This is a genomic window from Ammoniphilus sp. CFH 90114 (assembly GCF_004123195.1).
GTDB lineage: Bacteria > Bacillota > Bacilli > Aneurinibacillales > RAOX-1 > YIM-78166.
In genome coordinates, this window is the sequence record NZ_SDLI01000004.1 from 1 (window position 1) to 56,984 (window position 56,984).

64 protein-coding genes and 1 pseudogene (1 of these 65 running past the window's edge) are annotated in these 56,984 nt (G+C 44.4%); 15 read left to right on the top strand and 50 right to left on the bottom strand.

Annotated elements, in window-relative coordinates:
- Positions 1–503: 503 nt before the first annotated feature.
- The gene (locus tag EIZ39_RS10070) at positions 504–1,199 is read right to left on the bottom strand and encodes a hypothetical protein (protein ID WP_129199849.1); all 696 of its coding nucleotides are present in this window, start codon (positions 1,197–1,199) and stop codon (positions 504–506) included.
- Entirely contained in the window at positions 1,199–1,522 is a 324-nt protein-coding gene (locus EIZ39_RS10075) for a hypothetical protein (RefSeq protein ID WP_129199850.1), read from the bottom strand. The genes EIZ39_RS10070 and EIZ39_RS10075 overlap by 1 nt, the downstream gene beginning before the upstream one ends.
- Before the next feature lie 325 nt (positions 1,523–1,847).
- Between EIZ39_RS10075 and EIZ39_RS27715 the strand changes: the two genes are divergently transcribed.
- The 3 genes from EIZ39_RS27715 (at position 1,848) to EIZ39_RS10090 (ending at position 3,905) form a co-directional block, all read left to right on the top strand.
- Positions 1,848–2,033 (top strand): type II toxin-antitoxin system RelE family toxin, encoded by a 186-nt coding sequence (locus tag EIZ39_RS27715; protein ID WP_368666314.1) that lies wholly within the window; start codon positions 1,848–1,850, stop codon positions 2,031–2,033.
- A gap of 802 nt (positions 2,034–2,835) precedes the next feature.
- Entirely contained in the window at positions 2,836–3,132 is a 297-nt protein-coding gene (locus EIZ39_RS10085; RefSeq protein WP_129199851.1) for a hypothetical protein, read from the top strand.
- 347 nt (positions 3,133–3,479) lie between these two features.
- A complete protein-coding gene (locus EIZ39_RS10090) occupies positions 3,480–3,905 on the top strand; it encodes a hypothetical protein (RefSeq protein WP_129199852.1) in 426 nt (141 codons plus the stop codon).
- 45 nt (positions 3,906–3,950) lie between these two features.
- Here EIZ39_RS10090 and EIZ39_RS10095 read toward each other — a convergent pair whose 3' ends face one another.
- The 17 genes from EIZ39_RS10095 to EIZ39_RS10190 all read right to left on the bottom strand — a co-directional run bounded on the left by EIZ39_RS10095 (position 3,951) and on the right by EIZ39_RS10190 (position 21,499).
- The gene (locus tag EIZ39_RS10095; RefSeq protein ID WP_164985000.1) at positions 3,951–8,369 is read right to left on the bottom strand and encodes a coiled-coil domain-containing protein; all 4,419 of its coding nucleotides are present in this window, start codon (positions 8,367–8,369) and stop codon (positions 3,951–3,953) included.
- Between the two features lie 3 nt (positions 8,370–8,372).
- Entirely contained in the window at positions 8,373–9,113 is a 741-nt protein-coding gene (locus EIZ39_RS10115) for a DUF6063 family protein (protein WP_129199857.1), read from the bottom strand.
- Positions 9,094–10,650, bottom strand: a complete 1,557-nt coding sequence (locus tag EIZ39_RS10120; RefSeq protein WP_129199858.1) for a hypothetical protein — start codon at positions 10,648–10,650, stop codon at positions 9,094–9,096. The genes EIZ39_RS10115 and EIZ39_RS10120 overlap by 20 nt, the downstream gene beginning before the upstream one ends.
- A complete protein-coding gene (locus EIZ39_RS10125; RefSeq protein WP_129199859.1) occupies positions 10,647–11,723 on the bottom strand; it encodes a Wadjet anti-phage system protein JetD domain-containing protein in 1,077 nt (358 codons plus the stop codon). Before EIZ39_RS10125 ends, EIZ39_RS10120 begins: the two co-directional genes overlap by 4 nt.
- A gap of 119 nt (positions 11,724–11,842) precedes the next feature.
- Positions 11,843–12,244 (bottom strand): type II toxin-antitoxin system death-on-curing family toxin, encoded by a 402-nt coding sequence (locus tag EIZ39_RS10130; RefSeq protein WP_129199860.1) that lies wholly within the window; start codon positions 12,242–12,244, stop codon positions 11,843–11,845.
- A complete protein-coding gene (locus EIZ39_RS10135) occupies positions 12,244–12,489 on the bottom strand; it encodes an AbrB/MazE/SpoVT family DNA-binding domain-containing protein (RefSeq protein ID WP_129200251.1) in 246 nt (81 codons plus the stop codon). Before EIZ39_RS10135 ends, EIZ39_RS10130 begins: the two co-directional genes overlap by 1 nt.
- A 249-nt stretch (positions 12,490–12,738) precedes the next feature.
- Entirely contained in the window at positions 12,739–13,260 is a 522-nt protein-coding gene (locus EIZ39_RS10140; protein WP_129199861.1) for a DUF1643 domain-containing protein, read from the bottom strand.
- The gene (locus tag EIZ39_RS10145) at positions 13,223–13,402 is read right to left on the bottom strand and encodes a hypothetical protein (RefSeq protein WP_129199862.1); all 180 of its coding nucleotides are present in this window, start codon (positions 13,400–13,402) and stop codon (positions 13,223–13,225) included. The genes EIZ39_RS10140 and EIZ39_RS10145 overlap by 38 nt, the downstream gene beginning before the upstream one ends.
- Positions 13,403–13,470: 68 nt before the next feature.
- On the bottom strand, positions 13,471–14,892 hold the full coding sequence (locus tag EIZ39_RS10150) for an amidohydrolase family protein (RefSeq protein ID WP_240675762.1): 1,422 nt from the start codon (positions 14,890–14,892) through the stop codon (positions 13,471–13,473).
- A gap of 18 nt (positions 14,893–14,910) precedes the next feature.
- Positions 14,911–15,492, bottom strand: coding sequence for a helix-turn-helix domain-containing protein (locus tag EIZ39_RS10155; protein ID WP_129199864.1), 582 nt, complete (start codon positions 15,490–15,492; stop codon positions 14,911–14,913).
- Positions 15,493–15,522: 30 nt separating this feature from the next.
- Positions 15,523–16,464, bottom strand: coding sequence for a dimethylarginine dimethylaminohydrolase family protein (locus tag EIZ39_RS10160; protein ID WP_240675763.1), 942 nt, complete (start codon positions 16,462–16,464; stop codon positions 15,523–15,525).
- Positions 16,465–16,481: 17 nt separating this feature from the next.
- Positions 16,482–17,210 (bottom strand): amino acid ABC transporter ATP-binding protein, encoded by a 729-nt coding sequence (locus EIZ39_RS10165; protein ID WP_129199866.1) that lies wholly within the window; start codon positions 17,208–17,210, stop codon positions 16,482–16,484.
- Positions 17,211–17,219: 9 nt separating this feature from the next.
- The gene (locus EIZ39_RS10170; protein WP_129199867.1) at positions 17,220–17,879 is read right to left on the bottom strand and encodes an amino acid ABC transporter permease; all 660 of its coding nucleotides are present in this window, start codon (positions 17,877–17,879) and stop codon (positions 17,220–17,222) included.
- Positions 17,880–18,031: 152 nt separating this feature from the next.
- Entirely contained in the window at positions 18,032–18,850 is an 819-nt protein-coding gene (locus tag EIZ39_RS10175) for a transporter substrate-binding domain-containing protein (protein ID WP_129199868.1), read from the bottom strand.
- A 16-nt stretch (positions 18,851–18,866) separates the two neighbouring features.
- The gene (locus EIZ39_RS10180) at positions 18,867–19,811 is read right to left on the bottom strand and encodes a dimethylarginine dimethylaminohydrolase family protein (protein ID WP_129199869.1); all 945 of its coding nucleotides are present in this window, start codon (positions 19,809–19,811) and stop codon (positions 18,867–18,869) included.
- Between the two features lie 408 nt (positions 19,812–20,219).
- A complete protein-coding gene (locus EIZ39_RS10185) occupies positions 20,220–20,999 on the bottom strand; it encodes a hypothetical protein (protein WP_129199870.1) in 780 nt (259 codons plus the stop codon).
- Positions 20,996–21,499: an RNA polymerase sigma factor gene (locus EIZ39_RS10190; RefSeq protein ID WP_129199871.1), complete on the bottom strand. Its 504-nt coding sequence runs from the start codon at positions 21,497–21,499 to the stop codon at positions 20,996–20,998. Before EIZ39_RS10190 ends, EIZ39_RS10185 begins: the two co-directional genes overlap by 4 nt.
- 188 nt (positions 21,500–21,687) lie before the next feature.
- On the opposite strand from EIZ39_RS10190, the gene EIZ39_RS26540 reads away from it, so the two are divergent.
- On the top strand, positions 21,688–21,843 hold the full coding sequence (locus EIZ39_RS26540; RefSeq protein ID WP_164985001.1) for a hypothetical protein: 156 nt from the start codon (positions 21,688–21,690) through the stop codon (positions 21,841–21,843).
- Here EIZ39_RS26540 and EIZ39_RS10195 read toward each other — a convergent pair.
- From EIZ39_RS10195 to EIZ39_RS10205, 3 genes are all read right to left on the bottom strand, one after another.
- Positions 21,836–23,602 carry an ABC transporter substrate-binding protein gene (locus tag EIZ39_RS10195; protein ID WP_129199872.1) on the bottom strand — a complete coding sequence of 589 codons (1,767 nt, stop codon included), beginning with the start codon at positions 23,600–23,602 and terminating at the stop codon, positions 21,836–21,838. The genes EIZ39_RS26540 and EIZ39_RS10195 overlap by 8 nt on opposite strands.
- Before the next feature lie 199 nt (positions 23,603–23,801).
- Positions 23,802–24,056 (bottom strand): helix-turn-helix domain-containing protein, encoded by a 255-nt coding sequence (locus EIZ39_RS10200; protein ID WP_129199873.1) that lies wholly within the window; start codon positions 24,054–24,056, stop codon positions 23,802–23,804.
- A gap of 11 nt (positions 24,057–24,067) precedes the next feature.
- The gene (locus EIZ39_RS10205; protein ID WP_164985002.1) at positions 24,068–25,183 is read right to left on the bottom strand and encodes a C45 family autoproteolytic acyltransferase/hydrolase; all 1,116 of its coding nucleotides are present in this window, start codon (positions 25,181–25,183) and stop codon (positions 24,068–24,070) included.
- Between the two features lie 207 nt (positions 25,184–25,390).
- Here EIZ39_RS10205 and EIZ39_RS10210 point away from each other — a divergent pair, with 207 nt between their 5' ends.
- Complete coding sequence (locus tag EIZ39_RS10210; RefSeq protein ID WP_129199875.1) at positions 25,391–25,921, top strand: DUF3231 family protein; 531 nt, start codon at positions 25,391–25,393, stop codon at positions 25,919–25,921.
- Between the two features lie 19 nt (positions 25,922–25,940).
- Entirely contained in the window at positions 25,941–26,474 is a 534-nt protein-coding gene (locus EIZ39_RS10215) for a DUF3231 family protein (RefSeq protein WP_129199876.1), read from the top strand.
- A gap of 187 nt (positions 26,475–26,661) precedes the next feature.
- Here the strand turns inward: EIZ39_RS10215 and EIZ39_RS10220 are convergent, their stop codons facing one another.
- From EIZ39_RS10220 to EIZ39_RS10225, 3 genes and pseudogenes are all read right to left on the bottom strand, one after another.
- Positions 26,662–27,924 carry an erythromycin esterase family protein gene (locus EIZ39_RS10220; protein WP_129199877.1) on the bottom strand — a complete coding sequence of 421 codons (1,263 nt, stop codon included), beginning with the start codon at positions 27,922–27,924 and terminating at the stop codon, positions 26,662–26,664.
- Positions 27,921–28,076 carry a hypothetical protein gene (locus EIZ39_RS26545; RefSeq protein WP_164985003.1) on the bottom strand — a complete coding sequence of 52 codons (156 nt, stop codon included), beginning with the start codon at positions 28,074–28,076 and terminating at the stop codon, positions 27,921–27,923. Before EIZ39_RS26545 ends, EIZ39_RS10220 begins: the two co-directional genes overlap by 4 nt.
- Before the next feature lie 112 nt (positions 28,077–28,188).
- Positions 28,189–28,641 (bottom strand): annotated as a pseudogene (locus EIZ39_RS10225) (fructose-specific PTS transporter subunit EIIC); the annotation flags it as partial.
- Between the two features lie 180 nt (positions 28,642–28,821).
- On the opposite strand from EIZ39_RS10225, the gene EIZ39_RS10230 reads away from it, so the two are divergent.
- Positions 28,822–29,397 carry a guanylate kinase gene (locus EIZ39_RS10230; RefSeq protein WP_129199878.1) on the top strand — a complete coding sequence of 192 codons (576 nt, stop codon included), beginning with the start codon at positions 28,822–28,824 and terminating at the stop codon, positions 29,395–29,397.
- A 53-nt stretch (positions 29,398–29,450) separates the two neighbouring features.
- Here the strand turns inward: EIZ39_RS10230 and EIZ39_RS10235 are convergent, their stop codons facing one another.
- From EIZ39_RS10235 to EIZ39_RS10285, 11 genes are all read right to left on the bottom strand, one after another.
- Positions 29,451–29,684 carry a hypothetical protein gene (locus EIZ39_RS10235; RefSeq protein WP_129199879.1) on the bottom strand — a complete coding sequence of 78 codons (234 nt, stop codon included), beginning with the start codon at positions 29,682–29,684 and terminating at the stop codon, positions 29,451–29,453.
- A gap of 23 nt (positions 29,685–29,707) precedes the next feature.
- Positions 29,708–29,890: a hypothetical protein gene (locus tag EIZ39_RS10240; RefSeq protein WP_129199880.1), complete on the bottom strand. Its 183-nt coding sequence runs from the start codon at positions 29,888–29,890 to the stop codon at positions 29,708–29,710.
- A 24-nt stretch (positions 29,891–29,914) separates the two neighbouring features.
- Positions 29,915–30,724, bottom strand: coding sequence for a bifunctional DNA-formamidopyrimidine glycosylase/DNA-(apurinic or apyrimidinic site) lyase (gene mutM / locus EIZ39_RS10245; RefSeq protein WP_129199881.1), 810 nt, complete (start codon positions 30,722–30,724; stop codon positions 29,915–29,917).
- 77 nt (positions 30,725–30,801) lie between these two features.
- The gene (locus EIZ39_RS10250) at positions 30,802–30,999 is read right to left on the bottom strand and encodes a hypothetical protein (RefSeq protein WP_129199882.1); all 198 of its coding nucleotides are present in this window, start codon (positions 30,997–30,999) and stop codon (positions 30,802–30,804) included.
- 143 nt (positions 31,000–31,142) lie between these two features.
- Positions 31,143–31,919 (bottom strand): ABC transporter ATP-binding protein, encoded by a 777-nt coding sequence (locus EIZ39_RS10255; RefSeq protein ID WP_129199883.1) that lies wholly within the window; start codon positions 31,917–31,919, stop codon positions 31,143–31,145.
- 25 nt (positions 31,920–31,944) lie between these two features.
- Entirely contained in the window at positions 31,945–33,153 is a 1,209-nt protein-coding gene (locus EIZ39_RS10260; protein WP_129199884.1) for an aminotransferase-like domain-containing protein, read from the bottom strand.
- A 375-nt stretch (positions 33,154–33,528) separates the two neighbouring features.
- Entirely contained in the window at positions 33,529–34,137 is a 609-nt protein-coding gene (cysC, locus tag EIZ39_RS10265) for an adenylyl-sulfate kinase (RefSeq protein WP_129199885.1), read from the bottom strand.
- Positions 34,138–34,155: 18 nt separating this feature from the next.
- Entirely contained in the window at positions 34,156–35,301 is a 1,146-nt protein-coding gene (gene sat / locus EIZ39_RS10270) for a sulfate adenylyltransferase (protein ID WP_129199886.1), read from the bottom strand.
- 28 nt (positions 35,302–35,329) lie between these two features.
- Positions 35,330–36,037: a phosphoadenylyl-sulfate reductase gene (locus EIZ39_RS10275; RefSeq protein WP_129199887.1), complete on the bottom strand. Its 708-nt coding sequence runs from the start codon at positions 36,035–36,037 to the stop codon at positions 35,330–35,332.
- A gap of 74 nt (positions 36,038–36,111) precedes the next feature.
- Positions 36,112–36,882 carry a sirohydrochlorin chelatase gene (locus EIZ39_RS10280; protein ID WP_129199888.1) on the bottom strand — a complete coding sequence of 257 codons (771 nt, stop codon included), beginning with the start codon at positions 36,880–36,882 and terminating at the stop codon, positions 36,112–36,114.
- 255 nt (positions 36,883–37,137) lie between these two features.
- Complete coding sequence (locus EIZ39_RS10285) at positions 37,138–37,794, bottom strand: precorrin-2 dehydrogenase/sirohydrochlorin ferrochelatase family protein (protein ID WP_129199889.1); 657 nt, start codon at positions 37,792–37,794, stop codon at positions 37,138–37,140.
- Between the two features lie 96 nt (positions 37,795–37,890).
- Between EIZ39_RS10285 and EIZ39_RS10290 the strand changes: the two genes are divergently transcribed.
- Entirely contained in the window at positions 37,891–38,442 is a 552-nt protein-coding gene (locus EIZ39_RS10290; protein ID WP_129199890.1) for an Hsp20/alpha crystallin family protein, read from the top strand.
- Positions 38,443–38,494: 52 nt separating this feature from the next.
- Here EIZ39_RS10290 and EIZ39_RS10295 read toward each other — a convergent pair whose 3' ends face one another.
- The 9 genes from EIZ39_RS10295 to dapF form a co-directional block, all read right to left on the bottom strand.
- The gene (locus EIZ39_RS10295) at positions 38,495–39,409 is read right to left on the bottom strand and encodes a patatin-like phospholipase family protein (protein ID WP_129199891.1); all 915 of its coding nucleotides are present in this window, start codon (positions 39,407–39,409) and stop codon (positions 38,495–38,497) included.
- A 76-nt stretch (positions 39,410–39,485) separates the two neighbouring features.
- Positions 39,486–39,788 (bottom strand): hypothetical protein, encoded by a 303-nt coding sequence (locus EIZ39_RS10300; protein ID WP_129199892.1) that lies wholly within the window; start codon positions 39,786–39,788, stop codon positions 39,486–39,488.
- Between the two features lie 78 nt (positions 39,789–39,866).
- Positions 39,867–40,802, bottom strand: coding sequence for an AEC family transporter (locus EIZ39_RS10305; protein ID WP_129199893.1), 936 nt, complete (start codon positions 40,800–40,802; stop codon positions 39,867–39,869).
- A 67-nt stretch (positions 40,803–40,869) separates the two neighbouring features.
- Positions 40,870–41,556, bottom strand: coding sequence for a hypothetical protein (locus EIZ39_RS10310; protein WP_129199894.1), 687 nt, complete (start codon positions 41,554–41,556; stop codon positions 40,870–40,872).
- 3 nt (positions 41,557–41,559) lie between these two features.
- On the bottom strand, positions 41,560–44,391 hold the full coding sequence (locus EIZ39_RS10315) for a DEAD/DEAH box helicase (RefSeq protein ID WP_129199895.1): 2,832 nt from the start codon (positions 44,389–44,391) through the stop codon (positions 41,560–41,562).
- 99 nt (positions 44,392–44,490) lie between these two features.
- Positions 44,491–44,991: a GNAT family N-acetyltransferase gene (locus EIZ39_RS10320; protein WP_164985004.1), complete on the bottom strand. Its 501-nt coding sequence runs from the start codon at positions 44,989–44,991 to the stop codon at positions 44,491–44,493.
- Between the two features lie 99 nt (positions 44,992–45,090).
- On the bottom strand, positions 45,091–45,309 hold the full coding sequence (locus tag EIZ39_RS10325; RefSeq protein WP_129199897.1) for a hypothetical protein: 219 nt from the start codon (positions 45,307–45,309) through the stop codon (positions 45,091–45,093).
- Positions 45,310–45,366: 57 nt separating this feature from the next.
- Positions 45,367–45,705 (bottom strand): hypothetical protein, encoded by a 339-nt coding sequence (locus tag EIZ39_RS10330; protein WP_129199898.1) that lies wholly within the window; start codon positions 45,703–45,705, stop codon positions 45,367–45,369.
- Positions 45,706–45,746: 41 nt separating this feature from the next.
- Positions 45,747–46,580 (bottom strand): diaminopimelate epimerase, encoded by an 834-nt coding sequence (gene dapF / locus EIZ39_RS10335; protein ID WP_129200252.1) that lies wholly within the window; start codon positions 46,578–46,580, stop codon positions 45,747–45,749.
- Positions 46,581–46,705: 125 nt separating this feature from the next.
- On the opposite strand from dapF, the gene EIZ39_RS10340 reads away from it, so the two are divergent.
- From EIZ39_RS10340 to EIZ39_RS10350, 3 genes are all read left to right on the top strand, one after another.
- Positions 46,706–48,217 carry an S-layer homology domain-containing protein gene (locus tag EIZ39_RS10340; RefSeq protein WP_164985005.1) on the top strand — a complete coding sequence of 504 codons (1,512 nt, stop codon included), beginning with the start codon at positions 46,706–46,708 and terminating at the stop codon, positions 48,215–48,217.
- 138 nt (positions 48,218–48,355) lie between these two features.
- Positions 48,356–48,655, top strand: coding sequence for a hypothetical protein (locus EIZ39_RS10345; RefSeq protein WP_129199900.1), 300 nt, complete (start codon positions 48,356–48,358; stop codon positions 48,653–48,655).
- A gap of 117 nt (positions 48,656–48,772) precedes the next feature.
- On the top strand, positions 48,773–48,988 hold the full coding sequence (locus tag EIZ39_RS10350) for an alpha/beta-type small acid-soluble spore protein (protein ID WP_129199901.1): 216 nt from the start codon (positions 48,773–48,775) through the stop codon (positions 48,986–48,988).
- 56 nt (positions 48,989–49,044) lie between these two features.
- Here EIZ39_RS10350 and EIZ39_RS10355 read toward each other — a convergent pair whose 3' ends face one another.
- Complete coding sequence (locus EIZ39_RS10355) at positions 49,045–49,749, bottom strand: gamma-glutamyl-gamma-aminobutyrate hydrolase family protein (RefSeq protein ID WP_129199902.1); 705 nt, start codon at positions 49,747–49,749, stop codon at positions 49,045–49,047.
- Between the two features lie 132 nt (positions 49,750–49,881).
- Between EIZ39_RS10355 and EIZ39_RS10360 the strand changes: the two genes are divergently transcribed.
- Together EIZ39_RS10360 and EIZ39_RS10365 are read left to right on the top strand one after the other, a co-directional pair.
- A complete protein-coding gene (locus EIZ39_RS10360) occupies positions 49,882–51,525 on the top strand; it encodes a peptide ABC transporter substrate-binding protein (RefSeq protein ID WP_129199903.1) in 1,644 nt (547 codons plus the stop codon).
- Positions 51,526–51,593: 68 nt separating this feature from the next.
- Positions 51,594–52,421: a M55 family metallopeptidase gene (locus EIZ39_RS10365; RefSeq protein WP_129199904.1), complete on the top strand. Its 828-nt coding sequence runs from the start codon at positions 51,594–51,596 to the stop codon at positions 52,419–52,421.
- Between the two features lie 398 nt (positions 52,422–52,819).
- On the opposite strand, the gene cls is transcribed toward EIZ39_RS10365, so the two are convergent.
- Positions 52,820–54,400, bottom strand: a complete 1,581-nt coding sequence (gene cls / locus EIZ39_RS10370) for a cardiolipin synthase (RefSeq protein ID WP_205668537.1) — start codon at positions 54,398–54,400, stop codon at positions 52,820–52,822.
- A gap of 224 nt (positions 54,401–54,624) precedes the next feature.
- Between cls and EIZ39_RS10375 the strand changes: the two genes are divergently transcribed.
- Complete coding sequence (locus EIZ39_RS10375; RefSeq protein ID WP_129199905.1) at positions 54,625–55,047, top strand: Fur family transcriptional regulator; 423 nt, start codon at positions 54,625–54,627, stop codon at positions 55,045–55,047.
- A gap of 58 nt (positions 55,048–55,105) precedes the next feature.
- Here the strand turns inward: EIZ39_RS10375 and EIZ39_RS27515 are convergent, their stop codons facing one another.
- Entirely contained in the window at positions 55,106–55,240 is a 135-nt protein-coding gene (locus EIZ39_RS27515; RefSeq protein WP_255433918.1) for a hypothetical protein, read from the bottom strand.
- 473 nt (positions 55,241–55,713) lie between these two features.
- The gene (locus EIZ39_RS10380) at positions 55,714–56,151 is read right to left on the bottom strand and encodes a universal stress protein (RefSeq protein WP_129199906.1); all 438 of its coding nucleotides are present in this window, start codon (positions 56,149–56,151) and stop codon (positions 55,714–55,716) included.
- A 137-nt stretch (positions 56,152–56,288) separates the two neighbouring features.
- Between EIZ39_RS10380 and EIZ39_RS10385 the strand changes: the two genes are divergently transcribed.
- Entirely contained in the window at positions 56,289–56,702 is a 414-nt protein-coding gene (locus tag EIZ39_RS10385; RefSeq protein ID WP_240675764.1) for a DUF309 domain-containing protein, read from the top strand.
- Positions 56,703–56,970: 268 nt separating this feature from the next.
- Here EIZ39_RS10385 and EIZ39_RS10390 read toward each other — a convergent pair whose 3' ends face one another.
- A protein-coding gene (locus EIZ39_RS10390) for a pilus assembly protein TadG-related protein (protein WP_129199908.1) crosses the window boundary here: on the bottom strand, positions 56,971–56,984 show its end. Its footprint extends 673 nt past the window's final position; 14 of the gene's 687 nt are visible here — the last part of the coding sequence; its start codon lies beyond the right edge, outside the window — the gene reads right to left on this strand; it ends in the stop codon at positions 56,971–56,973.

A 56,984-nucleotide genomic window follows, 5' to 3' on the forward strand; every position in this document is an offset into this window, starting at 1 on the left:
CAGTCCCTTACCTGAGGGGGTATCCCCGAAGCGGGCATGAATTTCTATGAATTACATATGTTTATAGTTCTCTTAGGGAATAAGTGAGACATACCAATCTAAGAGAAACATCACGCTCCGCCCAAAACGGTGGGGCTTCTTTGTGTATACACAGTAATTTTCAGAAAAATTATTCTCAGGTCTATTGAGACTTACAACCACGAAAATGTCAAAGAGTCAATCATTCGGCACTGGGTGGGGGTAAAATAAAAAGCGGCTACGTTAACCGTCTAATTCATAAGTTCAAAAAAAAAAAAAAGCGGGCATATACCCGCTCCGTTAATATATCCGCCAATACATCTCAACTATTAGTCTTTCCTGACTAACAGTGAGCAACACTCCACATGTATGGAGTATACAGTGTGTACAATTAATCGATGTGTTCCCCTAAAAAGCCCCAATTCGGGCTTTTTTAGATTTGTTTTTACTCATATTATAACTACATTTTAATTTTCTTAAGCGTTCTAACTATCTCTCTCCAGTTGTTTTTCCTTGTACCAAGCTATAAAGGAGAAATATGGAATAATATCAGTAAATTTTTTAAAGTAATCAATCCCTCTTATAAACACAATACTGGATAGAAACGTAAAAAATATGATCAGAATAGTTTTTAAAAAAAATAATTGTTGATCAGGTGAAAAAATAATATATATCGTTTTACCTATAAGGTAAAAAAAATATATAAGAGAAAGTATCCCCATTGCCCTATGAAGGTTTGCAATTGCTACAAATATGCTTCTAGTTGCCATTTTATCTTGAATTGGACTGAATACTAAGTTAAAAGCCTCATCCTTACCTAACAAATGTGGTTCAATACCATAAAAACCTTTAAAACATTTGTTGAATTCATCTTCTACTGGATCTGAAATTGGTAGAGAATAATGTCTTCCTTGCAATGTTTTAGTAGAATTTGTTTGTACTGAATCCTTACTCTTTTTCGCAAATAATCGCATTATCTTATTAATGCTACTAATCCTGGTTATTCCCTGTAAAAAATGACCGATCACATATGCAGCAACAAAGAGAACAGCTAGTTGTCCACTACCTTTTTCGATACTCCATATTGGCAAAGATGAAAACTCAACTTTTGATATAATTAATAGGATTACACCAGGAAATAAAATACTTATAAAATCATAAATTTGAAGTGGTAAATTCATTAGAGCTGGTACAACTCCTTCTCTAGCTCAGCATTATGTGAACATTTCACTTCAAGGTTCCCAAAACTATCTACCTCTACAACTATATTACCTCTATAACGTGTTGATAAAACCATCTTTTGTGTATAGTAGTTATAACTCTGATGAGCATCATGACTTGTTCCATCAGGCTTTCTTAACAGTGCTTTATTACCTACTGAACAAATAGTCCATAATGGATTCATCAATTTAACAGCTGATTGACTATAGTTCTTCTTTCTGCCATGATGTGGAGCTTTTAGAACGGAAATATTTTTTATTAATTCAGGGTCAGTCTCTGCCAATGAGTCCCATATCTCTTTATCTGCATCGCCACCTAGTATTATCTTATGTCCTGCATACTCTATACAAAGGACATAACTATGTAGATTCCAGTTTTTTTGTTCATTCGCTTCTTTTGCGATTTCTGGCGTGGGAGATAAAACTCTTATCTTGTCCCAGTCATCTTCAGTAAAACCATAAAATCTCTGATCGTCACCTTTGTTTATTACTAGCCTGTTAGGTTTCTCGGTCGTCTTTTTTAAATCCTGGTATGCTTCCCAATCCGAGTATGAAGCCCCCCCACCTACCGAAAGTTAGATCCTATTCAAAGAAAATAAGATTGATAAAATTCTAAGTCAATTACAGAAGGATCCCTACTCTCTCCCTCATGTCAAGCGTATGCTAGGGAGTGAATACGAAGATTATAGAGTGAGGTTTGGAGACTATCGGTTATTGTATCGAATCGTCAATGGAGAGCTACTTATACTTGTATTGGATATTGGACCTCGTGGTGGTATCTATCAAAATAAATAATTTAATACTTAGATCTTACCTACACCCAACGAAACACCTAAAATTCTCACTTCCACAGCACTTTTCACTACCTCCCTCCCGCACATCGTGGACAAGAATTCCTTTTCAACTGAAGGACTTATTACCCTATTTCTCTCATAAGATATAGCTAGGACAGCTTGCCATTTTGTACGTCTACATATGAGCTTCCAGCAGAAGAACGAGATGCCTTTGAGGAATCTTATAGGATGAGCTTCGTCAAAAAATGGAGTTTACTTATCTCGTTGAAGATATTTTGGATGATGTACAACAGCGTTTCGAGTTTTTAGTATATGGGGAGTTAGAAAGAGATGAGCAAGGTTGGGCTATAAGTTGAAAATATGAGACGGCAGATCGTGAAACCTTTATCAAATCCATCCGTTATTTTTCGAGTAACTATGCTCCGGATTATGGCTGTCTATTAACCCCCTTAGTGCAAGGTATCCGTGTCTCGTACTTTACAGCAAAGTGCTCTACACTTTACTTTGTGATGAGGGTCAGTCCCTCAGTTGAATAAAGCCAGAAGTGCTTTAGGATAACCTGCTATTGTATCATAAGCCTGTCCCTGGGATGAGATCTGTTCCCCCTTCAATCACAAATAGACCACGGAGTCCTTAGCTCATAGGTGGACTATTTCTTTTTTGGTCATGAATGTCAGAATGGCAATGACGACACCAACAAAAGTATGCCAATCCGAAGGCTGGTATCGCCAAAAAGATAATTTGACAGCAATTCTTTGTAAAAGAGTGGATCCCTTATATATAATAAAAAAGAGGTGATAACAATGGGAGCGACTAAAAAAAGACAGGAGCTTGTAAAACTGATTCAGCATCTATCTGATAGAGACATATCCTTGGTTCATAGCTTATTGTCACGCTTATCGAAAGAGCAGGAGGAAAAACCGCCTCTTCCCATAGAGGATCCTGATGAAGATCTGGTTGTTGAAGCAGACAATAGTCCCCTTACGGAGGAAGAACGAAAGTTATTAGACCGCATTGATCAGGAAATTGCTAACGGAGTTGAAAAAACGTCGTGTATAACGGTATTAGATCTTGGTCCCCGGGGAGATGTCTATAAGTAAACCCTGGCATCAAACTTCGCATTTTATTTATTAGACCCATACATCCATATTCTCTCGCTATAGTTCTACTTTAGCGTGTCCACTCATTCTTTTCTCCTCCATTCGTTTTTATGGAATTGATCCTAGTCTCTTTCTTTTCGAAAGGTGCTAATAATAATTCTACACCTAAATTTAGCGTACTCCCACCTACATCATTCCCGAGACTCATCCCACTCCTTCTCACCTCCCTTTATCCCGCATATCGTGGTCTCCATTTACAACTCAACGATGACTGGAACACTCTATTCCCTATATAATAAATCAACAGGAAAGACCTCGGGAGTTCTTCATTCAGATAGGAGACGAGCATGAGCAAAAAGAAAAAATCAATTACCCCAAGGCGAAAACGTTATAACCAACAGGCCCGATTACAGAATGCGAGAAGTTGGATATCAAAATATGAAGGTAAAAATATCGTTAAAGGTTACAGCCAGTGGTTTGGAGTAGATCTGCTATGCGCTATGAAAGAGTTGGAGATGCTGGGGTACCACATTGACGAAAGCTATAGGCAACAGGTCAAGCACTCATTAAAGGCTTTACAAGAACATCGAAGAAAAAGGAAAGAAAAAAAGCTGGAGCAACGACAGATTCTAGTAGAATCGTTCGGAGACGATACCTTTTTTTTCATCGCTGGTTATACATCAAATGGGGTGCCGTTTGGCATTACTCCTGAAGAAATGGAAAGAGTAAAAGAAGGCCATTATGGTTTCGAAGATGACGAATTACCTTTTTAAGGGAAAACAAGCCTGACCCAAAGGCCAGGCCCTAATCCTCTTCCCTTAAATCCCTAACGACATCTGATGATCGTCCTGCGATCCGGAGACCTCTAAACGATAAAATCCCGTTTCCAGCTGCTCAGCTTTCATGATTTCCTTACCAAAGGCAGAGCGCAGCTGCAAGCTGTAGACCACGGGGAAGCGCTCCAGGATTCCTTCCTGCTTATGAGCGGTTAAACAAATGAGTTGGATGCGGTTGGCTCTTGCCACTTGAAAGACGGTTTCTAGGATATGCGCGGACGAAGCTTTACCAAATGGGTTATCGGCCACAAGCACTTTCCAAATATTGCGTCGTCCTTCCGTCTGCTGGCGAATATGGCTGATCATGATCATGAACATGGTGATATAAATACTATATTCTTCTCCTCCGGACCAGCGAGATACTTCCTCCCAAGGCGAATATTCCACCTTCTGATGGCGAACCAGCGATTCCTTTCGCGGTTTGTAGACCAAGACCCGACACTCCTCCATCGGAGCGATGACTTCGATGAGATTGCGCGTGCGCAGGAGATCCTCCATCCGGGAGTCGAGCCGGTCATCGTCCATCCCCTCTTGCTTGCAGCGCTGCAAGTCTTCCAGAACTTTTTGCAAATACTGATTCATCTTGCCGAAGCCTTCTTCGTCATCCCTTGTACGCCAATCAATCTTGATCAATTGAATCTCTTTTCCATAAAGCACGACCCGAGAGTTTTTCGGAATTTCCATGACGCTTTCCAAAATCGTTCGCGCTCTGCGCAGACAGAGCTGGGTCAGCTGTCGTTGGCTGGTTTCGCTTTCCTCTAGCGTACGCTGGTATTCCTCCTGATATAAATCAAGCCCTTCAAAGATCCTCAAAAACTGAGTTTCTACAAAATCATAGTCATAGAGGCGCTGGTCATCGAGAATCACTTGTACGTCGCGGATAAACTGCTTGACCCGAGGGTTTTTCGTCTCCTCTAGCTGACGCAGATATTTCTGGAAATGCTTATCCACCTCATGCTTTTGATCCTGAACCCTCTTTTCTAAAGCTTCTCTCTCTTTATCTAATTGCCTTACGATTTTCATCGGCTTCGCGTCGTAGGCCATCCATTCCGCAGGCGTGAGGACCCCGACGTCTTCCCCCCACTGCTCGACTTTGGCCTGCAATCGCTCCTCGCTATGCTCTCTCGCGGCTTCGACCTCGCGTTTCCAGTCCTCTGTATTTGAGAATCGTTGCTTCAGCACATTTCGTTCCATTTGCATGCTCTTGGCTTGTTCCTGGAAAAAGCGAAGCTGATCCTCATGCGTCAGCTCACGATATTCATCATAAGGCAAAAGGGAAAACTTTCCTTCCAATTGGTTCTTTCGTTCGTTCCATAAGGCCATGGCCGTTTCTTTTCTGGTCTGTGCGCTATGAAAGATCGTTCTTACCGTTTCTAGCTCCAGCTGTTGCTGCTGGACGGCTCGATTGATTTTTCGCCACTCTTCTTTCTCGACGATTCGATAGTGAGATCCAATCCATTCCAGATCTAGGCCTGTTTGCTTGCAGTCATCTAAGGCCTCAGCAGCTGCTTGCTCTGCTCTTCTCCTCTGATCCTCCAGGAGCTGACGGTCTCGATCCTTTTGGTTCCATTGCTCGATGAGGCTGTCCACTTGAACTTTTAACGTGTGATAGGTTTCTTCCGCTGTTCCCGCCTCCGCCTCGCCTAATTGGTAGTGGGAATACTCCGTTTGATGCTGAGCCATCCTGCGCTCCTGTTCGCGGATCCCCGCTTTGCAGACTTCGATCCCTTCCCAAAGTCGATCCGTCTCTTTTTCACATTCCTGCTGGGCACGATCGACCTGTTGCAGAGCCTCCTCCACTTCGTTTTTCAGCTTCACTTGCTTCGGATACTCAGCGTGCAAAGGTATAAACGACTCGAGAAGCTCCAATCGGCTTTGGGCCAGTAGCAGCTGCTCGGCATTCTGCTTTAACCGGACTTGCTGTTCTTTCTGCTCAGCTGTCAAGGCTGTTTTTCGTTTTCGTTCATCCTCCCCAGCCTGCTCAAGGGTCTTTAGCTGATCATCCAACCTTGCCAGCTGTTCCGTCCATCCCTTGACGATGCCATGGGAATAGGTCTTATAAAAATGCTCGACCTGATGACGCAGGTTCAACCACTGCCCTTCGGCTTCTTTAAGCCCCTGGAGCGTTTGCCTTTTTTCTCCCATGGTCGTTTGCATCTGGTTTTTATACTTTTGAAAAGCATCCTGAGAGGTATAAAGCTCGAAAGCCTCCGGCTGATAGATAAAGAGTTCGTCTTGAACCAACGGCAAGAAGCTGTCCGGCGAATCCGCCGCTCTTAGACTTTCCCCGCTTTTGACGAGGAAGAGAATCGGAGAATCCGCCGACCCCTCCTTTCCTTGTCTCATGATGTGCTTCACTTGATTCACTTGATGAGCTTCGATCAGGATGGAAAAAGGCAAGAGCGGTTGATGCTTCAAATAAGCCGCCTTATCTTCGGGCGATAAGGCTTGGCTGGCCAGCCACTCGGAACCGAGCACGAGATGAATGCCTGAGCGTTCCAGCTTCTGCTTGACTTTAACCAGCTCCTGCTGGGGAATGTAATAGTCTTGATCCTCGATCAGGGCCCATTTTTCCTCCAAGCTCGCCACTTCTGCCTGTAGCAGGGATCGCGCCTCACTGGACTCCTGCACCCGAGCCCGCACGTCCAACAAAATCTTGTCTTTATCCTCTATCAGTGCAGAAGAGTAGATCGACTGCGCCGCAAGAAGCCCTTGAATCTCCGCTTCTTCCTTGCGCCAGCGGTTGACTTGATCGGCTACAAGGACACGTTCTTGTCGAAGTTGTTGCTTCTGTTCCGAAATCTCCTGCAACCGTTCCTCTAGCTGGACGAGCTGTCCCTCAAGGTTCGCAAGCTGGCGCCCTAGGTTCCCTTCTTCCTGCTCTCGCTCACGCACCTCCTGCCGGTAGGCTTCCACCCCTTCTGCTGGAGACCAGCTATAAGCGGCGGACACTTTGCTTGCCACCTCTTGCTTCTTGCGTTCATAGTCCGCGAGCCCATGCTCAAGCTTTGCTCGCTGTTCCACGTAGCGGCTGCGCTCTTCTTGAAGCGTGGCCTTCCGATCTTTCACCTGCTGCAGTTGAGCTTGAAGGCCTGCTAATTCCGCCTGCTTTTTTTCTTCCTGCTGCAGCATGTCCTGCCATGATTTTTCCCAGGCCGCACGAAGTTGACGTTTCGCGTGCTTCAGCGCCGCCTGCAACTCGGGCTCGCTCAATTCCATCGCCTCGATCCGGCTTCGGATACCGGCCGCTTCCTGCAGGAATTGTTGAGCACGTCCGTAATGAAAGAACGCCCCTGCTTCCTGTTCCTGCTTTTTCAGCTGAGCCAAGCTTTGGCTCTCCCGCTCGAACTCCTGCTTGGCTTCTTCTTCCTCTTTTACCGCTTTGTCCAAGCTCAGCTGCTTAAGGAATACCTCATGGCTTTCGACCTTCCATTCGGTCTCCTTCAAGACCGCTTCCACCTGATCCTGCTTTTCCGAAATGGCCTGCAGCTCCATCACGGCTTGTTGCTCAAATTGCCGGAAGGTTTTCGCTAGGCGGAGCCACTCCGTCTTTTTCTTTTCCCATTGCCGAAGCTGTTGATCGTAGCGCTGCACTTGCGCGACCACCTCTTCAGCATGATGGCGAATCAATCCAAAATCCTTAAGATTCTGCTTGATCATCGGGATATTGAGAAGCATGGTCCGATACTCCGCAAACGCATGGATCAGCTCTTTCTTTTTCGCTTCGCTTTGAAAGATCATCTCCTCAACCGAAGGAATGAGCAGATGATCCATCAGCTGGGCCGTCGTTTTGCTCTTTTCAAAGAACTTGTCCACGCCGCCTTCCGAGCCGTTCGTATCCCGAATGTTTTTCCATTCTTCATGCAAAATATTGCGTGATCGCAATCTCCTCTGGTAGTCGGCAATGGATTCGGGCAGCTCGAGGCGAGATCCCACTTCCGCCTTAAGCCAATCCCGAAGCTGCTGATAGCCGATCGGCCGCCGCCCGCCATCGGGATGCTCCTGGATTAGCGGCAAGGAGCCAATATGCCACTCGGCCCGCTCATCATATTCAAACAGATAGTTAAACGACTCCAACGGATTTTGATTCCGTCCATTCGTGAAGCAAAAGCCCGTACAAAGGAATTGCTTATGGTCTCCCGGACGATCAAGCAACCACTCGACAGCTATATGACCCGTGTAGCGCTCAGATTGCAGCAAATCGGCAATACTTCGGCCATTCATTTTCTCCCTTGGCAGCACAGTTTGCAGCAACAGCTGGATGAAGAGAGATTTACCCCCACCATTCGCCAGCAGCAACAGCGTATCGAGACTGCCCGTATCAAAAAGCAAATCCGGCATTTGCTTTTTGCCGTAATCATACTGAATATTAGTCACACGTATGCGATGAATACGCGGCATGCCTTATCCCTCCTTCGATGCCTTCCCTAGTCCGTCACTGAGCAATTGAAGCAGCATTTCCTTGCGCTGGCCGTGGAAGTAGTACTTTATCACCAGGTGCTGCAGCTTCGGGAGCAGCTGGATTTCTCGGTCCTCCAAGACGACGACCAATCCTTCTTCTTCGAGAAAACGCAGCATCCGCAGCAAGAAGCTGATTCGATTGTTTTTTGCCCCGCGCAAGCTCTTGACCTTATCATCAAAAGCCGGCAGATCCAACCATTTGTCCGCTACATTCCGTAGATTTAACTGATGAGCATCTTCGAGCTGTTCCAGCGCTTCCTCTTGCAGCTCATGGACTTGCTGAACATACTCGGTAATGGTTTGTTCGAGCTCCTCTATGGGCACGAATTGCCGGGAAGCCAGGGACTGATCCTCACTATTGTAGAATTTGGCCAGCAAACAAAGGATGCTGAAATAAGCGAGATAGAGCTCTCCGTTATCACGCAGCTTCATCAAATCCCGGAGCTCCGCATTGGTATAGCCAAACAGCAGATTATCCACGGTAGGTGTGATGTAAAGCGTCCCCCCAGTCTGGAAGACCTTGACGCTGGCTTCCTTTTCAATCAGTTCTTCGACTATCAGCCGCACCTCGCTGCGCTGGTAAGCAAAATGATATTCCCGATCTTCCTCCGGGATGGTCCCCTTCTCCAAAAGCTTCATGAAAATGCGAAAGGCCCATTGCACATCATCCTTCGCCCATTCCATATTCACCCCTCCTTCTCACCTTAAAATCGGACATGACATAACCATTATCAAGTCGAATTACCTGTTCGGTGGCAATCAGCTCAAATCCTTTCATCTGATGAATCGCTGGATGGCGATCGACCAATCGCATCAATACACGCGGTACATCATCCAGAACAAACGCATCCATCTCCGAGCTCGAGAGCAGCGGGATCCACCCCATTTGGTGCAAACCGATAATAAAAGGATAAAAGTCCAATTGCCGAATCAAGGTTTCATATCTCTTCGGTTCCTCTTGCTTGAGCTGAGACAGAATTTCACTGATGCCAATCTCTTTTGCATGCACCAAGGGAAGCAGCAACAGCTGGAAATAGTCTTCCAACCGAGTTTCCCTTGCCTCTTGCAGCTCCCGCTCCCGCTCCTCTTCCTGTCTCAGCATGTCCTCTTCTACTTGCCACAGCGCCTCCTCCGGCTGTTCTTCTAATGCCCGGCGAAGCGGCTGTTCGAGAAACAGGCGGTTGGGGTTAAAAAACACATGCCGTTTCATAGGTAAGATGGGATCGAGCACTTTTTTGAGCAGGTCTAGGGGAGCCTGACCTTTTACGATCGGCCGCAGCACCTCGCTGTCAAAGTTTAGACGGGTATTAAACGCATGCAAAATCATCGATTCAATCGATTGGTTCATGAGATGCTGGACTCGCAGCTTATCCGTAAACAAGGATTCATGATCACTAATGACATCGAGCAGTTTCCGTTCTAAGCGCATAATTTTCCCGACAGCTGCCTCTTCTTTTTCCGTCAGATTCCCGAATTGATATTGAACCGAGGTGTTGCGAATGAGCTCCTTTAATTCCTGGAACACCTTCTTTTCTCGCTCCAACTGCTCATTGATGCGCGCCATTTGTTTCTGCAGCTCCTGCTCCCTCGCCACCTGAAGAACATCGCGGATAATCTTTTCTTCGAGCTGCCGGATCATCACCTTCTCATTTTGCACGGCAAGAGCAAGCTCCTCTACCGAACGCAGCGCGCCATCAAACACCCCCTTCTGAATCTGCTGCCGCAGATAAAGCTGGGTAATCGACACTTGCAGCTCGTTATACATTTCCTTCGTTTTAAAGAGGAGCTCCAACCCTTCCGTGGAAAGCCGCAAACGAACGGTTTTATCTTTAATTTGATAGTCTTCTAACTCGATGAGGTGAAATTTATAGGATTTCTCCCCTCCTGATTCCCAATCGGGATAAGACATCGACTGCGGCTTGCCTTGGTTCATCAGACCTTCACGAATAACCTTATAAGCCAATTCCAGTGCTTCCTCATAGGAAATGGACTTCTCATAATGCCCCTCCAGCAAATCTCGTAAAAAATAAGCCACTCTTTCATACGTGCAATCCTTTTCGCCCCGCAGCATGTCTTCCAGAATATAAAGCATAATAGCAATCCCAATCGGAAATAGGGGATATTCATGCTGTTTTTGCCTTAGATCGAATAAAGGCATAAAGACCGCAATATTGCGAATTCGCTCATCAAAGCCTTGAAAAATCTCTTTCCACGGATTCATGCTTCTCCTCCTTGCGACAATTGCCTCAACCGCTGGCCGTTTAAGCCTTCTTGGGGAAGATATCGGTCATGTTGCAGCAACTCTACGATTCTCCCTTGAACTTCTGGTGAAAAATAAGCTAAAAATGCCCTCTCCCCTTCCTTCGGACAGCTTTGCTTCTTCGTTCTCAAAGGAGCCACATGACCATACTGCTGGATAAGATCCTCGTAAAACAGACGTGCTGGCTGAATCTCCACCTGATATTGCTGCTTCAGCTGATACCAGATTGCTATCCCTTTTGGATCCAGATCTCCGAAGTAATAGAATCTTGTTACGCAGCCCCGATACTCTTCCAACTCCCCAAAAAAAGCGAAGCTGTGCTCAATCTTTTGGCCTTCCCCATAGATTAAGAGATCGAAAGCGAGATCCTCCCATGCATACACTCCGGCCTGAAACAAGGATTTAAAGGAAAAAAACGTATCTTTGTTCTCCACAATTAAGGCATTCTTTTGCAGTGAAGCATTGCGACCGTGCCGATAATAAAAAAACGGCTCATAAGTGGGGTAACAGCGAAGATTCTCTAATGTCAAGCCTATTCGACCCAATACGGACTTGCCATGAGCAGAGGCCAGCCACTTCTCATTTTGAAACAGCTGGAAAGATCGCTCATTTATCGTTAAGTCACTATTAAAAGCTACATCATTGTCTTGCTTTAAGAATGCATCCATCTTGAGGATAAAAGGCTCATCTTCCTCGTAATCACGCGGATGCTCTAAATAATAGGAAGTTCTTATATTCGGATGATAGAAGGTAAGTAGCTTCTCTTTGAGGAGTGAATCGAGTTCAGCTCTAGGAGTTAAGCGCTGATATGTATTGAATAAGGCGGGGATCTTGCCATTCCAGCCTGATGCCTTCACCGGCCGGAGAAGCCCTTCTGCTTCAAGCTCTTGGTATACTTTCGCCAACGCCTCATATCCTCCATGCTTCCAATAACTCTCAGCACCGAGGATGTCCATCAAAAAACCTTCTATCTCTTTGGTTTGAACTCGTTTGCGTTTTTCGGTTTCCAAATAAGTTCTTACTATATCCAACATCTCCGATCACCTCTTGTTCTATTTTACGACAAGATCCGACGGAAGCCTATGGATTAATTTACTGTGTGGCAATAGAAAAAGCCTTCTCATTGAAAAGGCCTTTCTTGCTTTTCCCTAAACTATATTTTAATAGCATATTTATTAATCGTTGCTACAATATCTTCAAATGTATATTTATGATTTACTACATCCACTACAAAATCTTGTTCCATTTGAGTGTCCATTGTCCAGCGATACTGGTTCATTTTCAGGAAGATGATCAAAGACGCTAATGCAGTCCGTTTATTGGCATTATGAAAGGCATGGTTTTGGGCTAGAGACTGAAAAAAGGCTGTAGCCTTTTCATGGATAGTCGGATAAGCATCTTTTCCTAGGATGGATTGCTTCGGACGGTTGAGGGCCGACTCTAACAGGTAAGGTTCTTTAACACCCATTAGTTCATTTGGTGAGTACAGTCGTATTTGGAGGGCATTTATGGTAATTACTTGATTGGTGTTAAGATAGATAACGTCATCGTCCATTACTTATCTACCAATCCACGAAATGCTTCATCGTGTTCTTTAATTACTTCATTAAGTAACTCCATAAACTCTGCATCTACACCTTCAGGCAAATTAACTTTTTGGCTTTTTTTTAGAATAATTTCCCCATCTTTATACTCGATTTCTATATCATCTCCTAATGTTATGTTTGCCTTCTTTAACATTTCAGCGGGAAATGTGATCCCTAGACTGTTACCCACCTTAGTTACTTTTCTTAATACCATAGTTTCCTCCTGTGTTATAACATTTATAACATTATAACACAGGTATCTTATATTTGTTCCTAAGCGGTTGGGATTCGTTTCACTCCCTGGTATAACTTTTGCTTGCCCCATCATACTTTCATGATGATATCCTACCGCTCTCCCCGTTTATTTAACTCACCATGAAAAATATGTTCCATAAATGATTAAGAAAATAGACTGTCATCCATGGTCATGTACCCCAATCCCACTTAAAGTCTTCTTACCTAGCTATCTACCTTGCGACTTTTCCTGATAATATCCCTTCATCATCCCTACCATCTCCACAAAGTATCGCTCCCGATCCTCCTTAATCCGAGGATTAGGATGATAGGCGTACAGATGCTTGCGACTTTGATGTTTCGGTTGCCTACAATAGATGGCAAACTGGTGCTTCCCCTGCACATGCTCAATGATTTCTTGTTTCCTAGGATTTAATGAAGCTCGATCCGCGACTGTCCAAGCCAACCACACCCAGGGATGGCCTTGGAGATCTGGGAGGGGAGAGTGTATATACCTCAGATAGTTCTCATTTTCAAAGATTTCCTCATGCACTTTTATGGCATCTTCGGCCTTCCCATGACGCAGATTAAAGAGATTCACGATAGGAAGAATTCCCTCTATCCGCGGATTAGCACAGTGCAGAATCTCCCTAACCGCTTCCATCGTATCATCCAAAATAAGCTGGCCTTCTCTAGTGACGGGGGTGTTATTTTCAGGACACTCCATCAGCTGAACCCAGGGGAGTCTCATCCTCAAGACGAGACTCCCCTGGGTTCAACATATACAACATACCGATGGGTTCCACTGATGAACCGTACTGAAGATGGGCTTTTGTCCGAAACACATACGATCCTAATCGGGTGAAGCTTCCATAGGCTTTCGCTGAATTCAACCTGCTCCTCCCCTACCTCTTCCTCTTCTGATCCCGATCCTTCTGCAGACGCAGCACTTTTCGCCTGTCTACAAATACCCTTGCTGCATCATGGTCATTAACGGGGTGTCTAAATCTACTAGACTAGAAGCGCGTTCCGCTAGCGCCGCCCCTGCTTGATGAGCTTGAGATACCGCATGCTTCTCATCAACGGTTAATAGATTCCGATTCTCCATAATGAATTGGCCGTCGACGATAACCGTTTCCACCTCACTGCCCTTCGCAGAATAAACCAGGTTCGGAACAAGGTTACGAATGGGCTTGTGCACAAGAGGAACCATGGTCGGCTGATCTAGATCGAGAATGATCATATCCGCTTTTTTTCCAGGAAGAAGTGAACCAATTTCATGCCCCAAACCCAAGGCACGTGCAGCGTCAATTGTGACCATTCGCAGGATTTTCCATGCCGGGAAAACTTTAGGGTCTTTCGCTTTGCATTTATTTAAAATAGCCGTGAATTTCATCTCATTAAACATATTGTTGCAGTTATTTCCTGGCGCCTGATCAGACCCCAGGGCTAAATGGTCACTAACTTCGAGAAATTCTGCTGCTGGAGGAATAATGCCGTCGATGATGCCGATACTGCCGGAGCACAGAATCATCGTTGCACCCGATTTCCCCAATACGTGAGTCTCCTCGCGTGTGGCTTCGGTTAGATGTACAGCCATTAACCGACGATTCAAATAACCGATCTCTTCTAAATAAGGAATACTTCTTTTCCCATACCGCTTAATCATTTGATTAATTTCTCGATCCCCTTGGGCTACATGCATATGTATCATGGTATCGTATTTTTCGGCTAGTGCCTTCACTTCCAGCAGCAGCTCTTTTGACATCATATCTGGGCCTTGTGGACCCATCAGACAGGTAATCCGTCCATTTTCTCTTTGATGCCATTCTTCCATCAGTTTCAGGTTCGCTTGAAGTTTCTGCTGGCCAATCGATGGATCAAAGGGATATAGTTCCCCTACAGCCAATCCGCTCAGGTCATCTGGCATCTCATTGATCATCTCACACACTCTTGCTCGGGTTCCGATGAGAGTGTGGTTCTTCACGAGCTCGAGCATGGGACTATCATAGTCACAGAAGGTGGTCGTCCCAGACTTCACAGCTTCAATAATGTTGACGAGAGAGCCGATCATGCGGTCCTGGCTAGTCAGCACCTCCATGAATGGCCATAGGCCCTTTTGCATCCATTGATCCGTATCCTGTGATAAGCCTCTTAAAATACCAAGTCCAGTATGAATATGAGCATCAATGAGTCCAGGCATGACGACCTTCCGTGTGGCATCGACATATCGGTGTGCCTTATACTGCTTCACCACTTCGGAAGTTTCGCCAACCACTTCGATCCGATTTCCTTTCACACCTACAGCGCCGTCCTCCAAGACTCCTACGCCCCGGCCTTCCATCGTAATGAGAGTCCCGTTCATAATAATGAAATCTAGCAAAGTAGACACTTCCTTCCCTTACTTTTCTATAGGGCTCCACGGGGTGCCTGCCCAAATCGCAATCGCTTCTTCCTCTCCTAGGTTTCGGAAAGCATGAGGATAAGTACTATCAAAATAGATACAATCTCCTTTTTTCAAATGGTAGGCTTGATCATCAATAAGCACTTCCAGCTCCCCTTGGATGACGATCCCGCATTCCTCTCCCTGATGAGGCAGTTGTGTCATTTCCTCCACATGGCCTGGGCTCACGATAAGCTCAAAAAATTCAATTTTCCTCCCTGTTAGCGGTGTCAGGACACGATAATGAACATTCTCATGTCGCATCTTCAATATCTCTTGAGATTCCCTAGGAACGACCAATACAGGTTCTTTCTCAATTCCTTCAAAAAAGTAATTTAAGGGCACATCTAATAGAATGCTCAATTTCCAAATCGTATCAAGGGATGGTTTCGCTTTTCCCCGTTCCACCTGTGATACCATGCTTTGACTTAAGCCTATTTTTTCTGCCACCTCTTCTACTGTCATCCCTACTCTTTTTCTCTGCAGACGTATCCGATGGCCAATCCATTCCATGGGCATTTCTGGGTGGACCTGATACATATAGAACCCTCCTCTCCATTCACCCCGCCCCTAAATCGGATCGCGTTTTAGAAAAGCTGTCATACAGTGTATCGCTCCCCAGCCGTTCATGATTTCATCCATATCGATTTCGATCACTTCAATCCCTTCACTTACTAGTTGCGTTCTCGTCTCCGGATTCCCAGACGGCATGACGACCTTCCCTGGAGCGAGTGCTACTATATTCATGGCCATTCCTTGCTTAACCTCAGGGATATGGGTCGCCTCTATGAATTGGATACCTTTATCTAGTAGAGCTTTGGCACAATCATACGTAACATGCCAAGGGAAAATGAGCATCTTCTTTTTGTCCACCATATTCATGTACCCATCAAGGTGGATACTGCCATAGGGGATCTGTGTTCGGATGACATGGCTAACCCCTATATTTCTGAGTTCTGCCTCTACCTGATCAGCCCCCGAATCATTCGTACGGCTGCCGGTCCCGATAATAACCGTCTCCCGATCAATCCACATGGCACTTGCCCCTTCAAAATAGCCATCCCCATTGATGGTCTTGAGAATAGGAACTCCAAGAGCTGTTAGGGTCTGTGCAACGGCCTTTTCCTCTCCTCGGCGGGAAGGAATAGCTGGGCGGCAAACAATGGCTCCTTCCGGAGTCATAAAAACAAGGTCGCGCATAAACATCGCATTCGGCTTATCTTCCCGCTGGTTTTGCACATAATGCACCTGGACTCCATGTTGACGATAGAGGTCAGCTAGAGCATCTTGCTGTATGCGTGCGCGCTCTGGGTTGATCGGGGCACGGAAACGGTATTCAGCAAAATTGGCGTCTGTTATCCCTTCGATTTCTTTCCCTGGTCGATGCATGAGAACGGCACGGAGTGTTCCAACTTCCGAATCGCAATACCAATTTCCCCAAAGCTCTTTCATTTCCTCTGCAAACTTCGTCTCCGAAGGAAACCATCTTTCCCCTTGAACTTTCACTTCCATAATAACTCCTCCTCTATTTAATGATTCAGGACTTTAGCCAAGAAGTCTTGCGCGCGCTCTGTCTTTGGAGTTGTAAAAAATTCATTCGGAGCAGCGGTTTCAACAATTCGCCCCTCAGCCATAAAAACAATCTGATTGCAAATTTCACGTGCAAACCCCATCTCGTGAGTCACGACCCCCATAGTCATCCCTGTTCCGGCAAGCTTACGAATCGCATCCAATACTTCCTTAATCATCTCCGGATCAAGCGCCGATGTGGGCTCATCAAACAGCATAACCTTCGGCTCCATCGCAAGGGAGCGCGCAATGGCGACTCTCTGCTGCTGTCCCCCTGACAGTTGACCAGGATAGGAATGGAACTTCTCCTCAAGTCCAAGTGAGGCTAATAGCTCTTTTGCTCTTTCTTCTGCGTTTTTGGAATCCACCTTTTTCACATGTACAGGTGCGATCATCACATTCTGAAGAGCTGTCAAGTGGGGATAAAGGTTAAAGGACTGAAAAACAAAGCCAATATCGGATCTTATTTTATTTAAGTCGGTCTTCCGATCATGGACGGAAACCCCGTCTACGATAATCTCTCCCTCCTGAATATTCTCTAAGGCATTGATCGTCCGAATTAAGGTACTCTTTCCCGCGCCACTCGGCCCAATCAAGGCATACACGTGAGACTTGGGGATTTGTAAGTCAATATTGTGAAGAACTTTTGTATCACCGAAGCTTTTTGAGACATTTCTTATCGTAATCATTGATCCTCCTTATTCCACCACACGATATTTGCGTTCGAAGTAACGGATCACTTGGGATAGAGTAAAGGTCATAAGGAAATAGATGACAGCGATAAATGTCCAAACCTCAAGTGATCGGTAGGTAATGGCCACTAGGTTTTTGCCCATGAGAGTCAAATCAACCACCGAAATCACGGATACCAAAGACGAATCTTTAATTAAAATAATGAACTGGGAAGCCATAGGAGGTAGCACCTTGCGGAATGCTTGTGGTAAAATAATCAGTCTCATCGCCTGAACATAAGTCATGCCTGATGACCGGGCCGCCTCCATCTGCCCTCGAGGCACCGCTTCAATACCGGCACGAACGATCTCCGCCACAAAGGCCCCCGAAAAGATCGCAAGTCCTAAGATAGCGGACCAGAACGCTCCTAAATTCAGGAACTTCCCCATGACGAAAAAGATCCAAATCAATAGAACCAACAAGGGCACTCCCCTGATAAATTCAACATAGCAAGCAGCGATAAAGGATAAGATTCGATTCTTAGATACCCGGAATAAACCGGCAATGATTCCAATTGGTATACTGAACAACAAGGCTAAGGCGGATATTTCTAAGGTTAGAAGTAGACCTTCTACAAAAATACCGAAATTTTGCGGGATAACACTCCAATCCGGACGGTATGCCATGCTATAAATGTCCTCCTGTATATGAGTCTTGTTGGATTAGCTACTTTCTTTACTACCTTCTAATCCATCCCAGGAAGTCTGCAAGTACTCCCCGCGACATTCAATAGTGGAAAAAAGGGAAGGCGTAAATCCTCCCCTCTTTAACCTGAGCATTATTTCCCCTCTACGTTATCCATCCAATCCTTCGTATTAAACCACTTCTCGCGGGACGCTAATTCGGTTGGACTGTTTCGGTAGGCTTCCAAGAATGAGTTTAGCCATTGAACTGTAGCTAGGTCGTTATGACGGACAGCAATACCCAGATTTTCTGTCGAGATCAACTCATAGATTCCCTTTACACTATCCTTGTTCATTGCGGTAAAGATACGCACACCCGGCTCGTCATACACAATTCCATCAGCTTGCCCTTGAATCATCGCCATCCCTGCCGTCGGGAAATCATCAAAGTCAACCACGGTGGCTTGTTTGAACAATTGTTTAGCTAATAGGGCTCCAGTGGTTCCTAGGGAAACCGCAATCTTCTTACCTGGTTGATCTAAATCCTCCCATGTCTTCGTCGAATTATCCTTCGTTGGCACCATAAGAACCTGGCCGGTTGCATAATAAGGATTAGCAAAACTAACCGCCAAAGCGCGGTCTCCGCGAATCGTCATCCCGGCGATAATCATGTCAATTTCACCAGTCTGAAGAGCAGGAATGAGGCCGCTGAACTCAAACTGCTTGAACTCCACCGGTACCTTCATCGATTCTCCAATGGCATTACCCAAGTCAATATCATAGCCGATAAAATTCCCTTGCTTGTCCTTCATCTCAAACGGCATATATCCCGGTGCAGTTCCAATCACTATTTTTTTCTTATCCTGGATTTTCTCTAACGTAGACGCCTCTGATGGACCTGTGCTTGTTGACTGGGAACAACCCGCCGTAAACATCAACACACTGGCTAAACCAGCTAATATCCATTTTTTCATACTATTGCCCCCCTTTTTATACTGGATCACGCTGTAAGAACACACTCATACAATGGATAGCTCCCCATCCCTTTAGAATCTCATCCATTTCCGCTTCAATGACGGTAATACCATGCTCTTCTAACGTTTGCCTCGTTTCCGGACAACCAGCCGGCATCACGACTTTTCCCGGTTCCAAGGCGACAAAGTTAATTGAGGCCTTAACCTTAATTTCCTGAAGATTCGTCGCTTCCATAATCGTAAAATCTCGATCTATCAACGCCTTTACCACGTCATAAGGGACCTGCCATGGGAAAAGGAGAACCTTCTTACGATCCGCTATATTGATTAACCCGTCTAAATGGGCGTGACCATACGGAATCTCGAATCGAATAATATCCGTAACACCGATATTTCTCAATTCTGCTTCCACTTGGGCCGCACCCTCGCGATTCGCCCGGGCGCCCGTTCCTATCATGACCGTATGTCGATCTACCCACATCGCACAGGCCCCATCAAAAAAACCATCCCCATTAATTGTCTTGATAATGGGTACACCTAATTGACCTAGAGCTTCCGCTGCAAATCGCTCTTCCCCTCTCCGAGCCGAAATTCCCGGGCGGCATACGATGGCTCCTTCAGGGGTCATAAAGACCAAGTCACGCATAAACAGTGCGTTTGGCTTGTCTTCACGCTGGTTTTCCACGTAATATACTTGAGCCCCATGTTCTATGTAGATCTGTGCTAATGCATCCTGCTGGGCTCTTGCTTTCACGGGATCCATGGGAGCCTTCCATCGGTACTGCGCATAATTCTCTTCATTCACACGTTCTATTTCTTTACCAGGTCTTCTGAGAAGAACCCCCCTCAGCTTCCCTACTTCTGAATCACAATACCACGGCCCCCACAGCTGTCGCATCTCCTCCGAGAAGCGATTCTCCGTCGGGAACCAGCGCTCTCCCTGTACCTTGATTTGATTCATATTGCCCCCCCTTAACTCTGGCATGGTATTACTTCCTATTCTTATGTTAAATGGTAATGTGCAAAATTGTCAATATAATTTATATTTTGTTAATTTATTTATTTTTAAAAATTTTATACACTCCTCCAAGGGATTAATTAACTTAGAAAAGATTAAAAAAGCTATGAACTCTAGTAGCCCAAAAAAGACGAGTAAAAGTCATGCAAGGGAACTTCTTCTTGAATTTGTAAGGAACACAGTAAGGCCTCTTCCAATGAATGATTGAATGGAAGAAGCCCTTTTATTCTAGAATATAGGTTGTTCACTCCTAATGAGCGAGAAGTAAATGAAGTTCACCTCCTACCCTAGGGGGTATACTCAAAGCTAGCAAGGAACCTTGGAGGTGACTCAACGCTACATAGGCATATCCTACTCCCATTGCTCCAACACATTTCGCATGATCTCTTCTTTCTCTTTATTAGGTATTGGGCCTCCCACCTTAATAGAGACCAAATCATCCCCACTGTCTCGATACACAGTTAGGACACCCTCGGTATAGAACGCTTGGTACTTCTCAAAGGTAAATGGCTTTGACCGTTCTGCGACCACGTTGATGGAGCTTTTAATATCGGTGTTGTGGAAAAAGTAGCTCACATGAATCGCATGATTCATCTCTTCTCTTGTTGGGGTTTCCCCCTTTTTGGTATAAACCATATGATAGATGAGGCGATGAACAGGGATCTGATTGGTTTTATCAAATGTCCCATCGGGGTTCATCACGATTTCATAATCTTGCCCACCTTCAAAAGCCAGCTCAAAACCCTCAGGTATATACGTCGGAAGAGCGATCGGGCTATTCACAAGCTCGCTCGATTCCTCTCGACTTATGGTTCCATATAGAGAGAGATCATGGAAATGGAATTCCTCCTGAAGATCGGTCTGATTCTCGGGGACTGGAGGGAGTTCACTTTGAGATACGATATGAATTTCGGTTTCACCCACTTTGTTCAAGTAACTGGCTGATGCGGAACCGATCACAAACGTGAATGTGGCTGCGAAGATCAGTAGGGCTTTTTTGTTTGAGATTGGTTTACTATTTCGATTTTTCGTCGTTTGCTTTTCAATCTCCTGCCACATTTGATCGTAATTTGCATCTGGAACTTTACTGTCTACAAACAGACTTCGAAAAGCTTTTTCCTCTGAATTCAAGGCAAAATCCCCCATTCTTCCGCTAATTTTTGCACCTTCACTTTTCCTTGTAAGGTCTGATGAGCTTTGTGACATCTGGACTTAACGGTACCAACAGGAATGCCCAAGGCTTCTGCGATTTCTTCATGCTTCATGTCGTGATAATACCTGAGAATGACGATGGAACGAATTTTTTCAGGCAACTCTTGTAGAACATGACTCAGCTCTGAACGAACTTCAGATTGCAACACGTTAGTTTCCGACTGATTAGGCTGAATCCATGTCTTAGTCCAATTCCATAAGGCCAGTCGATTCCGCTTCTTCAAAGCATTCCGGCAGGCATTCATAGTCATACTAAGCAGCCACGGTTTTAGCTTCTCAATCCTTTGGTAGTCGTGCTTGATGGCTTGGATAAATACTTCCTGGCAAACATCCTCTGCATCCTGTTGATTCTGAAGCATGTAATAACACGTACGATAAATATCCTCTTTATAACGCTCAAATAGCTCACGGGGAGTCACAGCTTAGCTCCTTTCTCTTTTGTACTACACCTATGTAACAATTAACGGGGAAAAAGGGTTCACTTTTTTTCAAAAGAAGAAAAGGCGAACCCGAAAATCCTGAAAAATATCGTTTTTTCCTTCACTTTTTATCCTTCTTCTTTCCCCTTACGATGGAGACAGAGAAGTTGAAGAAGGAGGTAATCACGGTGATGAACATGTATGAAGCGGAAAAGCAAGTCCAAGAGCACGAACAGGAGCTGAAGAGAATCGATTGTCACGCTTGGAAATATTCAGGAATTACAAAAGGAAAGACCAAGTTGGTATATATACTAATTGGGTTAATAAAATGGATGACTAGGTAAAGCTTCCATCTTGGCTCGAAGTATGATCAAACCACAGATCTTTAAAATCGATCCATCCCTTCTCGTTGATCTTAACGCCTTTTAGGGATGGAGGAGATACGGTGATGATGTTTTTATGCACTAAAAAAATACACGCATATTCCTTCTTTAATTTTTGTTCCAGGGTGTCCAGCTTTTGCTTTCTTGCCGCCTCTGTCGGTTCCGCCAAGGCTTCTTCGATCACTTCATCCAATTCCGCGCTGAGGCTGACGGACAGATGGTTATGAATAAAACTGTATCCGGATTGAAACAACTCAATAAACTGGACTTCACCTTCGCTTAAAATGGCTTCAAACAAAATGAAATCTGCTTGATCTTGGTTTTTCGGATCCTGCATTTCTCTCCAGGTCAGAATGGTGATAGAGACCATAATGCCGAAGGGGCGAAGCTGCTCCTTCAGCCAACGGGCATCAGCTTCGTGTCGTTTATAAGTATACAAGGCAAGGGTTTCACCCTTGTACTCGGACAAGGCCAAATACGACTTTGCTTTGTCTAACTCATAGTCCATATCAATAAATCTTGGCCGCATCTGAAGGTTAAATCCGCTGGAGGGGTAAAAACGCGGGTCCCCCAGATCCCAAATCATGCGAGCTCTGTTAATCATATGAGTAAGAGCCTTCCTCAAATGAATGTTTTGAAGAGGACCTTCTTTGCGGAGATTAACAGACAACATGCAACTGCCAGAAACAAACTCATCGTGCACATCCATGGGAGCCGAATGAGGGGGAACACCTTCCCCTGTCTGTACCATCACCATAGAGGGATCAAGGATGAAGTCCTCATTCTCCTCAGGGATGTTAATGATTTCCACAACATCTATATGAGCCCGCTCTTTGAAGTAGTCGGTGAAAGCTTCTAGAATCAAAATTCCATCGGATTTTTTGGCGAGCTTGTAGGGCCCGGTCCCGCTTTGGAGTACCCCATCACTTGGGATAATGCAAGAAGGTGTATACGCCAGGTACTGAAGAAACAGATGGTTGGGTTTAGATAAGACAAATTGAACCACATAAGGGGAAAGAGCCCGAACTTCTTGGATTTGATCAACGAGCCATCTTAGGTGAGGGTAGTTCTCCTTCATTCTTTTAAACGTATAGACCACGTCATCCGCGCTGAGCTCTTTTCCATGATGAAAACGAACGCCTTTATAAAGAAACAGCGTCCAACTGGTGGCCTCCTCATTCCTTTTCCAATGATGTGCCAGCCCGCATTCGGTAGGAAACTCAACCAAGGTATTAAAAAGCTGCTTGACCATGTGGGAGTCCAACCGAAAAAAACACTCGGCAGGATCCAACGTATTGATTTTCCGGTAGATCGGCAGCCGAATCGTCTCCCGGTAATGACTTTGCTCAACTGAAACTTCATAACCAAAGTAACCCGAAAGCCATTGAATAAAATGATTTTTGGCTTCAGGCGTGCCAAACTCCCTCAATAGCCGAAACACACTTTCCATATCTCCGCGTTTGGCCATCTCCATGCATTCCTGAAGGAGTAAATTTTCTGATGAAACCAAAAAGGTCATTTGAGAAGAATGTCCCCGTCCTCTTCCCGATTCAAAGGCAATCCACCCCAACTGCGACATCTTGTTAAGAATATGATTGACGTTCCGGGTAGTATAAAACAAAGCTTGCGCTAACTCTGCAATAGTGATAGGAAAAGGTTGATTCATTTCATGTGTGGAAAACGTCTTTCGAAGAAGAAGATAATCCGTAATCAGTTTCATAGGAGAAGCGCTCCATTTCTCGTTCAATTCATGAAATCATTTCCTCTATCATATCAGGTTATCCTCTTCTAAAAGATGAAAAATACCAATTATCCCTTTCGGTTTTTCCCAATCCTTCTTTCTCTTAGAGGGGAACTCCAGTTTATGCGTAGAATAAAAAAGACGGCAACACCCTCAATGATTGAGGAAATATTACCATCTAATTTGGAATTCGTCTCCGATATTTCTTTATAGAAATGATGGAGTGGTTCGTATGTAATAAATGGATCGCAGCTTCCGTTAACCTTCTTTTCCGAATGTAGCCTCCAAGGGTTTCTCCAGTTAACGCTTTAAAAAGACGATGAAAATGATAGTAGGAGAAGTTGACCTGTTTGGTCACTTCTTCTACTGCAATGGGATTTGTAAGATGATCTTCGATAAAACGAATGGCATTTTCAACCTGCTGGGATCTCATAGAACCCTCCCCTAAACAATAGCCCAAAAGTCATCGTACTTTTGCTTTTGTATTTGTATATCTATTTCTCTAATCGGCATCGGATCTCCTACTTTGATCTGTATCCAATCATTGTGGACAGGAGAACCAAAGCACAGATCCAAGGTTCTATCATTCAAGTCAAATACGATGGAGTGAATCGTACCAAAGAACTCATCATAATTGTGAACCGCTAATCCCTTGGGGTATTCTAGCTGCATGATCTCTTTTAAATCCCCTTTCATAAATTCGGATTGATTCTCTAATAATTCGTTTAATACTTGATAGCGTTGAACGGATTGCTTTAGTCTGCCCTGCTCCAGGCTTGCAATTTCCGGGATGTGTGCATGATTAGTAGCAATCAGATAGCCTTTCTCCTCGACATGAGCAGATCTCACGACCTTGCTACCGTCCAAAGTCTCAACCAAAGAAGCCTGGCCCGAAGCATCGGCAATCAACAAATTCATGTTAGATGAGGTTGGCATCTCATTCACCAGGGCTAGTGCTTCACTCACATTTTTACACTGTTCAAGAAGAGAACGAACGATTGCCCAGAATTGAAGTCCCTTCATTGCAGGTTTTTTCATCCCTGGGTAGTTACCAGTTGGCATTCCACAGGATGCAAAGGTAACACAAAGACCTTCCTGATTGATCCCTTCGGTTCTTCCAAACCAGGAGGCAGAGAATCCAATATGATGATACTTCCCGACCACCTGCGTGTCACACAACCGAAAGTCAGCCAGCATAGGTGACAAATCATAGTTTCGTAAAACCAGAGTATGCGCATTCTTTGTCTTCTTTGGCAATACTGCACCAAGGCTGCATCCTGGTGTTAGATAGGTGCTCATCATATAGATGAGTTGGCTGGGCGGCACCTTCATTTCCTCACAGAAAGAATGAATTTCATCAGTTACTCCTGGACAATAGTCGTTTAATAAAGTAACTGTCTCTTTAAGCTGCGTATCTGATATCGAAGGAACCGGCATCAGAACCGATTGGAGTAAGGTAGGATCAGACTGTGCTATGTCCTTTAGCGTGTTGGCTTGTTGCTTTCCTATCTCTGCACTCGAACCGTGTAATGTAACAAAGTGACCTTTATAATTTCTCATTTCTATTTCCCCCTGTTTTCGTAATCTCTTAAGATCATTATAAGGAGGGAAGAGCACCATTTTTTGATCATTTCTGCTATCTTAGTTCAAACGGAGTGAAAAAGGAGAACTCTGGTTCATATTTTTCGTGATGATTAAACAATTCCTATCATACCTTCCCCATATCTGGATATCCTAGTAAATAATACAACAAGAGGAGTGTTTATTTTGAGGATATTTGATACCCTAAGAGACACTGTTGCGCCCCTCTTAGATGGAGAGAAAGAACCGCTTCATGTAGGAGAAGTGATGCATCTATGGTCCTACCTTCACAATACGGAAGTCCTCATCCGTCTCGACCAAACCACTTACAATATGACAGAGGATCCTGGGTTAAAGAAGAAACTAGATGAGCATATCAATCAAGTAAATAAGCCGATTGTTCATGATTTAAGAGAATTTCTCATGAAAGAAGGGATTCCTTTACCCGATACCACTCCCGAAAAGACTTTGATCGGAATGAATGTTCCTATTCCTGCGGGTGTCAAATTAACAGATGAGGAAATTGCCAATCTTATCGCCTACAATCTAGTGGAGAGTATCCGATATGCTGTTCTTTCCCTTACTCAGGCTGTCCGAGTGGATGTGACATTATTATTTGCGAAATTTCAGATGATGAAGATGAATTACTCTATTACACTAAAGCCTTTTATGGAAGAACGAGGATGGCTAAACGAGCCACCTTACTATCATCCTTAGGAATAAGGGGTTGATTTGATTGAACCTGTTTGAGATTTTTAAAGATGCTGCTGCTCCCTTTATTGATGGAAAAAAAAGACCCCTAAACACGGGGGAAGTGATGAATTTATGGTTTTATTTGATTGGAACCAATCAGACCTTGCGGATCGACCAAGTTGCTCTCAATACAACTCAAGACCCTGAATTAAAGGCAAAATTAGAAGAGATTATCCAAGAAGTGCATAACCCGATGATCGTGGAGCTGACAGACTTCTTTAAGAAGGAAGGGATTCCCCTCCCCAACACGACACCAGAAAAACCAATGGCTCATGATCTAAAAGATATTCCTCCTGACGCATTAATCAGTGATGAGGAAATTGCGAACTTGCTTGTCTATAATTTATACATTGGAATCAACTCAGCTGTCAGAGGACTTACCGAAGCCGTTCGAGCTGATGTTGGGATGATGTTTGCAAAATACGAGATGATGAAATTAACTTATTTTATCACCCTGAAAGATCTCATGAAAAGACGAGGATGGTTACACATTCCTCCGTATTATCGTGCTGAATGAGAATGCTTTCCGAACGCAAGCCTCATTTGGACAGGCCCGGGCAAAAAAAGCTCGAGCCTGTCCGAATACCAGCCTGATTCTGACAGCCAACCCCCCCAAAAGCTCGACCCAGTCAGAATACCAGCCTTCCTCCACTACCACACGGTCACCTTTAATGGCCTTCTTTCTTTTACATTGCTAGTTTTTATTAACTATAAACCAACGATTGAATTGGAATAGGCTCCAGCGCATGGGTTTCATCTAAATAAACAAAGGCATCATAGCGTTCAGACATGATCGAGGGAACATAGTTATAGCGTTCATCCTCAGGATGGTAAACGACTCCGATGGCCCTGTGATCGATTTCCACGCGATACGATTCATGGTGGTCCCGAAAGATGAGAATCTGATCCCGACTATTGGCACGGTGCATGAGATCTTCCCAACTATTGGGGACCGCTCTCGGTACGCTCATCCTCTCTAGCTCTACTCCCCAAGCTCTTGCCGCAATCACAGATCCATGGTGAGTACCAAATCCAACAGCAAAGACCTTATCAGGTCCCTCTTGCTCTCGGATTAATTGTCCGACATTCACCATGCCTTCCTTTACCATATCGGTCGCTCGTGCATCCCCAATATGCGTATTATGTTCCCAAACAATCGTCTTAGCCTGTGGACCGTGAAACTTCATTAATCGACTTAAGACTTGAACCATATGTTGGTCTCTAATGTTCCAAGACTCAGGGCCGCCGCGCACCATTGCCCGATAATATCGCTCCGCATTCACCGCTACCAAGGCATTTAACTCCATATTGATAGTGGCTTCCTCCTCACCATATTGATGGCGGTTAGCACGCATTTCTTGAAGAAGCTGAACTACTTCCTTTTCACAGTCCTCGGATAGAAAAGCAGCAGAAACCCCATACGTTTGTTCACTTCTTGAAAAAGGCTCAAAGCAAGCAAAGGCTTGTTTTGCTAGCTCGACATCCCCGGATCCCATCCGTTCTAAATAACGGATGATTTCCTCCATGGACTCCCACAAGCTGTAGACATCCAGCCCATAAAATCCAACTTGATTTTCTTTATGCTGATCGTTATAGCTGCGAAGCCACTGCATCAATTCCGCCGTCTCCCTATTCGCCCACATCCAGGTAGGCCAGCGGTTGAAGCTCTGCATTACCTCATCAATGTCCGATGAGACACCGGAGTGTTGCTTAATATACCGATTTAAGTCAAAGCACGAAGGCCAGTCTCCTTCCACGGCAAGGAAAGAAAAACCCTTCTGTTCAATCAATCGCTTGGACAATTCGGCGCGTACCTTATAAAATTCTGAAGTCCCGTGAGTAGACTCTCCTAGCAACACAATAGAAGCATCTCCAATCGCTTCTACTAATGGATCTAAGTCTTGATCGTCATCCAAGGGAAAGGCATGCTTCTGAATTTGGTCTAAGATCCTTTGACTGTCCATCATTCCCTTGCTTCCTCCCCGCTCCCATCACATGCCGGACATTCATGGATGTGCACGAACTCTAGGCCATATTGATAAAAGCCTTTCCCATTGCACTTTGAGCATTCCTGCTCTAATTGACGTTGTTCATTGGCTTTCTTCCTCATGAAACCCACCTTTATCCCTCCTCTATTTTTTCTTATTCTTTCCGGGAAGGAGAGTTTTCATTGGGCAATCAAAAAAGAAAGGGCAACGGACCGTACTAGTACGGCTCGTTACCCTTGTTCATTATGAAACAGGATTCTTCTTTAAAATATTGACCATAAGGGACGTTACGATGGTCCCAGCCGCAATCGCTACAAGATACATTCCCACATTCTCTACCACAGGTAATACGAATAATCCACCGTGTGGAGCAGGCAAGGTTGCCCCGAACATCATGGATAAACCACCAGCCACTGCTGAACCTACCATAATGGAAGGAATAATACGAGCTGGATCTGCAGCTGCAAATGGGATCGCTCCCTCCGTGATAAATGAAGCGCCTAATACATAAGCCGTTTTACCTGCTTGACGCTCTTCTGCCGTGAACTTGTTTTTAAACAAGGTGGTAGCCAATGCCAACCCTAGTGGAGGAGTCATACCCGCTGCCCTGATCGCTGCGTGAGGAAGGTAGTTTCCATCTGCCATCATCGCTCCCAAGATTACACCTAGTATAATGGCGTTCCCTTGCCCCATATTTTATAGCCACAAACCTGATCATAATCAGTCAATTATCGAGAGTTTCTGTCAATTAACAAAAAAGATTTCACCCTAATATTCCCTTTTTCTATTGACTAATCTTGTCTGTTCCTGTATTATATAATTCATATAACTCTGAAAACTTAGTTGGAGTTCATACTACCAAGGAGGCGATGGAATATGGATGGAAGAGCGTTACTATTTGTTGGCCCGGACGGATCCGGACGATTTACGTTGGCTGAGGCCATGGGTATTACCTTTCAGATCCCTAGAGTCGTCTCTTACACGACACGTCCTCAACGAGGGAAGGAAACCGAAGGCAAGGAATACTACTTTGTGACATCTGAAGAATTTATTGATATTGAGAATAAAGGAGAATTCATCGAGGTCGTACAGGCGGATGGGTACCACTACGGCATTAAGAAGTCAGATTGTGAGCGGCTGCTGAATGAAGCTGGAAGCTTCTTCGCGATCTTGAGTCCCGAAGGTTGTGAGATCTTTAGGAATCTCTTCGAGAAGAACCTAACGATCTTCGTATATGCTGATAAGGAAACGGTTATTCAACGTCAACGCGATCGAGGCGACGATGAAGTGACGATCGACCGTCACATAAGCCACTATGAGCAGATCATGGATTACCAGTCTAAGTGTGATATCGTCATCCCGAACTATGACTTAGCCAGCACCGCGCAAGAGCTAACCAATCGGATCGAACAATTCCTTAATTTGACTTATCATCCGGATAGTAAATATTAATCATGAACGGAGGGCTTACGTTAGTTTACTGTACTATCGTAAGCCCTCTTCTTTTATTTGTGAACATCATGAGATCTCGATCTTTTTCCTTTTGCTAAACTGAAGATCACCATCGCTACAATAGGCGCCCCAATCAAACTAGACCATAAGGTAAACAATACAATATACCCTCGATGGCTTGAGCCAGCTAAGTAAGTAGGAGCACCCCAATAAAGCAAAGACCACTCCACGATTAGAATCAGGACAAATGATAGAACCAGCAGCTTGATGAAGAATATCTTTTTCACAGATACCCTCTCCCCTATCTTTGTTACTTGAGAAGATTCTTTAGTGACGCAAGTTTTTCTAACTCATTTACGTTTCTTAGTCCCTTTACTTTCTTCTTATGTCTGCAGGCATCACATAAGAAACCGACTACTTCATCGTCCTTACCTGTGTAGACGGCATAGATCCGTTCACTGACGTGGCGATCACATTCCAAGCACTTATCCATTCTCTCTATTCCCCTCCTTTTGCATTAAACTTGGCAGTTAGGACAATAGAAGGTCTTGCGTGAGGATAACTCTTCCTTCACAATCCCATGACTGCATCGTAAACAGGGTTCACCTTCTCGATCATAGACTTTACACTGATCGTTATAACCACCGGTTAGGCGATCTTCTAAAAACAAAGGATGTTCCATATAGCCCCCGTATCCTATGGCCTCTTGTAACACACTTTGAATAGCAAGATACAATCGTCTTATTTCCTCTCCTTGTAATTCGTTCATCGATCGATGAGGAAGAAGGCCAGCCTGATAACTGATTTCATCACTATAACAATTTCCAATTCCAGCGATCCACTTTTGATCCACCAATGTCGTCTTAAGCCTGCCTTTTTTCCCCTTCAACCTTGCTTGAAAGGAGGATTCACTTAACATTGGTGAAAGTGGTTCAGGACCTAGCGGTTTCAATCTTTCCTCTACTTCCGCTGGCGATAGAAGATGAAGATATCCTAAACGCAAACCAATGAAATAGAGACTTCGATCACCGAACGACAGAATGACCTGGAAGGTTCGCTCCGGCTTGTCTGTCTCATTCCCTAGATACATCCATCCCCCTAACATCAGATGAAGAAGCAGAACAAACCCGTTATCTAATTGAAAGAGAAGATGCTTCGCCCGGCGAGTGACCGACAAAATCCGGCTTCCCTCAACCGTACGGATAAAAGAATCCTTAGCGACATTCACGGACTTTTCTCTTTCAATTTGGACACGGGTTATAGTAGCTCCCTGAAGCTGCTCTGTGAGAAGCTTACGATAGGTCTCCATTTCCGGCAATTCTGGCATGGTTGTCTCCCCCAAGGCTTTAAAGATGAATAAAGTCTTTATTCGTATCTCCTTGGAGGCTTATTTTATGCACCTAACTACAGACTATAAAGATAAAGAACAAAGATAATAGCAGACACCACGGTCGTAATGCCATAGATTACAGTAAGTCTTTTTACATTCGCCTTACTTTTCGAGTCGTATTTATTCTCTCCTGGTTTCCTAGCGATCCAGATCGTTGCTACTAAAGATAAAAGAATAGAAATGACAACCACTGTATATAAGATCACTTCCATTTGACTGATCTCCCCCCTTTTCCTACTTATTACTATAACCATTGTTATTATATCGTCATGTGATCTTCGTCACAAAAAGGAAATTTTTTTCTAAAAAAAGTATTTATAGCCTCGGTTCACACACGAGGCTATTTCATCGTGAATTATCCTTGAGATGAGACCTTAATCCAAGGCCTGCCTTCATGCCACTCTACTGCCAATGGGACCTGAAATGCGGAGGATAGAAGTTCTGCTGTCAGAACTTCTTCCTTCTTCCCTTTGGCCGCTATGGTCCCTTGGTCCACGAGGACGACATGAGTGAAGAAGGGCATAACCTCTTCGATATGATGGGTAACGTAGATCATCTGAATCACCTGTTCGTTTTGCATTTGTTCGATGGAGGAAAGAAGATTTTCTCTTTCCCATAGATCTAATCCAGCACAAGGCTCGTCCATAATCAAGATCTCCGGGTCATTCATAAGTGCTCTGGCGAGCATGACCTTCTTGCGCTCCCCTTGAGACAGGCTGCCCAGCGGGTGATCCTTCAGATGAGCGATGCGGACGGACTCTAATAAGTGAATCGCTTTTTCTTTAACCGTGTCAGGAACAGGTTCATAGAATCGCAAATAGCCATACTCCCCTGTGGCTACCACTTCCCAGACTGGATCTCTTAGCGTCAGCTTTTCTAATAAGGTTTGACTAATATATCCAATCTTTTTTCGCGCTTCTCGCACATCGCACTCGGTATACTTATACCCATTTACCTCCACCGTACCCTTGCTCGGAAACTGGTACCCTGCGATTAATTCTAACAACGTCGTCTTCCCTGACCCGTTCTTCCCAAGGATAATCCATTGCTCTCCTTTTCGCATGTTCAACTCAATATGACTTAAAATCGAGCGATCATGACGAATAAAATGTACATCTTGTAATTTTATCATTTTATCGTTATTCTCCCATGCCGAATTAAACGATTATCGGAGATTCTGTGCCTGATTGCAACTTGCTAAGAACCAAAGCTAATCGATCCATCCCTAGCTTAATCTTTTCGGGAGTGGAATGAGTAAAGTTGAGTCTCAGGGTGTTCAGTTGCGGATTACCCACATAGAACGGAGCCCCAGGAACGAAGGCTACCCCATTCTTCACCGCTTCCATTAGCAATTGAGTGGTGTCCACCTGTTCATCCAACGTAACCCAAAGGAACATCCCCCCTTGAGGTTCTACCCAAGAGATGGAGGAAGTTGGGATGCTCTTAAGGTAATCTTGCATGATCGTCATTCGCTGGTAATACTCGACCCGAAGCATCTCAATATGACCTTTTAGATCAAAATCCTCCACGAGGTAGTAAAGGGCCTGCTGATCAAGTGAACTGGAATGAAGATCTGCACATTGCTTGGCTTGAGCCATCATGCGAATGACTTGGTATGGACCTGTCACCCAACCCGTTCTTAAAGCGGGAACGACCGTCTTAGAAAAGGTGCTCGTATACATGACGTGTGTTCTTCCTTCATCCATAGCTGCTAATGGAGTGTAGGTCTGGTCTTGCTTGAACTGAATCTCGCCATACGGATCATCCTCGAATATGAGAACATTATACTTGTAGGCAAGCTTAAGCAGATGCTCTCTTCTCTCATTGCTCCACACTTTCCCCTCAGGATTCGAGAAGGTCGGAACCACATAAACAAACTTAGGTCGAAGCTTTTTCATCTTCTGTTCTAGATCTTCTGGATCCATCCCGTCTTTATCCCCGTCCACCGGGACAATCTGAGCTTCGAAAGATTGGAAAACCTGAATGGCAGCTAAATAAGTAGGATTTTCGGTCAGAATGACATCACCAGGTGAGATCATCACACGAGTAAAGAGATCAATCGCTTGCTGAGAGCCGGTGGTTAGAAGAATATTATCCGCCTTCGACTCAATTCCCTTAGTCTTCATGGAGTCGCTTAACCACGAACGAAGAGGCAAGTAGCCTTCTGTAAGACCATATTGCAAAGAGCTCTTACCTGAAGCAAATACCTTCTGATACGCCTTCTCAACCTCACCTATAGGAAAATAATCTTCAAACGGAAGCCCTCCGGCAAAAGAAATCACATCTCCTTGTTGAATAATACTAAGGAGTTCACGAACTGCTGAAGATTTAAACATTTTTACACGGTCTGCAAAAGGATATCTCATACTTGCACCCCTACCTTTTCTTTTCTGAATAATCCAATGTTTTAAAACAAAATACCATATATTTTAACTTATGGCTAGTCGTCCGAACTGAGAGTTGATAAATAGCAGGAGGATTTTCCCCTATTTTAAAAATCGCTAGAAAGAGGGCCAAAATAGGCGTAAATGTTTCCGTTATCTTCAACCAAGACCCCTATTTCTTTAGAAAAGGAGAGAATAAACGGAAATCTTTCCGTTATTTAGGGCGAAAAACGGTCCACTTTGAATATAAAGGAAAATTCTCCGCTTATGACCACACCGCCCCTCCATTATTTCTTTTATTTAACCTTAGCATACTTTCCTATTGATGGAAAAGAAAAAAGACCGGATCACCGGTCTTTAAGATAGAATGGATCGAGATTGAAGATATAGGATCACACGGTCGACACTCTGTTCAATCGTGAGCAGATCCGTTTCAACCACAAGCTCAGGAGCTACAGGCTCTTCGTAAGGGGAGGATATTCCCGTGAAATCGGGGATTTCACCTTTTCTCGCTTTGGCATAGAGCCCCTTTGGATCACGGTTTTCACACTCATCTAGAGAACATTTCACATAGACTTCGACGAACTCGCCCGTCTCTAATAGATCTCTAGCTACTTGTCTATCTTCACGAAATGGCGAGATAAAGGCGGTAATCGCAATAATTCCAGCGTCCACGAACAGCTTTGATACTTCTGCGATACGACGAATGTTTTCCTTCCGGTCATCCGCTGAGAATCCTAGATCCTTATTCAACCCATGACGAACGTTATCCCCATCAAGGGTATAGCTTTTTAACCCCATCTCATATAATCGCTTCTCTACCGCATTCGCTAAGGTCGATTTTCCCGCTCCCGATAATCCGGTAAACCAGAGCACGCAGCTGCGGTGACCATTCAAGCGTTGACGATCTTGTTTTCCGATGGTGGCGTTATGCCATACAATATGAGTTGCCGCTTGTTTTGTCATCTTTTCTCCTCCTCGTTTCTACGAATAAGACTCCACTCGCATCCCGCGAATTAAGACCTCTACAACTTCCTTGCGACTGAATTCTTGTGGAGGAATTTCCCCGTTGCTGAGCATCTCTCGGACCTTAGTCCCGGAAAGAATCAACCGATCCTCGGCACCATGCGGGCAGGTCTTGGTAGAAGCCATGTTGCCGCACTTCTTGCAGAAGAAGCTGTGCTCGAAGAACAGAGGTTGGATACCAAGATCTTCGGCAGTAAAGTGATGAAAGATCAGCTGAGCGTCATAGGTACCGTAGTAGTTGCCAACTCCCGCATGATCTCGACCTACGATGAAGTGTGTGCAGCCATAGTTTTTACGTACCATAGCATGGAAGATGGCTTCACGTGGGCCGGCGTATCGCATCGCAGCAGGGAAAACAGCGAGAAATACTCGATCCTTTGGATAATAGTTCTCAAGCAATACCTGATAACTTTCCATTCTCACATCAGCAGGGATATCATCAGACTTGGTTTCACCGACGAGTGGATTTAAGAACAATCCATCGACAATCTCGAGCGCGCACTTCTGAATATATTCATGGGCACGATGGACAGGATTTCGCGTCTGGAAGCCGACCACAGTTTTCCATCCTTTTTCCTCAAACACCGTTCTTGTCTCCGCTGGGTCTAGATAAAACTCTTTAAATTGATTGACTTCTGGTCGACGCACCATCACAATGGGACCGCCGATGTAAACGTCAGGTCTCTCAAGCATTTTCTTTACACCTGGATGAGCCGAATCTGTCGTGCGATAGACCTTTTCCGCCTCGTTCTGTTTATCCGGGCGATAGATATCTTCAAGGTCCAGCACACCATAAACGACTCCATTATGTACAAGCTTGACTTGATCCCCCATTTCAAGGGCAGCCGCCTTCTCTTCTGTTACCGGCAGGGTAATCGGGATACTCCAGATATGTCCGCTGGTTAGGAGCATGTTTTCCACGACGGATATGTAATCCTTCTCTGTTAAGAATCCTGTAATCGGACTATAGGCCCCAATTGCAATGAGTTCTAGATCAGACAAAGCAAAGCCATCAAGTTCCACTTCTTTTGTAATCTTGGAATAATCGAACTCCAAATCGATGCGGTGGATCAATTCTCCACCATGTGGTTGACTTAAACTCATAGGTTTCTCCTCCTAATTTTCTGTTTTATTATAGATGCAATCCACACTCTGTTTTCTTCGTTTGAGCCCAACGACCAGCTCTTGAATCTCCTCCACCCTCGACCGGCAACGTACAGGTTTCACAGCCAATACTCGGATAGCCTTGATCATGCAGCACGTTATAAGTTAGCTGATAAAGCGTGATATAGTTCCATACGTCCTCCCATGTCCAGTGGATCAGAGGACAAAGCTTAAGAGACTCAAATTTACGGTCCTTATTCACAAATTGCGTGTTCGCACGTGTCGGAGACTGTTCTCTTCTCAAACCCGACAGCCAGGCACGTGAGCCTTGTAAAGCGCGGTTAAGCGGCTCCACCTTGCGAATCTGACAACATACATCAGGCTTAGTCTTCCAGAGTTCATCTCCATATTGCTGCGCTTGTTGCTCAAGGCTTAGTTCAGACTCTAACAGCTCGATCCGCAGCTCAGGATATCTCTCCTTGACCCGATCAATGAGCTCGTACGTTTCTTTAAAGTGCTTATGGGTGTCAAGGAAGATAATTTTTGCGTCTTTTCGGACTTTGTAAATCAGATCAATCAAGACGACTCCTTCCGCTCCAAAGCTGCAAGCATAGACCAAATCATCTTGAAAGGTTTGGTACCCCCATCTTAGAACATCCAGTGCGTCCTTTTGCTCAAGTTCCGCATTGATTTGTTCATATTGTTCATCAGTTAACCCATGATAAGAAACCGTCATGCTTTCCTCTCCTTATATTTTTATTTTCATATACGAATACTCGGGTTTATGATCAAAAAGAAAAGAGGAAATCCTCAATTCTTTTCTGCAAGTCCATTCAACCTATCCTTAGCGTCCTTCACCGTTCCGGTCAACCACGTCGAAATAAGTGGATGCGGAAGAAGCGCTTCCCCTGAATAGTGAGATTCTACCCCTTGCAAACGTCGTGGAATGGCGATCTTCGTGAAGTATCCCTCACTAAGGAAAAAGGGAACAACGATCAACCTGCCTTTCTTCGACAGTTCACCTGCTCGCTCGCGAATCCGATCGGGGTGGAAGGTCGCATAGGACACCTCCCTAAACCCAAAACGTTCCTTTATATCATCGATAAGCGTACTCATTAATTGTTCCCATCGCTGGTGGAATCCTTCCACTTCACTCCCATGACCAATCAACAGCAAGCTCTCTCGTGAAGGATCCATACTTAATGATCTAATCCTCTCTATCAGAATCTCCTTTACCAACGGATGAGACTCTAGAGGAGAGCACCAGATGAATCTCGCCTTAGAGGGGATCACTTCTAGATCTGTGGGAATAGGGGAACGAGGAATAAGTCCGAGAGCATATTGGATTTCATGAAGATGAGTACTTCCCATTGTAAGAAAGAGCGGGACTGTTAGAATACAATTAATTCCGCTCCTCTCCAAACGTTGAATCCCCTCTTCAATCGATTTACCAGGGACCGCCTCAAGATAAACTGTCTCCACAGGAAGATCGATGGCAGCTTGCCGAACCGACATCTCAATCTGATCGATCCAACCTTGATCAGGTGATCCATGTGAGATCACAAGTACTCCTGTTTTCACCAATGCCCTTCCTCCCTATCTACTTGGTCCATAAACGCTCTAATTCATTGTAACTTAAATCTAATGCCATGCACATGAAGGGAAGGAATAATACTTTCACCCATTTTCTCATTTTCTGTCTTACCATGTCCATTCCTCCTCTTCTCAATTCCGACTTACTAGATAAGAATAATATATTTTATAACTTGCCTATTGTCAATACATTCTTCTTTTTCCTATAAGTTAAGTTGGAATTAGAACGATAAAGAGGCTAACTTATTGCAATGACCCTCTGCTTGTCTGTATCGCTTGGCTCATCAGCCTTGCGGCTTCTTTGCTCCTTGTCTCCAGATTGCCTTCTTTTGTCCACTGTAGAAAACGGTCATCTAACATGGCTGTAAGCAAACTCCTTTTAACATCAGGCAAGAGGTCAAGCCCTAAGATTTCTTTTCGTTGTTGGCCCAGAAACTCAAGGTACTCTCCATATTCCTGCCCAATCCAAGATTCCATCTGCTTACGCATCTTCCTAGACAATCCTGGACTTTTCCCCCCGGTGGAAATGGCAATCTGTAGATCCCCTCTCGTGACAAGAGAAGGAACGGTAAACGTACATAGGTCCGGGCGATCTACCACATTGATCCATTGATAAGCGCGCTTAGCCTGATAGATCTGAACATTCACCTCCGGATCATTCGTCGCAGCAATAATGAAGGACGCCCCGTGCAAGTCTTCTTCCTGAAACTCACGCGCGATATACTTCAGTTTGCCTAGAGCGGCCCAGCTCTTAATCGAATCCGTACATTCAGGACTTATCACCGTTATTTCCGCTCCTGTGTTCACGAATCCCCTAATTTTTCTTTCGGCTACCCGCCCGCCTCCTATAACCACGAGACGCTGCCCGGTTAGCTTCATCATCATTGGGTAGTTCTTCATTTTCGTTTTTGCCCCCTAAAACTTATATCCACTTAAAGATAAACGCCTAGATCCTCTGTTGAATAAGATGTCAACAGAAGGAGGGATAACATCCATATGAAAGAAATGAACGATCCCCTACGGAATTTGCATGAAGCTACCGAAAAACTATCAAAATTGAACTGGACCAACCAAAATCCTTGGTCAGCCCTTCATCAGGTACAAGATATCTTTAATCATGAGTTCTGGAATAATCTAGGTCAGCTTTCCTCGTATGCAACCCCAGCTCCCCATGATGGAGAAACCGAGAGCACGCCACCCGTGTCGAGACACAACCCAGCTAATCTTCCAGTCGACATCTTTCAGACCTTGAGCAAAGTGATTGTATGCTGTGAAATACCTGGCCTTGATCGGAATAGCTTAAAGCTATCTATTTCTCAGGGAAGCCTCTTATCCATTAAAGGGAAAATTAAAGGACATGACTTGTCCGAATACCAGGTATCCAAGGAACGCAATTACGGTTCATTTCAGCGCAAAATTCAGCTACCCGTCCCCGTTATGGCCAGCGGAGTCCAGACCGTCTATAAGGACGGATTACTCGAAGTCCAGTTTAGCAGACAATCGGGTGATGTAGGAGATAATAGCTGGAATGTCACTTGTGACCTTTAAACCTTTAAGCCGTCACGTGAGAGGGGTTCCTCTTTACGACGGCTTCTATTTTTTAGATCATCTTTTTCTTCCTTGGTCGATACATCTTAATATATTGCTCAAAGCTCCACTTGGCAAGAAAGTGTTCAGCGGATTGTCTCCCCAATGCAACGAGCTTCTGTTTTTCCTCAGTGGAGAGCTTAAACTGCGTAACCCCCACCTCAATACCTTCAATAAAGATGGTGCGTGCTGCACTATGTTTATCTATATATCGGTTATCGTGACCATCCATCATCGTCCGAACTAATTCCACAGCTAAATGCAACGGTCCTTTCAATCTGCTAGTTGTCCTGTCCTTGCTTTTCCCAGGTAGACGAAACCCAAAGGTTGGCCAACGAGGTTGGTCTTTATCATCAAAGATCCAGATCGGATAATTGCTTAGTATCGCTCCATCTACTATAACATTACCCTGAAGACACAAGGGTCTAAAAAAGAAGGGAATGGAACAACTCAACCGAGCTGCTCGTGCTAAAGGGAATGTGGCCGGGTTTATTCCATATTGCGGTAAGTCATCAGGTAAGATACACATGCGGTTTTGCGTAACATCAGCCGCCACAATTTTTAATCGATCCTTTGGTAGATCTCCAAAAGTCATCTTCCCAATCTGGCGAAGGTGGGCATTCAACCAATCTTCAAGAGTACATAAATTATAGATGCCATTATACAAGGTCAAACCTGCCCACGGCCCTAGATAAGGGATGCGGCAAATTCCTTTCCTACGTTCAAGCTGATCAAAGGGGAATTGCAGGAATAGACGCGACACTTCTTTTCCCGTAAAACCAGCAGCCAGCATCGTGGCTATAATGGACCCCGCTGACGTGCCCGCAATCCGCTCCCATTGATACCCTGCTTCCTCCATTCTTTCGATTGCCCCCAAGAAGGCTAGCCCTTTAATTCCCCCTCCTTCAAATACCGCATCGGCCTTCATCGTTGATTCCTCCTTCTTGTGGCCTGATACATTTTATCAGAAAAAAAGAAGGAGTATACCATTTTATGTAAAACAATTACAAAATTCGAAAGCGTTTTAGATGATCGAGTAATCCTTCACTCTCAAGTATCACTTGCTGTCTTTCTCCTAGTAAATCAAAATGGGGATAGCCCAATCGTTGATGAATCCACTCTTTCTTCAAGTCGTACTTCATCCCCCACGCAATTAATCTTTCTATATCCGCACATCCTGCCTTTGTCACCGTCTTCATCTCTGGAAAACGAGGGTGCTGCCAGTAATGAGTTAGAAATGCCACTTCTCCAGCAGCCACACGCTGCTTCCAGAGATTCAATTCTTCACGCTTAATACCGAAAGCCATTAGTCTAGTCCTACTCCTTTTCTACCCATTTTGTCCCATTCTTCTCTAACCTATGTTAATTGTTTTTGTTCCAATAGGCTAGGAAAACCTGACAAGCAGAAGGTATAAAAGAGGAATGGTGACGAAGGCCAGAACCGTCGAAATCATTACCCCTATCGAACCAAAACTCGCATCGCCTCCGTATTTTTGGGCGAACAACGGGGTTGTGGGTGCCGACGGCATCCCCGTCAAAAGCACGGCTACCATCAGCACTTCAGGATGAACACCAAGATAGGTAAAAGGGAATAAAAGAAGAGGAAGAAGCAGGAGCTTCACGCCTGTTGCCACCCATAGATGCTGATCTTTTCCTAACCGAACAACCTCTTCCCAGCGTAGATTTCCTAGTAAGCTTCCAAGTAACACCATCGATAAGGGAATAGTAGTTGAACCTAGACTGTGGAGTAGATAGGAAAAGGGAGAGGGCCAGGCAGCAGGAATGCAGAGGAACAAGAGTCCGCCTAACGTGGCTAGGACTCCTGGGTTCAGACAGAGGGTTTTCCAAGAAAAAGAATCCTTTGACTTCGCCATCAGATAGATGCCGTACGTCCAAATCAGGACAAGGAAAGGCAAATTGAACAGAGCGGCAAAAGCAATCCCTGATTCTGCTAAGAGTGCAAAGCAGATGGCATATCCTAAGAACCCTTGATTTCCAAACACCATTAACCCTTGGAAGACTCCTTGTCTTGATTCAGGTAATCTGTACTTCCTCACCCATAGCCAAGCCAGCATACAACCTAACCCTAAAGCCAAACAAGATAAGAATAATAACCAAGCCAGCTGTACAACAAGCTCGTTAGTAAGGGGAAAATCCATGGAATAGAGGATGAGCGCAGGCAGCGTAATATAGAGGACTAGTTGGGTGATCGCCCGATCAGCAGACGGATCTAAGATCGAGCTTTTTTTTGCTGCTATCCCTATAGCCGTTATACTATACAGGACGAGTAACTCCTGAAAAAAAGACGAAAATTCGCCCACAAAAAACACCTCCTCCCTATGTCTATGTTTAGAAATTAAATAGGTGAGAAGGTGCTGTTTTATAAGATTATCTGGATTGCTGTCTTGCCTCTTCCATCACTTTGGCATAGATCTCTTGCATAATAAACACATAAGGAAAGGGAGAAGTCCAAAACGGAGGAGTAACCAATTCCTTCTTCCTGCCCTCTGAAGAGGATTTCTTCTCAGGGATCGGAACCAGCTTGAAGCCCTCTTTTGCCCCTCCTTCCAGCCCTCTTAAACTCTGGGCATGCCCTTCGAGAACTTCTTCCCAAGGGATGCCGCACAACGTAAGATAGAGAGCGGGATCCTCGCTGCATTGGTCTGCAGCAGCCCAAACCGAGGCGAGAATATGGACACAAAGCCCTCCCGGTTCAGCACAGCTGCAAGTGGGTATGAAAGCCGGTGTACTTAAGCCCAAAGAAAAAGGAAACGCCATAGCCTCTTCCTCTGTTACGGCACCTTGATACAACTTCATAACGTAAGCAGGATGTTGCAGATAACACCCGACAATCGCCTGCACCTTTTCTTCTTCTAAAGTTTGGGATCGAATGGTAACCAAGTGCCTTTCACTTCCAGACACCTGAGCAACCAATCGACCTCGAGAAATCTCTTGACTCGTAACCTGTTTTTGCTTGGAGAGTGCTCTTGCCTTGTTCCACCGAGAAACCAAGCTCTTCTTCTCCCAGTAGTGGAGCCAATTCTTAATAAACCAAGGATAACTGTTCTTTGTCACACCTTAATCCTCCAGCAATTCATTTCGAAGAGCCAGCAATTCACGCAGTTCGTGAGTAGAAAGCTCCGTAATCCAAGCCTCGCTTTGACCCATAATGTCCGATACCAATTCTTTTTTTCGTTCAATCATCAGGTCAATCTTCTCTTCGATCGTTCCTAAACAAACGAATTTATGGACGTGAACCGTCTTGGTCTGGCCGATTCGAAACGCTCGATCCGTCGCTTGATTCTCTACAGCAGGATTCCACCAGCGATCAAAGTGTATCACTCGATTAGCCCGAGTAAGATTCAATCCAATTCCTCCCGCCTTTAAGGAGAGGAGAAATAGAGGGGGGCCGCTTGGCTGTTGGAACTCTTCAATCATCGCATCACGCTGATCCTTAGATAATCCCCCATACAAAAAAGGCACGGGCGACTTCCACTTCTCCTCCAATTCACGCTTCAGGAGATGGCCCATCTGGGCAAATTGAGTAAATAACAAGACGCGATCTCCTTCCGCAAACATCTCTTCAAGCAACTCTTGAAGTCTTGTCAGCTTTCCTGAACGCATACCCCCAAGAGTTCCCCTTCGCATAAACAAAGCAGGATGATTACAAATTTGTTTTAATTTTGAAATCGAAGCCAGGATCAGCCCTTTTCGTTCTAGTCCACTCTTACCTGTTTCTTTCTTGAGCAATTCCTCAACAACTCGCTCATACAGGACAGCCTGTTCCGGGGAAAGATAGCAGTACTCTTTCTTCTCCATCTTCTCAGGAAGATCTTGGATCACCGCCGGGTCTGATTTTGAGCGTCTAAGAATAAAGGGATTCACTAAACGCTTGAGGGTATCTAAGCGCTTCTTATTCCCCTCTTTTTCGATAGGCAACACAAATTGTCGTCGAAAAATCGTCTGGGCTCCTAAAAAACCCTTATTTAGAAAGTCCAAAATAGCCCATAATTCATTTATTCGATTTTCGATGGGGGTACCTGTTAAAGCAATTCGGTGTTCCCCCGACAGCTGTCGGATCACCTTCGATTGAATCGAACCCATATTCTTAATGTGCTGCGCTTCATCTAAGGCCACACCATCCCATTCCATAGCGATCAAGTCTTGGGTGTCACGCTGGACCAGAGAATATGTCGTAATCACCAAATCATAGCGCTCTGCCTTTTTCCTGAAGTCTTCTCCCGATAGTCGATCGGCCCCATGATGGGTATAAACAGCAAGACCAGGGACGAAGCGCTCGATTTCCTTTTGCCAGTTGCCAAGGACCGAAGTGGGACAAATCAGTAAATAAGGCTTCTTCACCCATTCTTGCTCTTTACAATAAGCTAAATAAGCTAAAAATTGTACGGTTTTACCTAGCCCCATATCATCTGCTAAGCAGGCACCCATGCCCCACTTCCTCAAATGAATCAGCCAGGACATTCCAATCTTCTGATAAGGTCGCAATTCTCCTTCAAACTCCCTTGGCAAAGGAAAGGAATCATGCCCCTTGCCTACGAGGGTAAACCACTCCTCTAACCATCCTTCAAAGTGGGAAGATTCGATCTCCACCGGAGCGAATTCTTCATCATCCATGGCCGCATGCAGAAATAAGACATCTCGCAGCGTTAAGGTCTTCTTCTTTAATTCCTTCTGAATCCAGCTCGCCGACCTCTTCAACTCATCCGGATTTAATTCAATCCATTCTCCTTCCACTTGATAAAGCGGATACACCCCGGAGGACATCTGTTCCCACTCCTCTGGGGTGAGCATATGATCGCCTATGGCCAAGGAAAAATCAAAATGAAGCAAGGAGTCTAAGCCCATGCCTCCGCTGTCCCATTGATCCTGATACTGAATATTCATCCTTAATTTATTGCGCTTATTCTTAATCAAGGAGGCAGGAACATAGACAGGATACCCCTGTTCTCTCAGTTCTGGTGCAAAGGTCTTAAAGAACCGATAGGCCTCCTGTATCGAAAGCCTGCAACCGATCAGGGTTTCCTCCGCTAGCGTCTCTAATCCCTCGAAGACCCTCGAAGCATGCGCTAGCTGCTTGATATACAGATGGCGATCTTCAAAATGCTCTAATTCCGAATAGGCGCGAAGTTGCGCCCCCCGATTCGACCAGAAATACCGTAAATTCCACTCGTTGGGGTGATCAGACGGCTCTAATCGAAAAGCCAATCCGCCAGATTCCTTCCGTTGATCTTCGTTTTTCGATGTCCATTCCCGGTAAGCTTGGTAGAGCTCTTCCCACCTTGGTCCCTCCCCGCCAACATGCTCCTCCATACATAAACGATGCATCCATTCCTCATGGAGGTAAAAAGGCTTAAACTTTAAGAGTTTGCCAAGTTGGCTGGTTTTAAGAGAAAATTTCGTATTAATGACTTGGCGGACCCATCCATCCATGATGTCATGGACGAAGGAGGTAATCCATTCGTCCGCCTCTTGTTCGGATACATGAGGCTTACCCTGTTCGATCCATCCGTCTAATTCTTCTTTTTCCTTTGGTTCATGGCCCATTAATTTCCATAGCGAATAGTAACGGTCTTCCTCTCGCACTAAACATGGAAAAAAGTATCCCTTAGCTGCGAGCGTGATCACCCATTCACTTACCCGAATCCAAAAGGCAAGTTCAGCTGACACTTCCATTCTCTGAACAGACAGTTCACTTAGCCCTTCGGCCATGCGAATACGAGGGAGATGAATCGTTTGCTTATCCTCGTCTTCTTCCCCTCCCATGTCGAGTAACAGCTCCCGAATGGTATAGGGGATCTCACCGCGTGCGTCCTCATGCTGAGCCGAGATGGAAAAGGCGTACTCCTCATTCATCCGGTTTGTTGTATATGTACCATGCAGCATCATCATGTGCAGAACTCCATCCCTGAAATCATGACCTTATTATACCAGAAGGTCACCCTAAAAAAAAAAGATGCTCCGTGCGAGGAGCTTCAAAAACAAAGAGAATTACTTATCCCTTTCATATAGGAAGATGACACCCACCTTGGTGGAGTCTTTACGAACAAACCCTAGTTCAGTCAAGTGCCTGACCATGGGCAGATTCTCGAGCCCCGTCTGACAGCTAATATGTCTGGCATTAGGAAAGGTATCAAACAGTTGGTTAATTAAGGCTTCTAATGCGGCGCGGACATATCCTCTTCCTCGATATTCGTCAAAGATGCAGATGGACGTAATATCAATAGATAGACCGAAGAAATCAAAGGGCCTAGAGAAAGCTTCAACAAAGCCAACATGTTCTTCTCCTGCATATATCATATAAAATAAATAGTCCGGGGGATTCTGCAACTTATCCGTTACATCTTCTAACCCGTCCTTTGTATGGAATACCGTATCCTCCAGCCACTCACAGTGTTCCTCGTGCTTCTGTAGAGCAGGCTCCTTGACCCAATATTCTAACATCTTCCAGACCTCTTTAGCTTGGATTCTTGTTCTTAGTTCCAGCTTCAAGGAACATCATCCTTCCTGCGTGTCCAACTTTGCACTTCCATTATACACGAAAAACGCCGCATAAGCGGCGTTCCCTAAAAAACTTTTCGTTTATTGTCATTAACGATAAGCGATATAACCTTGAAGCTTCAGTTTTAATTTAGCCTTTGTCCATTCACTTGGCTCAAGTAGCGTAGGGTCTTCCTTCTCTAATCGTTGAACCTCTGTTACGTAGTCCATATACCAAACAGCATTACGGCTGCCGACCACAAATTCTTCGTAAGCTTTCACTTCCGATTTCTTTGCTACCGGTCCGTTTTTAACGGCATCCATTGTCATCTGCCTCTTTCCTCCTTGCAGTATGTACATTCATCCGTTAATAATAACATAATCTTGTTAATAACGCCAATATCTTACGTAGTTAAAATGAGATGTCGGAATCTCCTTTAGAATTTGACCTTCAGAACTGAGATAAATCTCGTATTCTTGAAATTCCTCAACTCTCCATTCGCCATCGTTAAACTGTCTGACAGGCTTCCATTCCAGGATCATCTGGGGAGACGACATTCCGATTTCATACGGGGAAGTAACAGCTTCCCGCTCTAAGCTATCGAGTACATTTCTGGGGTGAAAATGTCCCTCCGGAGCCAGTATAGCAACAGCTAACACAAGATTAACGACGAGTACTAGCAAGGTTAAACCCTGCATAGCATTCGATGAATGTCGTTCTTTCATCCTTCTCACCTCAGGTACAGTATATGTACAGGCTGCGAGATTTAGGTCAAATAAAATACACCATCAGCTATAAATTCAGCTGGCCCGCTCATAAATACCCGGTCATCATCCTTCCAGACAATCTCTAAATCTCCACCTAATAGATGAACCGTTACAGGCCTATTCTTCTCTAATCTTTGGTTAAGGACTCCAGCTACCACGGCTGCACAGGCACCCGTACCACAGGCTTGAGTAATGCCTGATCCCCTCTCCCACACACGGAAATCGATTTCGTCTTGACTCAACATCTGAATAAACTCTACATTTACACGTTCCGGAAATAAAGGAGAAAATTCAATCTCCTTGCCAATCCTAGCCACGTCAATGTCGTTTACATCATCTACGATGATGACCGCATGAGGATTTCCCATGGATAAAGCGGTTAGGGCGAATTCTCCGTGTTCAAAATTCCAAACCTCATGAATCGTATGAGACTCAGGATCTCCTTGCATCGGAACATCCTTTTTTTGTAGTCTCGGTTTCCCCATATCAATCGTGATCGAAGTAACCAACTCATCTTGAAGGTTGATCTGAGCTTCTACCATGCCGCCTAAGGTTTCGATGGTGAATCTTGTGTTCCTCGTGAGGCCGCGATCATAGACATAACGCGCGACACAACGCAATCCATTGCCGCAGTTCTTCGCTTCAGAGCCATCATTATTAAACACTCTCATACGAAAATCAGCCTGATGGGACGGACAAATCAAGATCATTCCATCAGAGCCAATTCCCGTATTCACTTGAGAAACTTTTATTGCTATATTAGGGAGTTCCGACTCCGGCAATGTCTCCTCAAAACAGTTGATGTATATGTAATTATTCCCTAATGCGTGCATTTTTGTAAATTTAAACACTTTTTTCACTCCATTTCCTAGAATACGCTTGCACTTCCTATTTTTTCCGGGTGACCCTTACTCCCACCTCTTATATGATAGAGTTACTAACATCCAGGGAGGTCAGAATGATTAAATGGTTTGCCAGTCTCTTTATCATTATTTTTAGTTTAACAAGTACAACGCTATCTGCCCAGTCACCCAATCATCATAACTTAATCTACTTATATGGCGCTACCTCAAATACATATAAAAAACAACTCGAACAGACCAACGGTCAAGTGGGAACTCTTATTCCCAACTACTTTAATTTAACGAAAGACGGACAACTTGTTGTCAATGTCGATACAGACTTTGTGGCTTATGCAAAGAAAAAAGGATATCGGATTACCCCCTTTATAAGTAATCACTGGGATCAGCAAGTGGGAATTCAGGCGATGGCAAACCGAGTTAAGCTAGCGGATGACCTTGCCGCCGCGGTACTTAAAAACGATCTTGATGGGATCAATATTGACATCGAAAATCTAACCTATGCTGAGCGAGACCTACAAACGGAATTCCTCAAGAGGCTCACAGATAAGCTGAAGCCTCATGGCAAAACGGTCAGTATTGCCGTAGCCCCTGCTCGCTTTGATACCACAAAGGGCTGGGTCGGTTCGTATGATTTTGAAGCTATAGGAAAGATTGTGGATGTTGTGTTTATCATGGGTTATGACCAGAGTTATCCTAATGGTCCTGAGGGACCGGTAGCAGGTTTGCCTTGGGTTGAAGAGTCCGTGAAATACTTTATTAAAAAAATGCCGAAGGAGAAAATCGTATTAGGAGTTCCGTTCTATGGAAGATACTGGACAGAGACGAATAGAGGACACGGAATCCACTATCCTGTGGCCATGAATCTAATGAATAAAAACAATGCGACTATGGAATACGATGCTGTAAATAGCACGATGAAGTCTAAATTTACGGATCAAGCTTCAGGAAAAAAGTATGAAATTTGGTTTGATAACGCAGACACGATACTAGAAAGAATAAAGCTGGTGGAGAAATATCAGTTGAAAGGTTGGGGAGCTTGGCACTTGGGGCAAGAAGATACTCGAATCTGGACGGCACTGCAACCGGGCAACCAGCCCTTCCGTGATATCGCCAGTCATTGGGCGAAGAAAGATATCCTAGCCATGAAAGATCGAGAGCTGCTTCGAGGATATTCCGATGATACCTTCCGTCCAGGGCAACAGATTACAAGAGAAGAAGTGGCTACGCTGCTTACTCAAGCTTTACGTTTTGATATTAAAAAAGACGGAGGATTCAAGGATGTTTCCGCATCCCGTTGGTCCTTCCCTTATGTCAGCACCATCTCGGTTTATGGGATGATGAAAGGCTACCCAGATCAGACGTTCCGACCCGCTCATCCCATTACCCGAGCCGAGTTTGCTGCTGCCTTAGCTCGAAGCTTCGCTGTCACACCGAAAAACGGGACAGAATCCTCCTTTTCCGATATCCATCAACACTGGGCAAGAGAGGATATTGTAAAGCTGCAACAAGCTGGAATCTTATCAGGTTACCAGGATGGCTCTTTCCGTCCTGACCAGACGGTTTCTAGAGCGGAAACCGCAGCGATGTTACACCGTATTTTACAATAATTACAGTATAAGAGGGTGTTTACCCTCTTCTTATTAGATTCTCCACAAATTAGTCAAATCATGCAATATGGATCAGCAGGAATCGACACTTCTCCCTTCGAATTAAACAGGGTAGATACAAAAGGGAGGAATTTGATTATGAACTATATCGTTCTACAGCCTGTTACACTGCGCGACTTTAATAATGAAATCATGGCGGAAAACCACTATCTTCATGGGGAGTACAACTTACCTTACATTTCTCCCGGAGTGACCTTTGTGACGCACGCCCTTGGATTAAAGGGATTTGAGATTGTTGTAGATCCTCGCTTCGAACCTCAGAAGCATAAAGTGGTAGACATCGAAATCAGTCTCCTAGATACAAGTGATGCGCCTATTAAAGTTTATCTGGAGCCCATTACCCTCATTATAGGACAACATGATATCGGCAACGCCTAATTAAAATTTCATTTTGGAATAAAATCCCAATCATATTCTCCTTGTTTCGTGACATGATATAAGTAGTGGCATTGAACCTCTCTTATCTTACACACCACTATCAAGGAGGAATTTCAAATGCAACAACAAAACGAAAGCCGTAACACAAACCAAAAGCTAGTTCCTGGAGCAGCTCAAGCCCTAGACCAAATGAAGTATGAAATTGCTCAAGAGTTTGGTGTACAACTTGGAGCAGAACAAACTTCTCGTGCTAACGGATCTGTTGGTGGAGAAATTACAAAGCGTCTTGTTCAATTCGCTGAGCAAGCTCTTTCTGGTCAAAGAATTCAATAATAATTGAATACATGAATGGAAAAAAGGAGTCCTTAAACAAGGGCTCCTTTTTTGGTCTATTTGGCGGAACAGGCTGTCACGAAAGCATGAAATAGCTGTAACATCGTTGGATGTTTCACATACAGATCTTCAGGATGCCATTGAACGCCTAGAACGAAGGCGTGTTCACGGCTGTCAAAAGCCTCAATAATCCCATCCGTCGAGGCAGCCGCTACACGAAAGCCTTCTGGCAACTTCCTCACAGCTTGATGATGAAAGCTGTTCACCTTCAATTTCTCTTCCCCCGTGATCCGATGTAGTAAGGTCCCCTTCTGAACGTCAACGAAATGAGAAACGTGATAGCGAGGAGCTCGCTGGGAATGCTGCAGAAGAGGTTTCTCACTTTGTGAATAGATGTCTTGGTACATATCGCCACCCGCTGCAATGTTTAGGATTTGACACCCTCGGCAGATTCCAAGAATAGGCTTGTCTTGAAACAGCATCTCACGAACTAAGAGGACTTCTAATAAATCTCTCTCTGGAGTAATCGATCCTAAGTGAGGCAGTGGCTCTTCATGAAACAAAAAGGGATCAATATCTCCTCCACCTGTCAAAAGCAATCCATCCAAACGGGAAGCAAGTTGTCGAATAGCCTGCTCATCTTCAATATAAGGCACAATAACGGGAAGACCACCTGCTTGAAGAACAGCATCACTATTCTCACGTTGGACTCTAATCTGAGTATGATCTAACGACGCCGTGATTCCTATCAACGGTTTCATACACTAACCTCCCTAAAAAACTTTTATTTCTCCCACTATAACACGAAAAACTATTAAATTCTGGAATAAATTTTGCTACAATACCAATTGTGAGGACAACTTCAAATAATTAGAAATTGAGGGGGCACTTTAATGAGGAAGAAGCTCTATACGATATTGGGCGCCGCGCTGTCCATGGGGATGGTATTGTCTGCCTGTAGCGGTGGAAACCAAGCCACTCCAGAACAGAAGCCCGCAGAACCAAGCGGCACTGCGGAGATACCAGCTGCTCAGAAGGATAGTGTGCTGAGAGTGAATATTCACATGGAACCGCCAACACTCCATCCAGCTCAAGCAACGGATACGACTTCCCTTATGATCCTCAAATCCATCATGGAAGGATTAACCCGCGTAGGACAAGACGGCAAGCCACAACTTGCAGCAGCTGAAGATATTAAGATCTCTGAGGATTTAAAAACATATACATTTAAGCTTCGTGATTTAAAGTGGACAAACGGTGATCCTGTTACGGCCTATGATTATGAATATGCTTGGAAGTGGGCTCTTGATCCTCATAATGAATCCGAATATGCTTATCAGATGTACCCGATTCTCAATGCCGAAAAGGTTAAAAACAAGGAACTTCCTCTTGATCAGCTAGGGGTTAAGGCTGAAGATGAGAAAACTCTTGTTGTACACTTAGAGAACCCTACTCCTTACTTCTTAGAGCTGACCGCTTTTGCTACTTTCTTCCCTGTCAATCAGAAAGCAACGGAAGGCAATAAGAACTGGCACGCGCAAGCAGCTACCTATGTCGGTAACGGTCCTTTTAAGCTCACCAAGTGGGAGCACGGAAGCCAAGTGATCATCGAGAAGAATGAGAGTTATTGGGATGCGGATACCGTAAAGTTGACCCGTGTCGAGATGGCTATTATCGAAGACCAGAATACGGAATTGAGCATGTTCCAGAATGGTGAACTAGATTGGGCTGGATCCCCTTTCTCTTCTCTTCCAACAGTAGCAATGCCACAGTTAAAACAAGAAGGAAAAATGACCACCGTTCCGATCGCAGGGACTTATATGTATAAGTTCAATACAAAGAAACCTCCATTCGATAATGCCAAGATTCGCAAGGCCTTCTCGTACGCGGTTGATCGACAGGCGATTGTAGAGAATGTAACTCAGGGTGGACAACTTCCTGCCATGGCTTATGTACCACCAACTATGTTCCCTGAGAATGAAAAAGGGGTCTTCCAACATCACAATGTAGAAGAAGCGAAAAAACTCCTTGCCGAAGGGATGAAGGAAGCTGGGTACGACAAGTTGCCTCCTATCACATTATCCTATAACACGGGTGAAGCCCATGCTAAGATCGCTCAAGCGATCCAGGATATGTGGAAGCAAAACCTCGGGGTAGAGGTTAGCTTGACGAACTCTGAATGGAAAGTCCATCTAGAAGCGGTACAGGAACAGGACTTCCAAGTGGCTCGAATGGCTTGGTTAGGTGATTTTAACGATGCGATTAACTTCCTTGAGCTATACACCGTTCCGGAAGGGAATAACAGTACGCTCTGGACGAGTGAACCATTCAACAAGTTGATCAAGGATTCGTACACCGAAACGGACTCTGCTAAACGACAACAGTTGATGAAGGATGCAGAGAAGATCTTAATGGATGAGATGCCCATCATCCCCATCTATTACTATACTTACTCTTACCTTAAGGCCGATAATGTGAAGGATGTGTACATGGACGGCTTAGGTAATGTTGACCTGAAGTGGGCTTACGTAGAATAATAGAACACATGGGGAAGGTATGTGGGAACCATATCCCTTCTTTTAGATACATATGAAAGGGTGTAACTATGAAATTATTTATCTCAGCCGACATGGAAGGCATCTCAGGAATTGTCGATCCAAGTTATATCGATCCAGATAAAGGAAAGAACTATGAGCGAGGACGAATCCTCATGACTCATGATGTCAATGCTGTCATCGAAGCCGCCGTGGAATCTGGGGCAACGGAAATCCTTGTAGCAGACAGTCACTATCGCATGACGAACATCTTAATTGAACAACTTCATCCCAAGGCTACCCTTCTTTGCGGGTCACCCCGTGATTTCTCCATGATGCAGGGACTTGATCCTAGTTTTGACGCTGCCCTCTTTATCGGGTATCATTCACGTCATGGTGTTCCAGGGGTATTAAGCCATACGATGTCCGGGGTCATCAAAAATTTATATGTAAACGATCAAGTCGTTGGTGAGTTCGGCTTTAATGCCATCTATGCCGCACTTTGCGGGGTCCCCGTTTGTTTCGTATCTGGAGACGATCAGATCGCGGACGAAGCCAAAGCCCTTATTCCTAAAATCAGTACAGCCATAGTCAAGAAGGCACAATCCCGAACCTCTGCTGCTTGTCTCTCTCTTCAAGAGAGCAAGAGAGTCCTTCACGAAACGACTAAACAAGCCTTGGCTTCGCTGCCTGGCCTCTCCCCTATGCAAGTCAAGTTGCCGCTAGAGCTTGCTGTGGACTTCTCCCATGCCGGACAAGCGGAGATGGCTGCCATCGTGCCAGGTACGAAATATGAACACGGTACCACCATGGTGACTTTTGTTGCCCAAGACCAATATGAGCTCTACCGAGTCATGAGAGCCATGATGAACCTAGCAGGAACGGTCGAATTCTGTTAAAAATGAGGGTGTCCCAAAGGTCGGTAATACCGACTCTCTGGGCACCCTCATTTCACTCTATTTATGGATCTAATTAGTGGCTCAAGTCTCAAAGCGTGGGGTTGATGACCCGAAAACGTGGTTAGGCGGATTTCGGGGTGTCAAAACCCTGGATTGATGCCCCGAAAATCGAGTTAGGCGGATTTCGGGGTGTCATAACCTCGGATGGATGACCCGAAAATCGAGTTAGGCGGATTTCGGGGTGTCATAACCTCGGATGGATGCCCCGAAAATCGAGTTAGGCGGATTTCGGGGTGTCATAACCCTGGATTGATGCCCCGAAAATCGAGTTAGGCGGATTTCGGGGTGTCATAACCTTGGATTGATGCCTCGAAATCTCTTTTGAGTCCAGCCTCTTTTTATAGCATCGGTGACATCAGCCTAGCTATAGATTCCTTTACCTTTTCACCAATCGGTCTTTGGAGAAACTCGTCGAGATTCACTTCATGACTATCCGTAAGATCCTGGAGGAAATCTTTTTCTAATCGCTTGGCCACTTGTGAATCATAAATCACCGCACTTACCTCAAAATTATGATGAAAGCTGCGAATATCTAAGTTCGCTGTACCTAATGCCGCAATTTCCCCGTCTGCAATGATGATTTTGGCATGGATAAATCCCTTCTGATAAGTATAGATCTTCACACCTGCTTCGATTAATTCCGTGAAGTAGGAATGGGAAGCCCAGAACACCACAAGATGATCAGGTATGCCTGGAACAACAATACGAACGTCGACACCACTTAATGCTGCAGTCTTAAGGGCCATCAAGATACTGTCGTCAGGAATCAGGTAAGGAGTCGTGATATATACGGTTTTACTCGCTTGAGTAATCATAGAGAAATAAATTTTCAAGATGTACTCCCAGTCTGAATCAGGTCCCCCGGCAGCAATCTGAATCAGCAATTGCTCTTTTATCTCATGACTAGGAAAAGAGTGTGTCTCACAATAGATGTTCTGATTCGCTGTAAACCTCCAATCCAGGAGAAAGATAAGCTGAAGAAAGTAAACACTGTCCCCTTCCACCATCATATGCGTATCACGCCAAAAGCCTAACCGCTTATGCTTCCCTAGGTATTCATCTCCAACATTCAACCCCCCGACAAAGCCCACCTTCCCATCCACGATTGCAATTTTTCGGTGATTACGGTAGTTGACCTTTCTTAGATAGGGAAACAAGATAGGAGAAAAAATAGCGACTTCCACACCGGCCACCCTTAGATCATCTAAATAGGTAGAAGGGAGCTTTCGACTGCCCAGCCCATCTACAATGACCCTTACCTTTACTCCCTCTTTCGCTTTGGCTATAAAGATTTGCTTGAGCTTTTGACCGATATCATCATCTCTTACAATAAAGGAGATGAAATGAATGTGATTTTTTGCCCCTTCCATTTCCCTAAACATGGCCTCAAAGGTTGCTTCTCCGTTCGTTAGAATGGTAGCCTTATTAAACCGGGTCATGGGTGAGCTGGCATTATGTAAAAGAAGATTTACAATTCGATCTGATTTCGATTTTAACGCTTTTACATCGTGTGGCTGATTAAGATCATAAGGAAGATCAATAATATATCGAAGTTCGTTCAGGTCGATCGTTTTATCCCTATATCGTCGTCTTTTCCGTACATTCCGACCAACAAAGATATAAAAAATGAATCCAATAATCGGAAAAATCGTTAAGATAACCAGCCAGGCCACTGTCCTTGAGGGATTTCGATTTTCCAATACAATAATAGAGGCAATGAGGATGATCGATAATGTAAATAAAATAGTAAAGAAGTTCTTCACGAGATAGGTTACAATCGTCCAATACGCAGATTCTTCGCGAAAAGTAAGCTCTGGAAAAGCGGCCCAGGCAGAGAGCTTCTCAAGCAAATAGTGGTAATAGATCCCCATAAAGAAGCCTGATAAGAGAATCAGTAATAGAGTGAGTTTCGACCGCATCTGTTGGCTCCCTTCTACTCCACCAGGGACACAGGTAGGTTATTTTGTCTTAGGATAACGGGAATACTTCTCTAAAGGTTTCCCCATCTGTTAAATATAATCATACTTTGGTTGATTTAAAAAGGATTTTTATTTGTAATTATTACACATACATTATATACTAGTAGATAATAAAATAGATACGTCACCGCTTAGGTGATTAGAGATATTTGGAGGTACTACTGATGAAAGAGAACATGATTGACCTTGTCATCGAAAAAATTAAAGAAAAAGGCGGCCGTGTCACGATTCAGCGTCTAGCGATTATCAATGTTCTACTTAAGCTAGACCATCCTACAGCCGAAGAAATTTATCAGTTCATGAAAAAAGAGTTCCCGACCCTTTCTTTTACCACCGTATATAATACCCTGCATTCCCTTCAAGAGATGGGAATTCTTAGGGAATACCACTTTGGGGAAGCTTCTCGATTCGAGATGGCGGAGAAATCACACCACCACTTCTTATGCTATTCCTGTGGAAAGATGGAGGACATTGACGAATCCGAAATTCAAATTATTCCATCTGCCGATGTTTCATCCCTTTACCAATTCATGGCAACTGAGGTGGTATTAAAAGGATATTGCCAAAATTGCAAATCAACGACTTAAAGAATCAATAAAACCTAGGCCAATCTTGAAAGAAGAGGACCTAGGTTTTATCTTTAGATTATAAACTATAGTTAGAGAAAAATTGATTCCTCTTTTGCTCCATCTCTGTTAACATTGCTTCTTCATAGCGAGATTGAGCGGTCTTCTTCTTCTTCTTGATAATCAATGTAAAGAAAATAAAATTAAGCATCATAGTGGATACACCCTCCTGAATTTAGATAAGCCCATTCAGGTGCCGTCTAGCACCTTTTCTTGAATCAATTTGCACCGAAACGTTGTCGCTGTTACACTCATCTTACTTCTCCTCCTTCCAAGTAATGGTTATTACCCAAATTTATAAGAACAAAAAAAGACCAATGGACATATTCCAAGGTCTTCCGGGTAATCAAATGATAGATTAAAGCTAGCACCTCATTCAAGGCAGAGCCTAACAATCCCTCAATGAATAACCATACTCCGGAAGAGAATGACCAAAACAAGTAACAGGTTGAGTTGTTGTAGAATTCATCGTCGTCATCATGGTCACATCTCCTTTCGATTATTCGTCGAATTGGTTCTATTGGAATAATATAGCATTGCTTAGTGCTTGTAAAGTGTTTTTTTACACGCTGATAAAAAAAAGAAAAACACAGGTTCCATCACCTGTGTTTTCCTTATGGCATCCCTTTATTTTACGATATAAACCGGGCAAGTAGACTTCTGTACAACATAGTGACTGACGCTGCCCAAGAACATTTCTTTCAGTCCGCTTAATCCGCGGCTACCCATAACAATGAGATCAGAATCATTTTGTTTTACAAAATCAACTAACGTATGGGCTGGGCTTCCTTCTAACACGAATGTTCTTGTCTTATTCGGAAGGTCTTTCATCTTTTCCTCTATCGCATTCATCATTTCTTTCGCAGCGGACAAGTGAGCCTCACGAATGCGATCATCATTATAAACCCCATAATAAGCAACAGTTGTCGGAACTTGCACAACGGTAATGATATCTAACTCGATCCTATCATCCTGCTTCGCAAGCATCATCGCTGTCTCCAGCGCCTTCTTACTTAGTTCGGAATCATCATAAGGAACAGCAATTCTAGAGCATACGGTTAACATGTACATCATCCTCCCCCAAGGAATTATTTACCACTTATACTACACCTTTATTATACCTCGAACGTAGTTTAATGGCTGTGAACAAATTGTGTTTTTTCTCATTCTTTGGTCTAATGGTAAGAGGAGGAGATGATCGTATGCATGACCGTTTATATATCGAATACCTCTATTACTTCAACGAAGAACGTGACTACTATGAGTGTCACGAGGTGATGGAGGAATTATGGCTGCTTGAGGGGAAGAATAAGCTGTTACAAGGACTGCTGCAAGTTGCAGTAGGGCTTCATCATTTCCGCAACGACAACATTACAGGTGCGATTAAGCTTTTTGAGCAAGCCATGGCGAAGCACCAAGAACCTTGGAGTGGTGAACTAGGAATTAACAAAGAGCGGCTATTCCACGAAGTTCAAATGTATCTATATAAGCTGTATGATTACAATAACAAGCCTTTTCCCTTTTACGATCTGACCATCGAGATCACAGATCCAAGCCTTGCTGAAGCAGTCTCTACTTGCGTACCACTTGGGGTGGCTGAGGAGGATAAGTTTTAGATGGGTAGGCGGTCTACCCCTTCCCATAATTAACCGGAGAATGTTCCGCTATTTTTCCCAAGTGGCCAAATTGGGCCTGAATAACGGAACAGATTCCGGTTAATGCCTCCTCTAACCCGAAAACGAGCTACTTTTGAGCGAATAACGGAAAACTTTCCGCTTAAATCTCACTTTTTTCTCCGTTCCTCTAAAATAAAGGAAAATCCTCCCCTTATTCAGACCAGCCAGACCAGCCACCCCAGACCACCACAACCCCATCCAACCCTCTCTAAAAGTCAAACG

Excerpts from the sequence above, each read along its gene's own strand:
- EIZ39_RS10070 (WP_129199849.1), bottom strand. The coding sequence starts at position 1,199 with ATGAATTTACCACTTCAAATTTATGATTTTATAAGTATTTTATTTCCT.
- EIZ39_RS10085 (WP_129199851.1), top strand. The coding sequence starts at position 2,836 with ATGGGAGCGACTAAAAAAAGACAGGAGCTTGTAAAACTGATTCAGCAT.
- EIZ39_RS10090 (WP_129199852.1), top strand. The coding sequence starts at position 3,480 with ATGAGCAAAAAGAAAAAATCAATTACCCCAAGGCGAAAACGTTATAAC.
- EIZ39_RS10095 (WP_164985000.1), bottom strand. The coding sequence starts at position 8,369 with ATGCCGCGTATTCATCGCATACGTGTGACTAATATTCAGTATGATTAC.
- EIZ39_RS10115 (WP_129199857.1), bottom strand. The coding sequence starts at position 9,113 with ATGGAATGGGCGAAGGATGATGTGCAATGGGCCTTTCGCATTTTCATG.
- EIZ39_RS10120 (WP_129199858.1), bottom strand. The coding sequence starts at position 10,650 with ATGAATCCGTGGAAAGAGATTTTTCAAGGCTTTGATGAGCGAATTCGC.
- EIZ39_RS10125 (WP_129199859.1), bottom strand. The coding sequence starts at position 11,723 with ATGTTGGATATAGTAAGAACTTATTTGGAAACCGAAAAACGCAAACGA.
- EIZ39_RS10130 (WP_129199860.1), bottom strand. The coding sequence starts at position 12,244 with ATGGACGATGACGTTATCTATCTTAACACCAATCAAGTAATTACCATA.
- EIZ39_RS10135 (WP_129200251.1), bottom strand. The coding sequence starts at position 12,489 with ATGGTATTAAGAAAAGTAACTAAGGTGGGTAACAGTCTAGGGATCACA.
- EIZ39_RS10140 (WP_129199861.1), bottom strand. The coding sequence starts at position 13,260 with ATGAGACTCCCCTGGGTTCAGCTGATGGAGTGTCCTGAAAATAACACC.
- EIZ39_RS10155 (WP_129199864.1), bottom strand. The coding sequence starts at position 15,492 with ATGTATCAGGTCCACCCAGAAATGCCCATGGAATGGATTGGCCATCGG.
- EIZ39_RS10160 (WP_240675763.1), bottom strand. The coding sequence starts at position 16,464 with ATGGAAGTGAAAGTTCAAGGGGAAAGATGGTTTCCTTCGGAGACGAAG.
- EIZ39_RS10165 (WP_129199866.1), bottom strand. The coding sequence starts at position 17,210 with ATGATTACGATAAGAAATGTCTCAAAAAGCTTCGGTGATACAAAAGTT.
- EIZ39_RS10170 (WP_129199867.1), bottom strand. The coding sequence starts at position 17,879 with ATGGCATACCGTCCGGATTGGAGTGTTATCCCGCAAAATTTCGGTATT.
- EIZ39_RS10175 (WP_129199868.1), bottom strand. The coding sequence starts at position 18,850 with ATGAAAAAATGGATATTAGCTGGTTTAGCCAGTGTGTTGATGTTTACG.
- EIZ39_RS10180 (WP_129199869.1), bottom strand. The coding sequence starts at position 19,811 with ATGAATCAAATCAAGGTACAGGGAGAGCGCTGGTTCCCGACGGAGAAT.
- EIZ39_RS10195 (WP_129199872.1), bottom strand. The coding sequence starts at position 23,602 with ATGAAACTGATTACGGATTATCTTCTTCTTCGAAAGACGTTTTCCACA.
- EIZ39_RS10200 (WP_129199873.1), bottom strand. The coding sequence starts at position 24,056 with ATGAGATCCCAGCAGGTTGAAAATGCCATTCGTTTTATCGAAGATCAT.
- EIZ39_RS10205 (WP_164985002.1), bottom strand. The coding sequence starts at position 25,183 with ATGAGAAATTATAAAGGTCACTTTGTTACATTACACGGTTCGAGTGCA.
- EIZ39_RS10220 (WP_129199877.1), bottom strand. The coding sequence starts at position 27,924 with ATGATGGACAGTCAAAGGATCTTAGACCAAATTCAGAAGCATGCCTTT.
- EIZ39_RS10230 (WP_129199878.1), top strand. The coding sequence starts at position 28,822 with ATGGATGGAAGAGCGTTACTATTTGTTGGCCCGGACGGATCCGGACGA.
- EIZ39_RS10240 (WP_129199880.1), bottom strand. The coding sequence starts at position 29,890 with ATGGATAAGTGCTTGGAATGTGATCGCCACGTCAGTGAACGGATCTAT.
- mutM (WP_129199881.1), bottom strand. The coding sequence starts at position 30,724 with ATGCCAGAATTGCCGGAAATGGAGACCTATCGTAAGCTTCTCACAGAG.
- EIZ39_RS10250 (WP_129199882.1), bottom strand. The coding sequence starts at position 30,999 with ATGGAAGTGATCTTATATACAGTGGTTGTCATTTCTATTCTTTTATCT.
- EIZ39_RS10255 (WP_129199883.1), bottom strand. The coding sequence starts at position 31,919 with ATGATAAAATTACAAGATGTACATTTTATTCGTCATGATCGCTCGATT.
- EIZ39_RS10260 (WP_129199884.1), bottom strand. The coding sequence starts at position 33,153 with ATGAGATATCCTTTTGCAGACCGTGTAAAAATGTTTAAATCTTCAGCA.
- cysC (WP_129199885.1), bottom strand. The coding sequence starts at position 34,137 with ATGACAAAACAAGCGGCAACTCATATTGTATGGCATAACGCCACCATC.
- sat (WP_129199886.1), bottom strand. The coding sequence starts at position 35,301 with ATGAGTTTAAGTCAACCACATGGTGGAGAATTGATCCACCGCATCGAT.
- EIZ39_RS10275 (WP_129199887.1), bottom strand. The coding sequence starts at position 36,037 with ATGACGGTTTCTTATCATGGGTTAACTGATGAACAATATGAACAAATC.
- EIZ39_RS10285 (WP_129199889.1), bottom strand. The coding sequence starts at position 37,794 with ATGAAGAACTACCCAATGATGATGAAGCTAACCGGGCAGCGTCTCGTG.
- EIZ39_RS10290 (WP_129199890.1), top strand. The coding sequence starts at position 37,891 with ATGAAAGAAATGAACGATCCCCTACGGAATTTGCATGAAGCTACCGAA.
- EIZ39_RS10295 (WP_129199891.1), bottom strand. The coding sequence starts at position 39,409 with ATGAAGGCCGATGCGGTATTTGAAGGAGGGGGAATTAAAGGGCTAGCC.
- EIZ39_RS10300 (WP_129199892.1), bottom strand. The coding sequence starts at position 39,788 with ATGGCTTTCGGTATTAAGCGTGAAGAATTGAATCTCTGGAAGCAGCGT.
- EIZ39_RS10315 (WP_129199895.1), bottom strand. The coding sequence starts at position 44,391 with ATGATGATGCTGCATGGTACATATACAACAAACCGGATGAATGAGGAG.
- EIZ39_RS10325 (WP_129199897.1), bottom strand. The coding sequence starts at position 45,309 with ATGACAATGGATGCCGTTAAAAACGGACCGGTAGCAAAGAAATCGGAA.
- EIZ39_RS10330 (WP_129199898.1), bottom strand. The coding sequence starts at position 45,705 with ATGAAAGAACGACATTCATCGAATGCTATGCAGGGTTTAACCTTGCTA.
- dapF (WP_129200252.1), bottom strand. The coding sequence starts at position 46,580 with ATGCACGCATTAGGGAATAATTACATATACATCAACTGTTTTGAGGAG.
- EIZ39_RS10340 (WP_164985005.1), top strand. The coding sequence starts at position 46,706 with ATGATTAAATGGTTTGCCAGTCTCTTTATCATTATTTTTAGTTTAACA.
- EIZ39_RS10345 (WP_129199900.1), top strand. The coding sequence starts at position 48,356 with ATGAACTATATCGTTCTACAGCCTGTTACACTGCGCGACTTTAATAAT.
- EIZ39_RS10350 (WP_129199901.1), top strand. The coding sequence starts at position 48,773 with ATGCAACAACAAAACGAAAGCCGTAACACAAACCAAAAGCTAGTTCCT.
- EIZ39_RS10355 (WP_129199902.1), bottom strand. The coding sequence starts at position 49,749 with ATGAAACCGTTGATAGGAATCACGGCGTCGTTAGATCATACTCAGATT.
- EIZ39_RS10360 (WP_129199903.1), top strand. The coding sequence starts at position 49,882 with ATGAGGAAGAAGCTCTATACGATATTGGGCGCCGCGCTGTCCATGGGG.
- EIZ39_RS10365 (WP_129199904.1), top strand. The coding sequence starts at position 51,594 with ATGAAATTATTTATCTCAGCCGACATGGAAGGCATCTCAGGAATTGTC.
- cls (WP_205668537.1), bottom strand. The coding sequence starts at position 54,400 with ATGCGGTCGAAACTCACTCTATTACTGATTCTCTTATCAGGCTTCTTT.
- EIZ39_RS10375 (WP_129199905.1), top strand. The coding sequence starts at position 54,625 with ATGAAAGAGAACATGATTGACCTTGTCATCGAAAAAATTAAAGAAAAA.
- EIZ39_RS27515 (WP_255433918.1), bottom strand. The coding sequence starts at position 55,240 with ATGATGCTTAATTTTATTTTCTTTACATTGATTATCAAGAAGAAGAAG.
- EIZ39_RS10380 (WP_129199906.1), bottom strand. The coding sequence starts at position 56,151 with ATGTTAACCGTATGCTCTAGAATTGCTGTTCCTTATGATGATTCCGAA.
- EIZ39_RS10385 (WP_240675764.1), top strand. The coding sequence starts at position 56,289 with ATGCATGACCGTTTATATATCGAATACCTCTATTACTTCAACGAAGAA.